The sequence below is a fragment of the Caulobacter sp. GW821-FHT10E02 genome (genome assembly GCF_059415225.1).
Map to the genome: position 1 here is coordinate 2,001,170 of NZ_JBWKMV010000001.1, position 57,671 is coordinate 2,058,840.

A 57,671-nucleotide genomic window follows, 5' to 3' on the forward strand; every position below is an offset into this window, starting at 1 on the left:
GCCGCGCCGATCGCGGCGTTGGAGGCCTTCAGCCGCCACTCGGCGACCGCCAGGTCAGGCCGGCGGCGGATCAGGTCGGCCGGACCGACGGCTTCGGTGATGGCCGGCGCCTGCGGCACCGGCGCGGCGGCGGCCAGCTGCGTGCGCGTGGCGCCGGGCTGGGCGCCCAGCAGCACGTCCAGCGCGTTCATCGCCGCCTCGAGCCCTTCCTCCAGCACCGGGACCTGGGCGCGGGTCTGGGCCAGCGCGCCCTCGGCCTGATGCAGTTGCAGTTCGGAGGCGACTTGGCGGCTCTGTTGCAGGCGCACCGTCTCGACAAGTTTCGATTGGGTCTCGACTTGGCCTCGGGCGACGGCCAGCCGCGCCTGCAGACCCCGGATGACTAGATAGGTGTCGGCCGTCTGGGCCGCGACCGACAGGCGGGCGGCGGCGACGCCGACCTTGGCGGCCTGATAGTCGGCCACGGCCGCCTCGCGATCGCGCCGCAGGCCGCCGAACACGTCGATCTCCCAGCCGGCGGTGACATCGGCCTCATAGAGCGAGCCGTCGCGGTCGAAGCCGGGCGCACCGGACGCCAGGCGGACCGTGGGCGTCTGGGTCGAGAGGTGGAATCGGGCCGCGCTGGCCTGGACACCGCCCGACGGCAGCAAGGCAGCGGTGGCCGCCGACAGCCCCGCCCGCGCCTGGGTCACCCGGGCGGTGGCCTGGGCCAGGTCGAGGTTCTGGGCCAGGGCGCGATCGACAAGGCCGTCGAGCACAGGGTCGTTGAAGCCCTTCCACCAGGCCGCCTGATCGACCGGCGCGGGCGGGGCCGCGCGCTGGGCCACGGCGTTCGCGCCGATGAACGTCCCGGACACCGCAGACGGCGGCGCGACATAGTTGGGGCCCACGGCGCAGGCGCCAAGGGTGACGCCGGCGAGGGCCAGCAGAGCCAAGCTCGAAACCGATCGCATCGCGACCTCCTCGTGAATTGTAGTGACCATATGCTAATACAGTCACTCGTTGTCAATCACGACCCTCGATGCTACCTATCTGGGCATGACCATCGACACCTCGACCCATGACGCCGCCGCGGGTCGCCGCGGGCCGGCCGACCACGCCATCCGCCAGCAGATCATCGACGCCGCCGACGCCCACTTCGCGCGCTTCGGCTACGGCAAGACCACGGTCGCGGACCTGGCCAAGGCCGTCGGCTTCTCGAAGGCCTACATCTACAAGTTCTTCGAGTCCAAGCAGGCGATCGGCGAGGCGATCTGCGCCCAGTGTCTGGACAAGATCATGTCGGCCGCCTTCGCCAGCGCCGCCGAGGCCCGCACGCCGACCGAGAAGTTTCGCAAACTTTTCAGCGTCATAACGGCGAAAAGCACCGAACTCCTGTTCCAGGAAAAGCTGCTCTACGATCTGGCCGCCAACTCCGCGACCGAGAATTGGCCCTCCGCGCTGGCCTATCTCCAGCGGGTCGAGGCGGCCCTGCGCGAGATCATCCTGCTGGGCCGCGAGGCGGGCGAGTTCGAGCGCAAGACGCCGATCGACGAGACGTGCTCGGCGATCATGCTGGCCATGCAGCCGTTCATGCATCCGCTGCTGCTGGAGTTCAATCTGGACGGCCTGCCGGAGACCCAGACCATGGTCATCAACATGATCCTGCGCAGCCTGGCTCCGTAGTCGTCTTCAAAAATCGATAGTGACCAATTGACAAATTGGTCACTGGGCACGAAATGAGGGTCACCGCTCAAGGCAGGACCCCTTTCGCCATGTCGCATCGCTTGCTCCTCGCCGCCGTCATCGGCGGCCTGACCGCCCCGCTCGCCGCCTGCGGCGGCCATGACGCCGCCGTCGATCCCCGCACTCAGCCGCCGGTCGTGCGGGTCGCCACCGCCCCCGCTGCGATCGACGGCGAGCGCCAGTTCACCGGCGTCGTCTCCGCCCGCATCGAGAGCCAGCTTGGCTTCCGCGTCCCGGGCAAGATCGTCGAGCGCCTGGTCGACACCGGCCAGACGGTGCACCGGGGCCAGCCCCTGATGCGCATCGACGCCGCCGACTACGCCTTGGCCCAAGCCGCCCAGGACCAGACCGTGGCCGCCGCCAAGGCCCGGGCCGTCCAGGCCGAGGCCGACGAGGCCCGCTATCGCGACCTGGTCGGCGCCGGCGCGGTGTCGGGCTCGACCTACGACCAGATCAAGGCCGCCGCCCTCGCCGCCCGCGCCCAGCTGCAGGCCGCCGAGGCCCAGGCCCGGGTGTCACGCAACGCCGCCGGCTACGCCGTGCTGGTCGCCGACGCCGACGGCGTGGTGGTCGAGACCCTGGGCGAACCTGGCCAGGTGGTCGCCGCTGGCCAGACCGTCGTGCGCCTGGCCCATGCCGGTCCGCGCGAAGCGACGATCGCCCTGCCCGAGACGCTGCGTCCCGCCGTCGGCTCGACCGCCACCGCCTCGGTGTTCGGCAACGACGCCGCCGCCCCTGCCCGCCTGCGCCAGATTTCCGACGCCGCCGATCCCCGCACCCGCACCTTCGAGGCGCGCTACGTCCTGGACGGCGCCCTGGCCTCGGCCCCGCTGGGCGCGACCGTGAGCATCGCCCTGCCCGGCGCTGGCAAGACCGGCGGCCGCGTCGTGCCGCTGGGCGCCCTCTATGACTCGGGCAAGGGCCCGGGCGTCTGGATCGTCGACGCCAAGACCTCGACGGTCAGCTGGCGCGCCGTGCAACTGGCCGCCATCGGTGAAGAGACCGCCACGGTCACGGCCGGTCTCGCCGCCGGCGAACGCTTCGTGGCCCTGGGCGCGCACATGCTGCACCAGGGCGAGCGCGTCAGCCTGCAAGCCGGAGCGGCGCAATGAGCTTCAACCTCTCCGCCCTGGCGGTGCGCGAGCGCGCCGTCACCCTGTTCCTGATCATCGCCGTCGTGCTGGCCGGGACCTTCGCCTTCTTCAAGCTGGGCCGGGCCGAGGACCCCAGCTTCACCATCAAGGTGATGACCGTGGTCACCGCCTGGCCGGGCGCGACCGCCCAGGAGATGCAGGACCAGGTGGCCGAGCCGCTGGAGAAGCGTCTGCAGGAACTGAAGTGGTACGACCGCGCCGAGACCTTCACCCGTCCGGGCCTGGCCTTCACCACCCTGACCCTGAAGGACCCGATCCCGCCCAAGGAGGTGCAGGAGCAGTTCTACCAGGCCCGCAAGAAGCTGGGCGACGAGGCCGCCAACCTGCCGCGCGGCGTGCTGGGTCCCTTCATCAATGACGAATATGGCGACGTGACCTTCGCGCTCTACGCGCTGAAGGCCAAGGGCGAGCCCCACCGCCAGCTGGTGCGCCAGGCCGAGACCCTGCGCCAGCGCCTGCTGCACGTGCCGGGCGTCAAGAAGGTCAACATCATCGGCGAGCGGCCTGAGCGCATCTTCGTCGAGTTCTCGCAGGATCGCCTGTCCAATCTGGGCGTCAGCCCGCGCGAGATCTTCGCCGCCCTGAACGAGCGCAACCTCGTCACGCCGGCCGGCTCGATCGAGACCAACGGCCCGCAGGTGCAGATGCGCCTGGACGGCGCTCTGGACGACCTCCAGACCATCAAGGACACGCCGATCGTGGTCGGCGGCAAGACCCTGAAGCTGTCCGACCTGGCCGAGGTCAAGCGCGGCTACGAGGACCCCGCCACCTTCTTCATCCGCAACGGCGGCGAGCCGGCCCTGGAGCTGGGGGTGGTGATGAAGGAGCGCTACAACGGCCTGCAACTGGGCAAGGACCTGGAGAAGGAAGCCAAGGCCATCGCCGGCGAACTGCCGCTGGGCCTGACCTTCGCCAAGGTCACCGACCAGGCGGTGAACATCACCGAGGCCTATGACGAGTTCATGCTGAAGTTCTTCGTGGCTTTGGCCGTGGTGATCGCCGTCAGCCTGCTGAGTCTCGGCTTCCGCGTCGGGGTCGTCGTGGCCCTGGCCGTGCCGCTGACCCTGGCGGCGGTGTTCGTGATCATGCTGGCCACCGGCCGCGACTTCGACCGCATCACCCTGGGCGCGCTGATCCTGTCGCTGGGCCTCTTGGTCGACGACGCCATCATCATCATCGAGACCATCGTGGTGAAGATGGAGGAAGGCCGCGACCGCATCGCCGCCTCGACCTACGCCTGGGGCCACACGGCCGCGCCGATGCTGGCCGGCACCCTGGTGACGATCATCGGCCTGATGCCGGTGGGCTTCGCCAAGTCCAGCGCCGGCGAATATGCCGGCAACATCTTCTGGGTCGTGGCCTTCGCCCTGATCACCTCGTGGTTCGTGGCGGTGATTTTCACCCCGTATCTGGGCGTGATGCTGCTGCCGAAGATCAAGCCCGTCGAGGGCGGCCACGCGGCCATCTACGACACCCCGCGCTATCGCCAGCTCCGGCGCCTGATCGGCTGGACCGTCGCCAACCGGCTGAAGGTGGTGCTGGGCGTCGTGGCGGCGCTGGTCGTGTCCTTCCTGATGATGGGCATGGTCAAGCAGCAGTTCTTCCCGATCTCCGACCGCCCCGAAGTGCTGATCGAGGTGCAGACGCCCGAAGGCTCCAGCATCGAGACCACCAGCCAGGCGACGGCCAAGGTCGAGGCGTGGCTGAGCAAGCAGCCGGAGGCCAAGATCGTCACCAGCTATATCGGCCAGGGCGCGCCGCGCTTCTTCCTGGCCATGTCGCCGGAGCTGCCCGATCCGTCCTTCGCCAAGATCGTGGTGCTGACCGGCAACGAGAAGGCGCGCGACGCCCTCAAGAGCCGGGTCCGCCAGTTCGCCCAGCAAGGCTCGGTCGCGGGCGCGCGCATCCGCGCCACCCAGATCGTCTTCGGCCCGCCCTCGCCCTGGCCCGTGGCCTTCCGCGTCATGGGGCCCGACCAGACCAAGGTGCGGGACATCGCCGAACAGGTCCGCGGCGTCATGCAGGCCAACACGTCCCTGCGCCAAGTCAATACCGACTGGGGCGAGCGCGTCCCGAGCATCCACTTCGTGCTCGACCAGGACCGCCTGCGCGCCATGGGCCTGTCCAGCCACGATGCGTCCGAGCAGCTGCAGTTCCTGCTGACCGGCGCGCCCGTGACCCAGGTCCGCGAGGACATCCGCACCGTCGAGGTGATCGCCCGCACCAGCGGCGCCGACCGCCTGGACCCGGCCAAGCTGGGCGCCTTCACCCTGCTGGGCTCGGAAGGCCAGCGCGTGCCGCTCGACCAGATCGGCAAGGCCGAGATCCGCATGGAGGACCCCATCCTGCGCCGTCGCGACCGCCTGCCCACCATCACCGTCCGCGCCGATGTCGGGGCCGAGTTCCAGCCGCCCGCCGCCTCCGCCGAGGTGATCAAGGCGCTGGCGCCGATCCAAGCCAAGCTGCCGGCCGGCTACCGGATCGAGGCCGGCGCCGACATCGAGGAAGCCGGCAAGGCCAATGCGGCCCTGGCGGCGGTCTTCCCGCTGATGTTCATCCTGATGATGATCGTGATCATCTTCCAGGTGCGGTCGCTGTCGGCGATGTGGATGGTGCTGCTGACCGCGCCCCTGGCCCTGGTCGGGGTGGTGCCGACGCTGCTGATCTTCCACCAGCCGTTCGGCTTCAACGCCATCCTCGGCCTGATCGGCCTGGCGGGGATCATCATGCGCAACGGTCTGATCCTGATCGGCCAGATCCACACCAACGAGAAGGACGGCCTGGACCCGTTCCACGCCGTGGTCGAGGCCACGGTCCAGCGGGCCCGGCCGGTGATCCTGACCGCCCTGGCGGCGGTGCTGGCCTTCGTGCCGCTGACCTTCTCGGTGTTCTGGTCGTCGCTGGCCTACACCCTGATCGGCGGTACGATCGGCGGCACCGTGCTGACCCTGGTGTTCCTGCCGGCGCTGTACGCCCTGTGGTTCCGCATCCGCGAGGGGTCGATGACCGACGCCTCCACGCCCCCGGCCCTGGACGCCGTTCCGGTCTAGGGCCCGTCGTCCCCGGCGCCGCCCTCCCGCGCCGGGGACGACCTCCATGCGAGGCGTGTCATGACCGACCAGAGCCGTTGCCTCTCGACCCGCGAGCGCCTGATCAGCGCGGCGACCACGCTGTTCCACCGCGCCGGTGTCCACGCCACGTCGGTGGACGAGATCGCGGCGACGGCCGGCGTCACCAAGCCCACGCTCTACCGCCACTTCCCCGGCAAGGAGGACGTGGTGGTCGCGTGTCTGGAAGCGGAAGGCCTAGCGCGACGCCACGAGGTGGCGTCGGCGGTCGAGTTGAGCAACGAGCCCGCCGCGCGCATCCGGGCCATCGGCCGCCACTTCGCCCGGGACCTCGGCGATGCGCCGGATCGCGGGCTGCTGTCCCTGAGCGTGTCCGTGGAATTCCCAGAGGCCGGCGGCCGGGTGCGGACGGCGATCCGGGCGCAGGCCCAGGCGCTGCAGGACCAGCTCGTGGCCCTGATCGCCCCGGGCCAGCCGCAGGCGGCCGGTCCGGTGGCTCAACAACTGATCCTGGCCATCTGCGGGGCCAGCGCCGGGGTCAGGGCGCTGGGTCCGACGGCCGCCGACAGCCTGGTGGGCTGCGTCGAGGCCATCATCGCCAGCGCCGATCTTTAGCGCCTAGGCCTGGGCCGAAGGCGCGGCCAGGAAGCTCTTGCGGCGTCCGTACAGCAGATAGACGACCAGCCCGATCAGGTTCCAGACCAGGAACCGGCCCAAGGTCGCGGGCGGCAGGCTGATCATGAAGTAGAGACAGCCGACCACGGCCAGCGGGCCCACGACCCACACCGCCGGGCAGCGGAACAGGCGCGGCAGGTCGGGCTTGGTCACCCGCAGCACCATCACGCAGACGGCCACGCAGATGAAGGCCAGCAGGGTGCCGGCGTTCGACAGCTCGGCGATCTCGTCCAGGCGGAAGAGACCCGCCACCACCGCCACGAAGGCGCCGACGATCAGGGTCAGCTTGACCGGCGTGCCGCTACGCTCATGTAGGCGGCTGAGGCCGTGCGGCAGCAGGCCGTCGCGCGACATCACGAAGAACACCCGCGTCTGGCCGAACATCATCACCAGGATGACGCTGGGCAGGGCGATGACCGCCGCCGCGGCGATGGCGACCGCCGCGAGCGGATGGTCCAGGCTGCGCAGGATGAAGGCCAGCGGCTCGCCGCTGCGGGCGAAGTCACCGAACGGCCAGGCGCCGACCGCGCAGGTGGCGACCAGCATGTAGATCAAGGTGCTGACGATCATCGAGCCGACGATGCCGATGGTCAGGTCGCGCTTGGGGTTCTTGACCTCTTCCGCCGAGGTCGAGACGGCGTCGAAGCCGAAGAAGGCGAAGAACACGATGGCGGCCGCCGCCATGACCCCGCGCGTGTGGCCGTTCACGGTCTCGGACGCGAAGCCGTAGGGCATGAAGGGCGTGAAGTTCTCGGGCTTCAGCGCGGTGATGGTCAGCAGCACGAACACCGCCAGGGCCAGGATCTTGATGGCCACCAGCACGATATTGACCACGGCGCTTTCCTTGGCGCCCCGGATCAGCAGGGCCGTGACGGCCACCACGATCAGCACGGCGGGCAGGTTGACGATGCCGCCGCTGTGCGGTCCGGCCAGCAAGGCCGCCGGCAGGCTTATCCCCGCGCTCTTGAGCAAGCCGACCATGTAGCCGGACCAGCCCACCGCCACGGCGCTGCAGGTCACGGAGTATTCGAGGACCAGGCTCCAGCCGACGATCCAGGCCAGCCCCTCGCCCAGCACGGCATAGGCATAGGTGTAGGCGCTGCCGGCCGCGGGGACCAAGGTGGCCATCTCGGCATAGGTCAGGGCGGCGAAGACGCAGAGGACGCCGCAGGCCCCGAAGGCCAGGATCACGGCGGGGCCGGCGCGCTCGGCGCCGATGCCCGTCAGGGTGTAGATACCGGTGCCGATGATCGCGCCGATGCCCAGGGCGATCAGGTGCGGCCAACTCAAGGTCGGCTTCAGGCGGCGGTTCTCCTCGACCCGGAGCACCGCATCCAGCGCCTTTCGGCGCGTCCAAAAGCTCATGATTACAGTCCCCTCTCGTTGTTATCCGCGACCCCGGCCCCCTCGCCGGTCCGCGTCTTAGGAAAACGGCCTGTCGATCGCGGCCGAAGGCGTGGTGAACCAGGCCGCGCCGCTCGGCGTGACATGGAAATGGTCTTCGAGCCGGACGCCGAACTGGTCGGGCAGCACGATCATCGGCTCGTTGGAGAAGCACATGCCGACCGCCAGCGGGGTCGTGTCGCCGCGCACCAGGTACGGGCCTTCGTGGATCGAGAGGCCGATGCCGTGGCCGGTGCGATGCGGCAGGCCCGGCAGGGCGTAGTCGGGTCCGAGGCCGTGGCGCTCCAGCACCTCGCGCGCGACCTGGTCGATGACCTCGCAGGGCACGCCGGGCTTGACCGCCGCGAAGGCGGCCGCCTGGGCCTCATGCTCGATCGCCCAGATGCGGCGATGCTCAGCGCTAGGCGTTCCAAAGACGTAGGTGCGGGTGATGTCGGAGTGGTAGCCGTCGATCTGGCAGCCGGTGTCGATCAGCACGAGGTCGCCCTCGGCCAGACTCTGCTCACCAGGCACGCCGTGCGGATAGGCGCTGGCGACGCCGAACTGGACGGCGCAGAAGGTCGAGCCGTTGTCGGCCCCGCAGGCGCGGTGGGCCTGATCGATGAAGCGCTTGACCTCGCCCGTGGTGATCCCCGGCCGCAGGATCGCGGCGGCCCGGCGGTGGACGTCCAGGGTCAGGCTCTTGGCGTATTGCAGCAGGGCCAGCTCGGCCGGCGACTTGACGCCCCGGCAGCCGTCGACGACCGGCGCGGCGTTGATGACGGTCAGGTTCGGCGCGGCCCGGCGGACGTCGTCGAAGGCCTGGAAGGACAGGGCCGGATCGAAGGCCAGGGCCGTGACGCCCAGCGTCTTCAGAGTCTCGGCGACCAGCGCCCCGGGCGGCTCATCCTCCTGCCAGAGGCGGATCTCGGCCTCGAGCCCGAGGCTGGCTTCCAGCGAACCCAGCTCGAAGGCCGGGCAGATCATGATCGGGTCGCCGTCGACGGGCAGCAGCATGGCGACCAGACGCTCGGTCGCGCCCCAGGCCACGCCGGTGAAGTAGCGCAGGCTGGCGCCGGCCCCGATCAGCAGCGCCTGCGCGCCCAGGCTCCGCGTCAGGTCGCGCGCCTTGGCCAGGCGCGCCCGGCGCTCGGCGACGTCGATCGGCGCGGGCCGGGCCGGCGGCGGCGCGAGGTCGGCGAGTTCTTGTTCCGCGGTCGAGCCGCCGATGCCGGTGGTCATGCGGCCATCTCCTTGCGGCGCGCGAAACGGTCGAGGTCGAAAGGCGTCAAGTCAACCGCCGGCTTGCCGCCGCCGGCCAGGGCGGTGACGATCTCGCCGGTCGTGGCCGCCAGGGTCAGGCCCAGATGCTGGTGCCCGAAGGCGTAGATCAGATTGCCCGCGCGGCGGCTGACACCGATCGCCGGCAGATAGTCGGGCAAGGTCGGCCGCGCGCCCATCCACTGGCTGCGCGGCTTGGCCATCGGCAGGCCCAGTTCGTCGACGTGGCGATGCAGGCGCGCCCACTTGCGTGGATCGGCCGGGGTCTCGCGGCGCGCGAACTCGACGAAGCTGGCGGCCCGCAGGCGGTCGCCAAACCGGGTGACGATCATCGAGCGATCCTCGAAGACCACCGGCGGCAGGTCGCCCCAGGCGCCGACATCGCCTTCGATGTGATAGCCGCGCTCGGCGACGATCGGCGCGACATGGCCCAGGTCTCGCATCAGCGCGCCGCTGCCGACACCGGCGGCCAGCACCACTTGGTCGGGCCGTAGCACCTCTCCGTTGTCGAGCGTCAGGACGGCGCGGCCGTTCTCGACGCCCAGGGCCTTGATCCTGGCCGACCGGGTTTCGCCGCCCTGGGCCTCGAAGGCCTCGCGCAGGGTCCGCAGGGCCAGGCCCGGATCGCTGATCTGGCCGCTGTTCTCGAAGCGCAGGCCGCCGGCCGGCGCAGCGTTCAGGCGCCTGGCGACGTCTATCAGTTCGGCGCCCTGCAGGTCGCGCGTGCGGGCTTGGCCGATGTCGGCGGCGCGCCAGGCGGCCCTGCCCTTCTCGGCGCTGGCTAGGCTTTCCCAGACGACGATGTGGCCGTCCAGGCGCAGCAAATCCGGTCGGCCAGCCGCTTCGACGAGGCGCCGCCAGGCTGGCGCTGCATCATTGAGCAGCGCGCCCAGCGCCACCCTGCCGTGTTCGAAGGCCTGCGGCGAACAGGCCTGGACATAGCGTCCCGCCCAGCCGCCCCATGTGAGGATGTCGCCGAATCTGAAGTCCAGGGCCCCGCCGCGCGGGAACCACCGCGCCGGCGCCGATTTCAGCGCCTTCATCGAGGCGATCGGCTCGACCTGTTCGATGGCGATATGGCCGGCATTGCCCCAGGACGCCGACGGCGCGGCGGCCCCTGTGGCTCCTTCATCGATGAGCAGAACGGATGCGCCCGCGCGTCGAAGATCCAGCGCGCAGGCAAGCCCCACAACGCCTCCGCCCACAACAACCAAACTCATTGGATAGCCACCAGGCCTTTACCTCCAAATCCAATATCGTATATGGTAGACGAACATCACAGAGGTGCAAGCGGTATGAATTCGATCTCCTGGTCCGGCGTCTATCCAGCGGCGACCACTCAGTTCAATGCGGACTCGTCCATCGATTTCGAGGCGACTCAGGGCGTCCTCGACGCGCTGATCAAGGATGGCGTCCACGGTCTCATCGTGCTCGGCACCTGCGGCGAAAACAACTCGCTTGAAGCCGATGAGAAGCGCGCGGTGCTGAAAGCCGCCGTCGAAGTGGTCGCCGGGCGCGTCCCCGTCGTCGTCGGTGTCTCGGAAATGACCACCGACCGCGCCGCCAAGTTCGCCAAGGACGCCGAGGCCATCGGCGCCGACGCCCTGATGGTGCTGCCGGCCATGGTCTATGTGCCGACCGAACTGGAGCTGGAGCACCACTTCCGCACGGTCGCGGCGGCGACGAACCTGCCGATCATGCTCTACAACAACCCGCCGGCCTATCGCGTCTCGATCACGACCAATGTGCTCAAGCGCCTGGCCGATGTGCCCAACATCGTGGCGGTCAAGGAAAGCGCGCCCGACACCCGCCGCTTCACCGATCTGAAGAACGCCTTCGGCGATCGCTACATCCTGATGGCCGGCCTGGACGACGTCGCCCTGGAAGGCCTGATCTTGGGCGCCCACGGCTGGGTCTCGGGCCTGACCAGCGCCTTCCCGCAGGAATCGGTGGCTCTGGTGGCCGCGTTCGACAAGGGCGACATGGCCGAGGCCCTGCGCATCTACCGCTGGTTCATGCCGCTGCTGCACCTCGACGCCGAACATGATCTCGTCCAGTCTATCAAGCTGGCCGAGCAGATCATGGGCCGGGGTTCGGAACGCGTCCGCGCGCCGCGCCTGCCGCTGGAAGGCGCTCGCCGCGCCGAGGTGACGGCCATGGTCGAGAAGGCCGCCGCGACCCGTCCCGTCGGCTAGCAGGACCCCCGATCAAGTAAGGACTGGCGATCAGCCATGCGTCACATCTTCTTCTGCATTGACGGCCACACCGCCGGCAATCCCGTACGGCTGATCGTCGGCGGCGCGCCCCTCTTGAAGGGTGCGTCGATGAGCGAGCGTCGCCAGGACTTCCTGGAGCGCTTCGACTGGATCCGCACCGGCCTCATGTTCGAGCCTCGCGGCCACGACATGATGTCGGGCGGCTTCCTCTACCCGCCCACCCGCGACGACACCGAGGCGGGTATCCTGTTCGTCGAGACCAGCGGCTGCCTGCCGATGTGCGGCCACGGCACCATCGGCATGGTCACCTTCGCGCTGGAGAACGGCCTGATCACGCCGCGCACGCCCGGTCGCCTGAAGCTGGAGGTGCCAGCCGGCGTCATCGACATCGAGTACCGGACCGAAGGCGACAAGGTCACGGCGGTGAAGATCGTCAACGTACCGGGCTATCTGGCCGTCACCGACATCGAGATCGACGTGCCGGGCCTGGGCCCGCTGAAGCTGGACGTCTCGTACGGCGGCAACTTCTACGCCATCGTCGAGCCGCAGGGCGCCTACAGGGGCCTGGAGTCGTTCAGCGCCCAGGACATCCTGCACTACAGCCCCATCGTCCGCGAACTGGTGCGCGAGAAGACCACGCCGATCCATCCGCTGGACCCGACCATCCGCGGCGTCAGCCACGTGTTGTGGGCCGACGGTCCCAGCACCGAGGGCGCCAACGGCCGCAACGCGGTGTTCTATGGCGACAAGGCCATCGACCGCAGCCCCTGCGGCACGGGCACCTCGGCCCGCCTGGCCCATCTCCACGCCAAGGAAAAGCTCAAGGTCGGCGAAACCTTCGTGCATGAGAGTTTCATTCGCAGCCGTTTCATCGGCAAGGTCGAAGCCGAAACCGCGATCGGCAGCCAACGGGCGATCATCCCGTCTGTCGAGGGCTCGGCGATCTCAACTGGCTTCAATACGATCTGGATTGATCAGGCCGACCAGTTCTGGCGAGGTTTTCAAGTCGTTTAGGGTGAAATCTACGATTTCTTATTTGCACTGGCCGGTTACAGGGACCTATGACCGTTAAAGGCGCGCTTCGCGTCGCCAAGCCTTTGCGCTTCTTGAGAGATACGCCCACCCGATGACCATCGTCGTCCGCACCCTCTCCGACCAGACCTACGAGCTGGTCCGCAAGCGCATCCTGCTGGGCCAGATGGCTCCAGGAACGCCGGTGCGACAGGACACGATCGCCGAGGAGCTGGGGGTCAGCAAGATCCCGCTGCGCGAGGCCCTGAGCCGGCTGGAGCAGGACGGCCTGCTGAGTTCGTACCCGAACCGTGGCTATGTCGTCCGCCCGCTGTCGGTCGATGAGGCCCACGAAGTGTTCGACCTTCGCCTGAAACTGGAGCCCGCCGCCACGGCCGCCGGCTCCAAGAAGGCCACGCCGGAGGATCAGCAGGCGGTCAAGGCCGCCCTGGCCGCGCTGGAGACCGCCCAGCAGAGCGGCGCGCCGGGCGACCACGTGTCGATGAACCGCGCCTTCCACATGGCGATGATCCGCCCGTCCGGCGGTCTGGTGACCTTCCAGCTGCTGGAGCGCCTCCAGGTCCTGGCCGAGCGCTATGTGCGCGTCCACCTGGAGCCGTACGGCCGCGAGGCCCGCGCCGCCGAGGAGCATCGCGAGCTGCTGGACGTCTGGCTGAAAGGCGACGCCGCCAAGGTCGAGTCCCTGACCGCCGCCCACATCCGCGGCACGATGAAGGACCTGCAGCAGCAGCTGTCGACCTAAGCGCCGCGCTTATTGCACGCAATCTGATACCGTATACAGTCCTGTGTTCTGGGAGCACGAGGGCGGACCATGGTGCGTGGATGGACGATCGGGCTGGCCGTCTGGCTGGCGGGGTTCTCGGCGCAGGCCGCGCCCAAGCCGCCTGAGCCCCTGCTGATCACCAACGTCACGGTGATCGACGGCACGGGCGCTGCGCCCCGACCCAGCGCCGCCGTCCGGATCGAGAACGGCCGCATCGTCTCGATCGGCGATGCACCCGCCAAGTCGCCGAAGAAGGTGCGGGTCATCGACGGCAAGGGCCGCTATCTGCTGCCCGGCTTCGTCGACAGCAACGCCCACGTCTCGGTCTACGGCACGCCGGCGCGGCGCGACACCTCGCTGAAATACGCCGATCGCGGCGAGGAGCTGGCGCTGGAGTTCGCCCAGCGGGCCCTCAAGTACGGCGTCACCACGGTGCGCGACAGCTATGGCGTCCTGCCGCCGACCCTGGCGGTGCGCGACCGGATCGATCGCGGCGAGGCGGTCGGGGCGCGGATCAAGGCGGCCGGCAACATCCTGGGCTGGAGCGGCCCGTTCTCGCTGTCGTTCTCGCTGACCAAGGACAGCGACCTGTCAGTGTTCCAGGAGCAGTGGAACGACCTGCTGGCCCAGGACATGGGCGAGGAGATCATGGACATGACCCCGGATGAGCTGCGGGTCGCCATGAACCGCTATCTCGACAAGGGCGTGGACTTCATCAAATACGGCGGCACCAGCCACTTCATCCGGCCGTCGCTGATCGGCTTCTCGCCCCGCCAGCAGGCGGTGATCGTCGCCGAGGCCCATAAGCGCGGCAAGCCGGTCGAGACCCATGCCACCAGCTCCGAGGGCCTGCGCCTGGCCGTCGAGGCCGGCATCGACCTGATCCAGCATCCCGAACTGATGAGCCGCGACCTGCCCGACGACCTGATCCAGCTGATCGTCGAAAAGAACGTCCTGTGCGGCATGCGCGCCAATATGATCACCGGCGCGGCCCGCCAGAAGCACCTGGCTCAACGCGCCGAGGCCCAGGCCAAGATCGACAAGCTGCCGGCCGCGACCACCAGCGCCGAGCGGTGGCGGCGGCTCGACCAGTTGGGCGACAACGAGGACGTCCAGCGCCGCAACGCCGAGCGGCTGGTCAAGGCCGGTTGCCGGGTGACGCCCGCCACCGACGCCTTCTTCGGCGACGCGCCGGAGTTTCGCCGCACGCCCAAGCCCGACGCGGCCGAGCCCGGCATCGGCACCCTGCGCGCCATCGAGGGCTTCGTGGAGCTGGGCCTGACGCCGATGCAGGCGATCGTGGCGGCGACCAAGAACGGCGCGGCGGCCGCGGCGATGTCCAACGACCTGGGCACGATCGCGCCCGGCAAGATCGCCGACATGGTGCTGCTGTCGGCCGATCCGCTGGCCGACATCCACAACATCGAGAAGATCGACAGCGTCGTCGCCCAGGGCCGCTGGGTCGATCCGGCCACCCTTCCCGAGCGGCCGGTCTTCTATGGCAAGGCTAGCGCCGCCGCGCCGTGATGATGGTGTCGATCTGGTCGACGCGCGGGTTGATGAACTCCAGCTGGACGCGGCCGTCGGCCATGGTCTTGACCGTCGCCGGGACCGAGCTGTTGGTCAGCACCCAGCCGGCGGGCAGCACCACGGTGTTCAGCGGCCTGCCAAACGAGCGCCGCCAGACCAGCTCGTCGCCGACTAGCTTGTAGCGCTCGGCGTCGGTATAGGTCTCGCTGAAGCGCAGACGGGCGCTCTGGCCGGGCTTCACCGGATCGAAGTGAAAGACGATGGCCTCTGTCTCCGGCTTCACGCCCTTCTCGTCGGGCGCGGCCTTCAGGATGGCATCCCCCTTCAGCATCTCCCACTTCAGGGCCGCGCCGGTGTCGAGGTTGCGCGCCGAGGGCTTGGACGCCGCGCTGCCGGCCCGCACGATGTTGACGTAGACGCCCACGCCCGGACGGGTCTCGGTGTAGTCGTGATAGAGATCGAAGCTGTGGGTTTCCGGCGGCTGCAGGAAGTACATGATCTCGCGGTTCTGGTAGGCGCGCTCGTCGAACTCCTTGGCCTGCGACGAGGCGCCGGCTTTCAGGTTCGGCGAGGGCTTGGCCTTGATGATCAGCGGCGCCTGGGCCGGGGTGTTGTTCCAGAAGGCGATCTTGATGCGGCCGTCTGCTTCTTGCAGCACCTGGGCCGGGTAGTTGCAGGACACCAGCTCGTAGCCCGCCGGCAGCACCACCGCGTTGCGCTTCACGCCCAGCGGCCGGTCGAAGACGATCATCTCGCCGTCCTGGTAGTAGCTCTTGGCGTCCTCGTAGGTCTTGTCGATCAGCACCCGGCCCTCGCCGCCGTCGGCCGGCACCGGATGAGCCAGTTCGACGCGGATGTAGCTGCCATCCGGGGTCGCGCCGCGCACGCCGCCGGCCTTGGCCACGTCGCCGGGCACGACGTCGAACTTCAACGGCTTGCCGGTGGCGCGGTCGTTGACGCTCTCGTCGGTGGCGACGCTGCCGGGCCGGATGGGGTTGTAGTAGGCGGTCGCGCCGGACGAGCTGGCGGTGATCTCGTAGACGATGCGGAACTTGTGGCTGCCCGGGCCAAGCAGCTCATAGCGGGTGTAGCCGTCGGACTCGGTCTGTTGCGGCGGCGTCGCCGCCGTCTGGGCGTGCAGCGGGCCCGCCAGCAGCAGCGTCAGAGCCGTCCCGGCCAGCGCCTTGCGAAATACCGACATCTTTCCCCTCCCCTTTGGCTTCACGATGAGCCCTGCCAACGTATACATAATACGATAACAGCGGTAGCGCTTTGGGGACTGTACATGCGGACTGGCGGATTGATCGTACTGGCGTTGGCCCTGACGGCAACGCCTGCTCTCGCCCAGGTGACGGCCGAGGACATGGCCCACTCGCTGCACCTGCGCGAGAAGCTGATGTACCTGACGCGCGACGTCGCCGATCCGGCCGCCTGGTCGGGCGATGACAAGCTCTTCTACCGCAAGACCGTCGAGGGCGGCTTCGCCTTCGTCACCTATGACGTCAAGAGCGGGGCCAAGACGGCGAGCTTCGACCAGGCCCGCATCGCCGCGGGCCTCGGCAAGGCGACGAACACCGCCTACGACCCGCTGCGGCTACCGTTCGAGAGCTTCACCTTCGCCGACAACGGCGCGGCGATCCGCTTCTCGTTCAACGAGGCGGGCTGGCGCTGCACGCTGACGGACTACACCTGCGCCGAGGCGCCCCGGCAGGGCCGCCCCAGCGGCTTCGGCGTCGTGCGCGACCTTTCCGTCCCCGCCGCCAATCCCCCGCGCCGCTCGCCCGACGGGAAGTGGGAGGCGCATGTCGAGAACTTCAACATCGCCGTGCGCCCGGTCGGCGGCGCCTGGAAGCGGATCAGCACCGACGGCTCGGACGCCAACTTCTACGATCCGGAATCGATCGTCTGGTCGCCGGACAGCGCCAAGCTGGCCGCCTACCGCGTGCGCCCCGGCTTCCGCCGCATCGTCACCCGCGTCGAGAGCAGCCCCGCCGACCAGGTGCAGCCCAAGCTCCAGACCCAGCTCTATCCCAAGCCCGGCGACGCGGTGGACATCGAGCAGCCGGTCGTCTTCCTGGCGGCCGAGGGCAAGCAGCTGGCCACGCCCGGCGACCTGTTCGCCAATCCCTACGACCTCTCCAAGCTGGAATGGCGCAAGGACAGCGCCACGGTGTCATTCATCTACGAGCAGCGCGGCCACCAGCTGGCCCGCGTGGTCGAGATCGACGCCAAGACTGGCGCGCCGCGCGCCGTGGTCACCGAGGCGGCCAAGACTTTCATCAACGAGGGCCGCCGCTTCCGACAGGACATCGACAACGGCCGCGAGGTCATCTGGATGTCCGAGCGCGACGGCTGGAACCACCTCTACCTGTTCGACGGCAAGACCGGCGCGGTGAAGACCCAGATCACCAAGGGCCCGTGGGTAGTGCGCCAGGTGCTGAAGGTCGACGAGGCCAAGCGGCAGATCTACTTCGCCGCCGGCGGCATGGTCGCGGGGCAAGACCCCTACTTCCAGCAGGTCTACCGCATTGGCTTCGACGGCAAGGGCCTGACCGCCCTGACCACCGCCGACGCCTATCACGACGTGGCGCTGTCGCCGGATGGGAGCCTCTATGTCGACACCTATTCGCGGGTCGACCTGCCGCCGGTCTCGGAGCTGCGCCGCACCAGCGACCAGAGCCTGGTCGCCACGCTGGAAAAGCCCGACATCAGCCAGCTGGTCGCCGCCGGCTTCAAGCCGCCCGAGCCCTTCGTCGCCAAGGGCCGCGACGGCAAGACCGACATCTACGGCCTGATCGTCCGCCCGACCAATTTCGATCCGGCCAAGCGCTATCCGGTGATCGAGAACATCTATGCCGGCCCCCATTCCAGCTTCGTGCCCAAGACCTGGTGGCCGTTCGGCTATCACGCGGGCGGCGACAAGGTGACGGGCATGCAATCGCTGGCGGACCTGGGTTTCATCGTCGTGCAGATCGACGGCATGGGCACGCTGAACCGCTCGAAGGCCTTCCACGACGTGGCCTGGAAGAACCTGGCCGACTCCGGGTTCCCCGACCGCATCCTCTGGCACAAGGCCGCCGCCGCGAAGTATCCCTGGTACGACGCCAGCCGCGTCGGCATCTATGGCGGCTCGGCCGGCGGCCAGTCGACGGCGCTGGCCCTGCTCTACCATCCGGAAATCTACAAGGTCGGGGTGGCCTTCGCCGGCTGCTACGACAACCGCATGGACAAGATCAGCTGGAACGAACAGTGGCTGGGCTGGCCGGTCGACCAGAGCTATTCGGCCGCCTCGGCCATCGACAACGCCTGGCGGCTGCAAGGCAAGCTGCTGATGATCGTCGGCGAGCAGGACAAGAACGTCGACCCGGCCTCGACGATGCAGGTGGTCGACGCCCTGATCAAGGCGGACAAGGAGTTCGACCTGCTGGTCATGCCGGGCGAAGGCCACTCGGTCGGCCGCTCGACGGGCCCGATCGACTACGGCCAGCGCAAGGAGTTCGAGTTCTTCCTGCGCCACTTGGCCGGCCAGGAGCCGCCGAACTGGAACGCCCGCTCGATGGTCACGCCGGTGGCGGCGCGCTGAACGAAAAGAGGCTCCCGATCGGCCTGATCGGGAGCCTCTTCAGCTAGCCTAGATGAAGCTTAGTTGGCCTGGGCGGCGCTGTCGTAGAACCCGTCCAGGTCCTTCTTGAACTGCGTCGTCACCGCCGGGTTGATGTAAACCATGTGCCCGGACTCGTAGTACTTGTAGCTCAGGTTCTTCTGCAGGGTCGGGTCGATCTGCATGTGCTTGAGATCGTACTCGGCGCCGAAGAACGGCGTGGCCATGTCGTAGTAGCCGTTCAGCGACAGCACCTTCAGCTTCGGGTTCTGGCGCATGGCCATCGACAGGTCGAGGGCCGTGTCGGCCAGGGCCATCTGGCCGCCGCCACCGCGACCGCCCGGGGCCTTGTGCTTCTGGTCCCACTTCCCGCCGCCGATCTGGGCGTAGTAGTTCGGGCGGTAGCTGAGCTTGGTCTTATAGCCCAGCGTGCCGAACAGGTACTTGTTCAGCGCGCCGATATAGGCCCCGCTGATCGAGGTGTCGGTGGCGTCGTATTCGGGGCCGTCGCCGCCGGCGTCGACGTCGATGCCCTTGAAGCGCGAGTCCAGGCGGCCGACCGTGCGGGCCTGGTCACGCAGCAGCTCCTTGCGGAACCGGCCAAGCTCGACGCGCAGGTCGACGCTGAGCAGGAACTTCTCCGACAGGCCCGTATAGGCGCTCATCTGCTTGGCGATGGCGGCGCGTTCGGCGTCGCTGAGGTCCGAGCCCTTGGCCATGGCCGTGGCGTAGGGACCGCGCGCCCACTCGCGCACCTCGGTCAGGAACGGTTCCAGCGCCGCCGGGCGGTTCTGCAGGCGGTTGTGGTACCAGGCCGTGGCCGCGTAGCTGGGCAGGTAGGTGACGAAGATCTGGTCGAAGCCCGGCTGACGGACGCCGTAGTTCAGGATCGACGACAGCAGCACCACGCCGTTCATCTGCACGCCACGCTCTTGAAGAGCGTGCACGAGGCCCGCCGAGCGCAGGGTGCCGTAGCTTTCGCCGAACAGGAACTTGGGGCTGTCCCAGCGGTCGTTGATCGTCAGGTAGCGCATGATGCCGCGCGCGAAGGCGTCGATGTCCTGGTCGACGCCGTAGAACTCCGGCCCCTTCGACTTGCCGATCGGGCGCGACAGGCCGGTGCCGATGGCGTCGATGAAGACGATGTCGGTCTTGTCCAGCATCGTCTCGTGGTTCTCGGTGATCCTGTACGGCGCCGGGGCGGCGACATCGACCAGCGGGGTCTCGACGTGGACGGGACCGATCGAGCCCATGTGCAGCCACATGCTCGAGGAGCCCGGGCCGCCGTTATAGGTGAAGGTGATCGGACGCGGCGCCGAACCCTTCGGACGGTCGGCGACATAGGCGACGTAGAACATCGAGGCGATGGCCTCGCCGTCGTCGTTGCGGATGACGACGGTGCCGGGGGTGACGGTGTAGCCGATGACCTTGCCGGCGACCGTGACCGAGCCGCGCTTGGGCTGGGCGTCTTCTTCGGCGGTGGCCTGGGCCAAGTCCGGGGCGTCGGCCTTGCCGGCCTTTTCGGGACCCTTGGCCGGGGCCTCGACGGCGGGAGGCTTCTCCTGGGCCAGGACGGGTTGCGCCGTCAGGGCGGCGAGGCCCAGGGCGGCTACGAGAGGATACGCACGCATCAAATTCTCCAGGTGGAATACGGTTTTCTGGACTGCGGGGAGGTCTTAGGACGCCGGCGTGGTCGGGCTCTGCCCGCCGTCGGCGATGTACTGGTCGAGGCGCGCTTCCAGCACCGGCAGCGGCACCGAGCCGAGCGCCAGGATGACGTCGTGGAACTTGCGCTGGTCGAACTTGGGACCCAGCTTGGCCTCGGCTTCCGCGCGCTTCTTGCGGATGCTCAGCTCGCCCAGCTTGTAGGCCAGGGCCTGGCCGGGCCAGCTGATGTAGCGGTCGACCTCGGTCTCGATGTCGTGCTGGGCCAGGGCGGTGTGGCTGGCCAGGTAGTCGATGGCCTGCTGGCGGGTCCAGCCGTCGTGATGGATGCCGGTGTCGATGACCAGGCGCGCGGCCCGCCACATCTCGAACGACAGGCGGCCGAAGTCCTCATAGGGCGTGCGGTAGATGCCCATCTTGGTGCCCAGCCACTCCATGTAGAGCGCCCAGCCCTCGCCGTAGCCCGAGAAGTAGGTCTGCTTGCGGAAGGCCGGCCGGCCGGTCTGCTCCAGGGCCACAGCGGCCTGGAAGCTGTGGCCCGGATTGCACTCGTGCAGGGTCAGGGCCGGGATCTGGTACAGCGGCCGCGACGGCAGGTCGTAGGTGTTCATCTGGCAGGACTCGAGCCCGCCACGACCGGACGTGTAGTACGGCGCGATCGCCGCCGGCACCGGCACGATCGTGAAGCGGTAGCGGGGCAGCAGGCCGATGGTGTTCTTCAGCTGGCCGTCCACGCGCTTGGTCACATAGGCCGACACGCCCAGCAGCTCGTCGGGGGTCTTGGCGTAGAACTGCGGGTCGGTGCGCAGGAACTTCAGGAAGGCGGGCATGTCGCCCTTGAAGCCGCTCTGCTCCTTGACCTTCTCCATCTCGGCCGAGATGCGGGCGACCTCCGACAGGCCGATCTGGTGGATCTGCTCGGCGGTCAGGTCGGTGGTCGTGAACTCCTTGATCTGCGCCTGGTAGTAGGCCTTGCCGTCCGGCAGGGCCTCGGCGGCGATCGTCTTGCGGGCCTTGGGCAGGTACTCGGTGCGGTAATAGGCCAGCAGCTTGGCGTAGGCCGGGGCCACCGACTGGGCGATCACCTGCTTGGCCTCGGCCCGCAGCTTCTCCTGCTCCTCGGCCGGGATCGACGCGGGCATGTTGGCGAAGGCCTCGTAGAAGCCGTTCTTGGCCGGATCGGTGTCGGTGAAGGCGGCGATGGTGGCGTCGCGACCGCTCAGGGCCTCGCGTGGCACGGTGTAGCCGCGGGCCACGCCGGCCTTCATGTTGGCGATCTGCTCGTCGAAATAGCGCGGCACGTCGCGCATGCGGCCGATGTAGCGGCGATAGCCTTCGGCGCTGGAATAGCTGCTGCGCGCGGCCAGGCCCGACCAGAACTGGCTGTCGGCGTTGAACGGCGCTTCCCAGGTCCGGTACTTGCCCTGGGCGACGAAGGCCTCGAGGCTGGTGCGGAAAACCGCCGCGTTGATCTTCTCCTCGGGCGACAACTGGTCGACGGGGATCTTGTTCAGCTCGGCCAGGGTCTTGGTCCAGTAGGCCAGGCGGGCCTCCTGGGTGGCCGCGTCGACATGCTGCAGCTGGCCCGCGCCGCCGCTGAACGGCGCGTCGCTGGCCAGGCGCCCGAACTCCTTCTGCCGCCAGGCCCACTCGGTGTCATAGAGCGCCTTCAGGCGGCTGTCGGCGTCGGTGGCCGTAGCCGCCGTCGGGGCGGCGGTCTGGGCCAGCGAAACGGCCGGAGCCCCGGCCATCAGGGCCAGGGCGGAAACGAGCATCAGGGACCGAACGAACAAGGGAAGTCTCCATCCAAAACTTGGAAAGGTGGGATCAGGATTTGGTCGGGTTGGGGTTCTTGCCGCCGCCGGCGATCCAGTCGTCGATGGCTTTCTCCAGGGTCGGCAGCGGCACCGAGCCCAGGCCCAGGATCGTGTCGTGGAACCAGCGCTGGTCGAAATTCGCGCCCAGCTTTGCTTCCGCCTCGGCGCGCTTGCGACGGATCAGCATCTCGCCCAGCTTGTAGGCCAGGGCCTGGCCCGGATCGTTGATGTAGCGATCGACCTCGATGGTGACCTCGTGGTCCGACAGCGCGGTGTGGCTGGAGAGGTAGTCCAGCGCCTGCTGACGCGACCAGCCCATGTGGTGCAGGCCGGTGTCGACGACGAGGCGGGCGGCGCGCCACATCTCGTAGGTCTCGCGGCCGAACTCGTCATAGGGCGTCTCGTAGACGCCCATCTTGGTCCCGAGCCACTCCATGTAGAGCGCCCAGCCCTCGCCATAGCCGGAGAAGTAGGTGCGCTTGCGGATCGCCGGGCGATTGGGCCCCTCCAGCGCCAGGGCCGCCTGGAAGCTGTGGCCCGGCACGCACTCGTGCAGGGTCAGCGGCGGGATGGTGTAGAGCGGCCGGGCCGGCAGGTTGTAGGTGTTCATCAGGCAGCTCTCGAGGCCGCCATTGCCACCCGTCCCGAACGGCGCGATCGCCGCTGGGGTCGGCACGATGGTGAAGCGGTAGCGGGGCAGCAAACCGATCGTGAACTTCAGCTGGCCATTGGCCTTGTTGGCCACATAAGCCGACTTGGCGATCAGCTCGTAGGGCGTCTTGGCGTAGAACTGCGGGTCGGTCTTCAGGTACTTCAGGAAGCCCTGGAAGTCTCCGGTCCAGCCAGCCTGCTTCATCGTCGCCTGCATGTCGGCGTCGATGCGCGCCACCTCCTTCAGGCCGATCTGGTGGATCTGGTCGGCGGTCAGGTCGGTGGTCGTGTATTCGCGGATCTTGGCCTGGTAGAAGGCCTTGCCGTCCGGCAGGCTCTCGGCGGCGGTGTTGGTCCGCGCGTGCGGGATGTAGTCGTCGCGCACATAGGCCAGCAGCTTGCCGAAGGCCGGCGCGGCGCTGCCGGTGACGGCCGCCCTGCCCTCCTCCATCAGCTTGTCGCGCTCGCCGGCCGGGATCGACGACGGCATGTTGGCGAACGGGCCGAAGAACGGATTGGCCGCCGGATCGCCGGCCGCCAGCGGCGCGATCGTGGTGTAGCGTCCCTCGATCGAGGCCCTGGCCTTGGTGAAGCCTCGCGCCTGCCCGGCCTTCATGTTGACGATCTGCTCGTCGACATAGCGCGGCATGTCGCGCAAGCGGCCGAGATAGGCGCGGTATTCGGCGACGGTCCCAAAGCCGGCGCGCGGGGCCATCCAGGTCCAGAAGCCGAACGGGTCCTCGTACTCCTTGAACTTGATCTGGCTGACGAAGGCCTCCAGCGCGGTGCGGAACACCGCGGCGTTGACCTTCTCCTCGGGCGACAGCTGGGCGACGGGGATCTTGTCGAGTTGGGCCAGCGCGTTGGTCCAGTAGGCCAGGCGGCGCTGCTGGCTGGCCGCGTCGACATGCGGCAGGCTATCGCCCAAGCCGCCGCCCTCGTCGTCGGCGTCGCGGCCGAACTCCTTGGCGCGCCAGTTCCACTCGGCGTCGTAGAGGGCCTTGAGGCGCGCGTCGGCGCTGGTGGCGGTAGCCGCCGGCTTCGCCGTCGACCTAGCCACTTGCGCGTGCGCCAGCATCGGCTGGCCCGCTAGCGCCAGCGAGATCACCACTCCGGAAACTCTTTTCATACGCCCCTCCTCCCCATGCCCTGGTCAGGTTGTTCTTGAAGACCCCGCCGGCGCATAGACCCGCACGCCGAAGACCGGACCACAGCGGGTCGTGTCGTCGGCGGGCTGGAAGCGCACGGTCACGCTTTCCTTGCCCCGGGTCAATTCTTGCGGGATCGGATAGTCGACATCGAAGAAATCGCCCGGATGCTGACCGGTCAGCGCCTGGGTCGCGATGCGGACGCCATCGATCAGGATGTCGAAGCGCTTGTTTCGCTCCTCACCCCAAAAAGTGGCTTGCAGGATCAGCGGTCCCGGCTTCACCGCGGCCTTGTATTCGAAGAAGCCGAAGGTGCGCGCGTCGCGCCCGTGGCGGCCGCGATAGGTGACCGCATAGCTGTTCTTGGCGGTCAGACCGTGGTCGCGCTCGGCCTGCATTTCGCCCAGGTGCATGACGTCCACCGACCGCCGCGCCAGGTCCTGCAATCGCGCCTGCTCGGCGGCGTAGGCGACCTGCTGCGCCTTCCAGCCGGCCTCGTCGAAGGTCGCGAAATAGACGGCCGTGCGACGGTCGCGCTGCTGGTAGAACGGTGCGAACGACAGGTCGGCGGGCTTGCCGATGCCCTTGGTCCGGTACTGGCCCAGCGCCGGCTCGACGGGAACGAAGCCCGTCAGCGGATCACGCGCGACCAGCGCCGGAGCCGGCCCGTCATAGGGCTGGCTGGATGGTCCCAGGTCGGCGGCCAGGACCACCGGCCCCTTCAACACGGCCAGCACCGAGGAGTCGTCGTTGGTCGGCTCGGTCCGCAGCTTCATGGGCAGGTCCAGCGCGATGCGGTCGCCCTTGCGCCAAGTGCGGCGCAGGACTGTGTAGTCGCCAGCCGGGCCGGCCGACATCGCCTCGCCGTTGACGCTGACCTTCGCGCCCTGGCACCAGCCGGGCATGCGCAGGGCGACGCCGAATTCCTTCGCGCCGTCCAGGTCGTCGACCACGATCTCGATCCGCTCGCCGAACGGATAGGCGGTCTCCATCCGGAGCCTCGCCCCCTGCTCGGCCCAGCGGGCGGTCGAGGGGATGTAGAGATTGACCAGCAGGGTGTCGCCGCTGCGCCACCAGATGGAGTCACCATGCTTGGCGTGGCTCTCCATGCCTGAGCCCACGCAGCACCAGAAGTCGTCGAACGGCCGCGAGAACTTGCGCGCCGAGCCCGACATCAGCGGGACCATGTAGGCGAACATGCCGGTCGCCGGGTCCTGGTGGGCCAGGATGTGGTTGAGGTGGGCGCGCTCGTAATAGTCGAACATCGCCGCACGCGGCTGCCAGCCATAGAGATGCCGGGTCAGCTTCAGCATGTTGTAGGTGTTGCAGCTCTCGCAGGTCTGCTCGGTGATGTGCCGCGAGATGGTGCGGGGCGCGGTGAAGTACTCGCGGTCGGCGTTGCCGCCGATCACGTAGCTGTAGTCGCGGGTCACCGTCTCCCAGAAGAAGTGCGCCGCCACCGCCTGGTCGGCCCTGCCGGTCAGCTCGTGCAGCCGCGCCAGGCCGATGATCTTGGGGATCTGGGTGTTGGCGTGGATCCACGGCAGAGAGTCGCGACGCTGGGCCAGCGGGTCCAGGACCTTGGCGTGATGCAGGCGCTCGGCCAGGTCCAGCCAGCGCGGGTCGCGGGTGCGGGCGTAGAGCTCGGCGAAGCTCTCGTTGATGCCACCGTGCTCGCAGTCCAGCACCGTCTGCACCTGGGCGTCGGTGAGCTTGGCGAAGACGCCGTCGATATAGCCGCCCAGGGCCACGGCGACCTTCAGGGCCTGCTGGTTGTCGCAATAGAGCTGGGCGTCGAACAGGCCGGCGAACAGCTTGTGCCAGTTGTAGAACGGCACCCAGCAGCCGTTCAGATCGAAGCCCATCGAGCGGATGTCGCCGGCGATCAGCTCGGGGAAGATCGCCTTGCCGTCCTCGACGATGTCGCCGCGCTTACGGGTGAAGCCGGCCACGTAGCCGTCGCCCTGCTTGGCCTGGACCACCGCCAGCTCGCCGACGATGTAGTCGACCCGCTGCTTGCACTCGGCGTCGCCGGTCTGGGCGTACATCAGCGACAGGGCCGTCAGATAGTGGCCCAGGGTGTGGCCGGCGATCGTGTCGCTCTCCCAGCCGCCATAGACCGCGCCCTTCGGCTCCAGCCCGGCGCTGGTGCGGAAGTTGTGCAGCAGCCGGTCGGGCTCCAAGGCGTGGAGATAGCGTTGGTTAGCCTCCACCGCCGTCAGCCACGGCGAGTCCAGCAGCCGCACGTCGGACAACGGCAGCGGGCTGGCCGGCCCCAGCGGGGCCAGCGGCGCGGCGCTCAGCAGCGACGGGGCCGAGGCGGCCGCACCGGCCAGCGCCAGCAACATGCGACGATCGATCAACTCCACGCGCCCCGCCCCTACTTGGTCTCAGGCAAGGCCGGGTTGAAGCCGGGCGGATTGACCCCGCCATCGGCGATGAACTGGTCGAGGCGCTCTTCCAGGGTCGACAGCGGCACGGACCCCAGCGCCAGGATGGCGTCGTGGAAGTCGCGCTGGTCGAACTTGGCGCCCAGCTTGGCCTCGGCCTCCGCGCGCTTCTTGCGGATCACCATCTCGCCCAGCTTGTAGGCCACGGCCTGGCCGGGCCAGGCGATGTAGCGGTCGATCTCGGTCTCGATCTCGTGCTCGGACAGCGCGGTATGGTCGCGCAGATATTGCTGGGCCTGCTCGCGGGTCCAGCCGTCGTGGTGGATGCCGGTGTCGATCACCAGGCGGCTGGCGCGCCAGATCTCGTAGGACAGCCGGCCGAAGTTCTCATAGGGCGTGTCGTAGACGCCCATCTTGGTGCCCAGCCACTCCATGTAGAGCGCCCAGCCCTCGCCATAGCCCGAGAACGAGGTCTGCCGGCGGAAGTCGGGGCGGCCCTTGGCCTCGGCCGCCACGGCGGCCTGGAAGGCGTGGCCCGGATTGCACTCGTGCAGGGTCAGGGCGGTCAAGGTGTACAGCGGCCGCGACGGCAGGTCGTAGGTGTTCATCAGGCAGCTGTCGAGGCCGCCGCGACCGCCGGTGTAGATCGGCGCCAGGGCCGGCGGCACGGGCAGGATCGCGAAGCGCCGGCGCGGCAGGAAGCCGATGGTGTCAGCCAGCTTGCCGTCCACGCGCTTGGCCACATAGGCCGAGAACGATAGCAGCTCCTTGGGCGTCTTCGGATAGAACTGCGGGTCGGTGCGCAGGAACTTCAGGAACTCCGGCATCGTGCCCTTGAAGCCGGTCTGGGCCTTGACCGCCTCCATCTCGGCGCTGATCCGGGCGACCTCCTCCAGGCCGATCTTGTGGATCTGCTCGGGCGTCAGCTTCAGGGTCGTGAAGCCCTCGATCTGCGACTGGTAGAAGGCCTTGCCGTCCGGCTCGGCCTCGGCCGCCAGGGTCGTGCGGGCCTGCTTCATGTACTCGTCGTGGATAAAGGCCAGTAGCTTCGTATAGGCCGGGATCACCGACTGGGTGAGCACCTGCTGCCCCTCGGCCTTGAGAGCGGCCTGCTCCTCGGCCGGGATCGAGGCCGGCATGGTCGCGAACGGGGCCAGGAACGGGTTGTCCGCCCCCGTCGAAAGGTTGGGCTCCATGGTCTTGTCACGGCCGGTGACCACCACGCGCGGCACGCTGTAGCCGCGCTTCAGGCCGGCCCGCATGTTGGCGGTCTGCTCGTCGAAATAGCGCGGGATGTCGCGCATCCGGGCGATGTAGTTGCGGTAGTCCTTGGCCGTCTTCAAAGCGCCACGCGGGGCCAGGCCCGACCAGAAGAAGGTGTCGGCGTTGAACGGGGCCTCATAGGTCTTGAAGCGGGCGTTGTCGGCCAGCGACTTCACCGAGGCGCGGAAGATCTCGCCGTTGATCTTCTCTTCCGGCGACAGCTGGGCGACCGGGATCTTGTCCAGCTCGGCCAGAACGGCGGTCCAGTAGGTCAGGCGCGCGGCCTGGCTCTTGGCGTCCACCTTGGGCAGATGGTCGGCGCCGTCGCCCCAGCGGCCGGTCTCGTCGCGGACCCGGCCCAGCTCATTCTGTCGCCAGGCCCATTCCCGCTCGTACAGCGCCTTCAGCTGCGTATCGGCGGCGGACACCTGGGCGGCGGCATGACCCGCCCCCGCCAGCACCGTCGCGGCCAGCAGCGCCGCGATCATCGAACCCTTGTTCATGCCCCTACTCCCACTTCACGCGAACCATGGAAAATCAGTGTGTCAGGTCGATTGCTTCGATCGGCATCGGACCGGCGGGCATCCCGCGCGCGGCCTTTTCCTTGAGAACCGACTGGCGGATCTCCTCGCGCAGCTTGCGGGCGTCGTAGAGGATGCCGTCCTTGATGGTCCAAGCCACGCCGCCGACGCGCTCGACCTTGCCAGTGTCGTCGTTGAGGTGCAGCGAGCCGGTGCCGAACAGGAGCTTCATGTTGGCCAGCGGATTGCCCTGGACCACCACGAGGTCGGCCTTGCGACCCACGCGGATGGTGCCGACCTGGTCTTCGTGGCCCAGCAGGCGCGCGCCTTCCTGGGTGGCCGAATGGATCACTTCCAGCGGCGAGAAGCCGGCCTCGCGCAGCAGCTCCATCTCCTGGATGTAGCCGAAGCCATAGAGGTTGTAGATGTAGCCGCTGTCGCTGCCGACCGTGACGCGCCCGCCGCGGTTCTTGTACTCGTTCACGAACTGCATCCAGAGGCGGTAGTTGTCCTTCCAGGCGACCTCGTCCTCGGTGGTCCAGTCGAACCAGTACGAGCCGTGATTGACGCGGCTGGGGCGGTAGTAGTCCCACAGCGCCGGCATGGTGTAGTCGTCGTGCCAGGTGGCGCGGCTCATCCGCATCAGGTCGCGGCTGGCCAGATAGGCGGTGAAGGTCGGGTCTAGCGTGAACTTGCGGTCCAGCAGGGTCTGCATGACCTCTTCCCACTTGGCCGAGCCCGGCGCGGCGGTCTGAGCCCACAGGCGGCCGGACTCGCCGAAGCGGTCCTGCTCGTCGTTGTTGACGAAGTCGTTGGGCCAGCGCTGCAGGCGCTTGTCGGTGAACATCGCCTCGGGCAGGCCGTACCAGTGCTCCATCGACTCCAGCCCGTGGGCCGAGGTGGTCAGCACGTTGGCGTAGGCCACGCTGGGCTGGGCGTGGTGCATGGTGGTGTGGAGCCCCAGCTTGTGGGCTTCCTCGATGGCGGCGAACAGCACGTCCTCGGAGCCGCCGATGAACTTGATGCCGTCGGCGCCGCGCGCCTTGGCTTCCTGCACGGCGAGGCGCGCCTGGACGGGATCGTTGACTGGCGTGTTCCGGATCTTGTGGAAGAACGGATAGATGTCGATGCGCGGCGCGACGATCTCGTTGCGGGCGCTGCGGGCCTTGATGTCGGCCAGCCACTCGATCGGCCGGCTGGAGCCCACCTCGCGCACCGAGGTGACGCCGTTGGCGATCCAGAGCTTGAGGATGTAGTCCGACGGTACGTGCTGGGCGTCGTTCAGGCTGTGCAGGTGGACGTGGGCGTCCACGAAGCCCGGCATCACGTAGTAGCCGGTCAGGTCCAGCTCGTAGTCGCCCTTGGCCGCGCGGGCCGAAGGATCGATGGCCTTGGGCGCGCCGATGCTGCGGATCTCGGCGATGCGGTCGTTGACCAGGACGATGTCGACCGGCCCCTGGGCCGGGGCGCCGGTGCCGTCGATCATGGTGACGTTGCGCAGCACGACGCGGTTGAACGGACCGATGCCTTCCGTCCGCTTCGGGATCGGGTCGGCGACCTTGCCCGCCGCCACGGACGGCGCGTCGTCCAAAGGCGCCGCGATCGTCGCGGTCGCCATCATCACGGCCGCCACCGAGGTCAGCAGCGTCAGGGCCAGTCTCTTCATCGTTTCCCCCTCCCAAGGTCTAAAGGCCGCGAGCGCGTCGCCCGCGGCCCTCCGAGTATTCATCTAGAAGCGCAGCCGCGCCCCCATGAAGTAGCGTCGGCCCAGCGTGTCGAAGAGCGACACGTCGGTGTTGGCGTCGCCGACCAGGGTGGTGCCCAGGATCGGCGGCTGCTTGTCGAAAAGGTTGTTGACCCCGCCGAACAGGTTCACCGACTTGGTCACGTTCCACGAGAACGAGCTGTCGACGTACCAGGTGGGATCGACCGACTTCACGACGTTGGTCGCGGTCGGATAGAGCTCCAGCTTGCCGATCATCCGCGCGCCGAGGCGCAAGGTGACGTCGCCACTGGTGTAGGTGCCCGACAGGTTCAGCTTGAAGTCCGGGGTGATGAAGCCGCCGGTGCCGCTGGAGCAGCCCGCGCCGTAGTAGCCGGCGCAGTCCTGCGCCTTCTGGCTGACCAGCACCTGGGTCGAGCGCTCCATCAGCCAGCTGGCCACGGCGGTCAGCGACAGGTTGGCCGGCCCGCCCAGTTCCAGCACTTCCGGCAGCGGCAGCTTGTAGTCGACCTGGGCGTCGATGCCGCGCACCTTCAACAGGCCGATATTGCTGTTGCTGGTGCGGACGAAGTCGATCTGGCCGCTGGAGAGGCGCTTGACCGCCTGGCAGGTGACGCTGCTGGCGTTGAGGTTGGTGAAGCAGTCGTTCAGCGTCTGCTGGGCGTTGATCGTGGTGATGGCGTTCTTCACCTCGACGCTGAAGTAGTCGACCGTGACGTTCAGGCGCGGGATGATCGGCGGCGAGATCACGGCCCCGATCGTGAAGGTGCTGGACTTCTCTTCCGTCAGGTTCGGGTTGCCGCCGCTCTCCACCGTCAGGCCCAGCGTGGCCTGGGTGAAGGTCTCGATGTCGGCGGCGGGCACGCCCTGGGCGATGCAGAGCTGCTTCTGGGCGGCCGTCGGCTTCTGCGCGGTGGCGCATGGGTCGGTGCCGCCGGTGAAGCCCTGGGCCCGGGCCGAATAGAGCTCGGCGATGTTCGGGGCGCGGATGGCGCGGTTGTAGGCGCCGCGGAACCGGAACCAGTCCAGCGGGGCGTATTCGCCGCCGGCCTTCCAGGCGAATACGCCGCCGATCGACGAATAGTCCGAGTAGCGGGCCGCGCCCTCGACTGACAGCGACTTGATGAACGGCAGGTCGGCCAGGATCGGCACGCGCAGCTCGCCGAACACTTCCTTGACGTCGAACGAGCCCTTCAGGGCGTTCGAGGACGCCGCCCCGTATTCGCCGTTCAGGTCGAAGGCGCTGGGGGTCGAGGTGTACTGGTCCTTGCGGTACTCGGCGCCGGCCGCCATGGCGACCGGACCGGCCGGCAGGGTGAACAGCGTGCCGCTGAGCGAACCGCCGGCCACCTGGCGCTCGAAGATGTCGTGAGCGTCGCGGTCGGGGGTCAGGAACTTGCCGGCCGCCGGGCTGATCGAGGCCAGGCCGAAGATCGACACCGGCACGCAGCCTTGGGCGCCGCTGCGGCAGACCACCTGGCCGGCCCCGTTGACGATGGCGTCCAGACCCTGACTCAGGCGCGTCTGGTTGATCGTGCCTTCGTTGTGGGTGTCGGTGCGGTTGCGCATGTACTGGTAGAAACCGTCCCACCGCCACGTATGCCCGGCGATGTCGAAGTCGCCGCGCAAGCCCGTGGTGATCTCGTAGGACTGGCGCTCATAGAACGAGTTGCGGGTGCCCAGCTCATCGGCGCGCCGTCCGCCCCCGACCACCGAGGCCGTGCCGGTGCGAGCCGGATCGAAGATCGCGGCGTTGTCGGCGAAGAACTTCCGCAAGGCTGGCGTCAGCGCCGCGTTGGTGGCGTAGTTGGGCACCAGCAGGGTCGACGAGGCCGCGCCCGGCGTCACCGGCGTGAACGAGTCCGGGGCCAGGATCGAGTTGTTGCGCGAATTGACGAAGAACGCCTCGGCATAGGCCGTGACGTGGTCCGTCAGGTTGTAGTGGCCGATGGTCGAGAGGTTGTAGCGCTCCAGCGGACGCTGCAGCAGATTGAAGGGCGCGTAGTTGTAGGTGTCCTCCGGCTGGCAATAGGGCAGCACCACGCCGCCGGCGCCGAAGCGGATGCCGGTGACCGAGGTGCAGGTCCCGCCGGGGGTCAGGTTAACGCCGACCAGCGCCGCGCGCTGGCTGGCGCTGAGCGGCACGCGGGTGCCGGGGATGCTGCCCGAGCCCGAATAGACCAGAGCGCCGTTCACCTCGCCCAGCGGGACCTTGGCGAAGTCGCGGTCGTTCTGGGTGATCGGGTCCTGCTTGGTGTAGGACAGCGACATGGCGACATTGCCGCGCCCGCCGTCCAGGTTGGCGCCCATGGTCAGGTCCAGCTTCTGGGACTTGGCGTCGCCGCGGTCGGTGATCCCGTACTGGCCCGCGGCCTCGAAGCCCTCGAAATTGTCCTTGAGGATGAAATTGACCGCGCCGGCGATGGCGTCCGAGCCATACACGGCCGAGGCGCCGCCGGTAATGATCTCCGTGCGCGCGATCAGCGTGTCCGGGATGCTGGCCAGGTCGACGTCGGCCGCCGAGTTGGCCGGGATGAAGCGCCGGCCATTGACCAGCACCAGGGTCCGAGTCGAGCCCAGGCCGCGCAGGTTGGCGGTCAGGACGCCCGAGCCGCCGCCATTGTTGACAGTGGAGGTGTTGCCCGAAGCCAGCTGCGGGAACTGGTTGAGGGTCTTCTCAAGCGTGACGTTGCCGGACTGCTTGATCTCCATGTCGCCGACCACCGTGGTCGGGCTGGGCGCGGTCAGGTCGGTGCGCGGCAGGCGCGACCCGGTGACGATGATCTCCTCGACCGTCGCGGGCGCGTCGCCGGACTGGGTCTGGGCCAGCGCTGGCGCGCCGAGCGCCAGGAAGCCGCCGATCATGCTGGAACAAAGAACGATGGAGCGGAGATTCTTCCGAACCACGCTCGTGCCTTGATCATTAGTTCTCATGCTCAATCCCCCAATCCTGGTCGAGTGTTTAGGTATTTATCGGACCGTTAGTTCTCACCACTGTTTGCGAATACGGCCGTGCGCCACGCCTTTGGCGCACGAGGAAGCGCTCGATACCCGCCACTTGACCGGCCGGCATCGTTGAAGACAGATTTCAAGACCGAGGATGACCGCGATCAGCAACCGTATACAGAATACGGTATATAGGATCGGAAAATGGTCAACCCCCGTGTTTCCAATTTGTGAAGGCCTGTGGATCACCCCTCAGGCCTGCCTTTCGAATAGTCAGATGGCGCTCGCGATCGAGCCTTCCGGCGCCCTCTCCTCTGGCTGATCGGTCACGGAAAGACGGCGCGCGAGGGCGCCCTTGAAGGCCAGGCACGCCGCCACGCCGAGCGCGCCGATCGCGGCGTGGCCCAGCCAGAAGGCGGTGTGCGACGTGGTCTCGTAGAACCGTCCCAGCCAGCCGACGGTCAGGTTGGCGGAGAACAGGCTGAGGAACGCCACACCCATCAGGGTGGCCTTCAGCGACGGCGGCGCGCTCTGCGCGACCAAAGCGAGGACGATCGGCCAGGTGAACAGGTAGCCCCAGTCGCAGATGGCGAAATAGACGAAGCCCCACAGCACGTGCAGCGTCCCCGGCCCGGCCGAGGTCGCCTGCAGCAGGGCCAGCAGGACGTCGGCCACAGCCACGCAGCCGCACCCCAGGGCGATGCTGCCGATGGCGCTCAACGGACGCCCTTGCGCGGCCAGTCTTCCGGTGAAGGCCAGGGCCAGCGGCGTGAAGGCCACGGTGAACAGGCCGTCGGCGGCCAGGTACCAGCTGACCGGGACCTGGAAACCGAACACCTGGCGGTCGGTCATCTCGCGCAGCCACAAGGGCAGGACATTGGCGCTCTGACCGAACGGGATGTTGTACAGCGTCGCCAGGACAAAGACACCGATCAGGGCCAGGACGGTCACGCGCTGATTGCGGGTCAGTGGCGCGGCGGCCCCCGCTTTCTGGATAGGCGGATCGACCGGCAGGTGCTTGGCGCCAGCCAGATAAACGATCATGCCGACGAGCATGCCGATCCCGGCCGCGCCGAAGCCCCAGTGCCAGCCCAGGGTCTCGCCCAGCGCGCCGCAGATCAGCGGCCCGGCCATGGCCCCGGTGTTGATGCCGACATTGAACAGCAGATAGCCGCGCCGCCGGCCCTCAGCGTCCTCGGGCGGATAGAGCAGGCCGACCTGGGTGGAGATATTGCCCTTCAGGCAGCCGCAGCCGACGATCAGCAAGGCCAGCGCGATCAGGAACCCGGCGTTGGTGGCCAGCAGCAGATGCCCGGCCGCCATCAGCACCGCGCCCAGCACCACCGTGCGCCGCCGTCCCAGGATCCGGTCGCCGATGATCCCGCCGAACACCGGGGTCAGGTAGACGAGACCCGCATAGAGCCCGAAGATCTGCGAGGCCAGGGCCTGGGTCGACAGCGGCCCGGTCACCGACTCCAGCGCGTGGCGGAACGGACCGAAGCCGACGACCTTCCGCTCGACGTCGCCGCGCAGCAGGCTGTCGACCATGTACAGCACCAGCAGCGCCTGCATGCCGTAGAAGGAAAAGCGCTCCCAGACCTCGGTAAACGCGAGATAGAACAGGCCGCGCTTCGAGGCGGGCCGGACAGTCGGCATTCTCACGCCTCCCCAGACGTGGTTATTTATAATACCGTATACTGTATCTATAGCGACGCAAAGCAGGGAGTCATTACAAATGGCCGGATCGATCGAAGGCGCCAGCCGGCGCGGCCTGGCGGCTCTGGCCCTGGCGATGACGGCGGCTCCGGCCCTGGCCGCGCCCAAGGCGTGCGCGAACGTCGATGCGGCGGTCGAGACCAGCGCCATCCTCAAGGTCATCGCCGACATGCAGGCGGCGTGGAACCGCGGCGACTTCCACGGCTACATGGCCGGGTTCCTGAACCCCGGCGTGGTGTTCGTGTCGAAGGGCCGCTTCCAGAGCGGCTGGCAGGGCACGCTGGACCACTACATCCGCGACTACGGCGCCTCGGTCGAGACGCGCGGCGAGGTGCGGTTCTACGACATCAAGGTCGAGATGCTGGGCCCGGACGCCGCCCAGCTGATCAGCCGCTATGAGCTGAACCGCCCCAAGGCGGCCCAGCGCGGGATCAACACCCGGCTGATGCGCAAGGTAGACGGGCGATGGGTCATCGCCCTGAACCACGTCTCGGCCGAGGAAGCCCCCTCGCCTGCCTAGGGTTTGGCGCCTAGCGCTTCTCGGACTTGGCCAGCAGCTCGACCAGGTCCTTCTTCCAGAACTTGGCCCAGGTGTGGGTGCCGTGGCCCCGCGTGTCGGGCGTGGCCTGGATCAGGATGAACTTGCCGTTCTTCAGCCGCTTGGCCGCCGGCTCGGCGATGCCCAGGCTGGGCGGGTTGATGAAGTCATCGCTGGAGTTCACCCAGGTCATGGGCGCGGTGATCTTCTCCAGGTCCTTCGAGGGGTCATAGTCGCTGGACGCGGCGATCTGATAGAGCATGTCGTTGGCGTCGCGCGTCGGCAGGTCCTTGGCGAACCGCTCCTCGAAGAAGGCGTCGGCGGCGTCGCGGGTCGGCGCTGCCGCCTGCCAGTTCGGCGGGGCCGAGCCGGCGACGAGCAGCAGGCTGACCGCCCCGCGCAGGCCCAGCACCGGCTGCTGCTGGTAGTCGCCGCCCATCCAGGCCGGATCGGCCTTGATCGACTCCATGGCCGCCTTGCGCCAGACGCGGTTCAGGCCGGCGATCTGCACCGGCAGGCAGGCCATCGGCATGATCGCCTGGGCGAAGTCGGGATGCAGCTCGCCCCACATGAAGCCGTGCATGCAGCCCATCGAGGTGCCCATCAGCAGACGCAGATGGTCGATCTTCAGGCCGTCGACCAGCAGCAGGCGCTGGGCCTCGACCATGTCGGCATAGCCGTAGTGCGGGAACTTGGCGCGCAGGCCGTTGCTGGGCTTGGACGAGGCGCCGTGGCCGATGCCGTCGGGCAAGATGATGTAGTAGCGGGTGATGTCGAGCGGCTGGCCAGGACCGTACAGCTCGTCGGCGAACTGCGGCGACAGGAACTGCGCGCCCGAACCGCCGGTGCCGTGCAGCACCATCACCGCGTTGGTCACGTGGCCTTGCGCGTCGCGCTTGGGCTGGCCCAGCGTGCGGTAGTGCAGCTTCAGGTTCGGCAGGCTCTCGCCCGACTTGAAGGTGAAGTTCGGGACGACATAGTCGCCTTGCGTCACCTGCTCCGCGTACGGCGTCGCCGCCATGGCCGAGCCGGCCATCGCCCCAACCGTAGCCAAGGCCAGCGCACTGAAGGCCGCTGCCAGGATCCTCATGCGCTTCTCCCCTTACGCCGCTTGTGTTTCGAACAATCGTATACGTTATGGAATTCGGCAAGGTCCATAGCCAAGCGAGGCGCGCATGAACATCTGGCTGATCGGCTGCGGCAATATGGGCGGCGCATTGCTGCGCGGCTGGCTGGCCCAGGGTCTGCGCGGCGTGACGGTGGTCGATCCCAAGCGGCCGGAGGGCGACGTCTCTTACTTCCCGCAGGTTCCTACCGACGCTTCCCCGGCCGCCGTCGTGGTCCTGGCCGTCAAGCCGCAGAAGCTGGCGGAGGTCATCGCGCCCCTGCAGCCACTGATCGGACCCGAGACCGTGATCCTGTCGGTGCTGGCCGCGCCGGGGATCGCCGCGCTCAAGGTCGCCTTCCCTCGCGCGGCGGCGATCATCCGCACCGTGCCCAATCTGCCCGCCTCCATCGGCAAGGGGATCACGTCGGTGTTCGCCGAGCCCGCCTCGCCCGAGATCACCGACCTGGCCGAACGGCTGCTGGCCCCGCTGGGCCAGGTGCTCTGGCTGGACAACGAGGCCCAGTGCGACGCCGTCACCGCCGTGGCCGGCTGCGGGCCCGCGTTCCTGTTCCGCTTCACCGACGCGATGATCAAGGCGGGCCAGGACCTCGGCCTGCCCGCCGCCATGACCACCAAGCTGGTCGAGGCCACCCTGTCGGGCTCCGTTGAACTGATGCTGCGCTCGGACGAACCGCCCAGCCAACTGGCCGCCCGCGTGGCCAGTCCGGGCGGCGTCACCCAGGAGGGCTTGAAGGTGCTGGATCACGACTCGGCGCTCGAGATCCTGATGCGACGCACCCTGACAGCGGCCCGCGATCGCAGCATCGCGATGCGTGAAGACCTCAACTAAACAGCGATCGGATGGAACCTTCACCGTTGTGCGCCGTTAGAGGCTCGCTTTGGGGCGTGCGGTTCGGGGATATCCAGTGGTTTTCAAGCGTATGAGCGAGCTATGCGTCGGCAGGCCGACCGTCCGCGTGCGCGAACCTCATTATCCCGCGCCGCGCTCACGCTGACCTCCGCTAGATCGCCTCACCGAACAATCCCGACGTCGAGAATCCCATGGCTTTGATCGAACCGCGCAACGCGTCCATGACCCGCACCCGAGCGGAGCTGTGGTCGGCGCTCGGCATGGCGCTGACCCTGGCCTTCTTCCTGATCAGCGGCACGATCGCCTACCGCAACATCGAGACCCTGCGCACCAGCAGCCAGCAAATCTGGCACACCCACGAAGTGCTGATGGCGCTGGACGACCTGCTGTCCACGACACAGGACGCCGAGACGGGCCAGCGAGGCTACCTTCTGACGGGCAACGACCGCTACCTCGAGCCCTACCAGCAGGCGGTGACGAACGTCGGCTCGCGCAGCGAAGCCCTCGTGGCGCTGACCAAGGACAACCCCATCCAGCAGGCCAACCACGTCCAGCTCAAGCGCCACCTCGACGCCAAGCTGGCCGAGTTGGCGGAAACCGTCGAACTGCGTCGCACCACGAGCGCCGCGGCCGCGTTGGCCGTCGTCACCACCGACCGCGGCAAGGCCGAGATGGACGCCATCCGCCAGCAGATCGGCGTCATGCGCACCGAAGAGAACCGCCTGCGCGACATCCGCTTGGCCGAGATGGACGTGGCCCACCGCACCGCCACGGTCAGCAGCGTGCTGTCGGCCGTGCTGGGCGGCGTGCTGACCCTGGCCATCTTCGCCCTGATCCGCCGCAGCAGCCAAGCCCGCGCCCGCCAGCAGTGGCTGCAGGCCGGCCAGGTCGGCCTGTCGGAAGCGATGATGGGCGACAAGACCGTCGAGGAGCTGAGCGACAGCATCCTGCGCTTCCTGTCCCAGTACGTCGGCTTCCAGGCCGGCGCGCTGTTCAAGGGCGAGAACGGCCACTTCTATCGCGCCGCCGCCTTGGGGATTCCGGCCGACGCCGACACCCCGCTGCGCTTCGACATCAAGGAAGGCCTGCTGGGCAAGGTCGCCGCCGAGGGCTATGCGACCATCGTCCGCGACGTGCCTGACGGCTACCTGACCATCGGCTCGGCCCTGGGCCACGACAAGCCCAAGCACCTCGTCCTGGTCCCGACCCACGCCGACGAAATCGTCAACGCCGTCATCGAATTGGGCTTCCTGCACGCGGTCGATGACCAGGTGCTGGAGCTGCTGAGCCAGGCCTCGACCTCGATCGGCGTCTCGTTGCGCTCGGCCCGCTACCGCACGCAGCTGCAAAACGCCCTGGAAGAAACCCAGCGCCAGTCCGAGGAGCTGCAGGTCCAGAGCGAGGAACTGCGCGTCTCCAACGAGGAGCTGGAGGAACAGGGCCGCGCCCTGAAGGAATCCCAGACCCGCCTGGAGCAGCAGCAGGTCGAGCTGGAGCAGACCAACAGCCAGCTGGAGGAACAGGCCCAGACCCTGGAGACCCAGCGCGACGAGCTGGAGCGCACCGGCGCGGCCGTGCAGCTGAAGGCCCGCGAATTGGCCCAGGCCAGCCAGTACAAGTCCGACTTCCTGGCCAATATGAGCCACGAGCTGCGCACGCCGCTCAACTCGCTGCTGATCCTGTCGAAGCTGCTCAGCGACAACACCGCCGGCAACCTGTCGAGCGAGCAGGTCAAGTTCGCCCAGACCATCGAGTCCTCGGGCAACGACCTGCTGACGCTGATCAACGACATCCTCGACCTGTCGAAGATCGAGGCCGGCCATATCGAGGTGCGGCCCGAAAGCCTGCCGCTGCAACGCCTGACCGGCGACCTGCGCGCGCTGTTCCAGCCCGTGGCCGACGAGCGCAAGCTGGACTTCAAGATCGAGCTGGCCAACGACGTCCCCACTCTGCTGGAGACCGATCGCCAGCGGCTGGAGCAGATCCTCAAGAACCTGCTGTCGAATGCCTTCAAGTTCACGCAAGGCGGCGTCGTCACCCTGGCCATCGCCCCGGCCGGCGGCGACGAGATCGCCTTCGCGGTGACCGACACCGGCATCGGCATCAAGCCCGAGCAGCAGGAAAGCATCTTCGAAGCCTTCCGCCAGGCCGACGGCACCATCAGTCGCAAGTACGGCGGCACCGGCCTGGGCCTCTCGATCAGCCGCGAGCTGTCGCGCCTGCTGGGCGGCAGGATCGCCCTGGCCAGCACGCCGGGCGAAGGCAGCACCTTCACCGTCACCATCCCGCGCTCGTACGATCCGGCCCGCGTCGCGCCGCGCCCCGAGCCGTCCTCGTCTCCCGCTCCCGCGCCGAGCGCGCCGGTCCGGGCCAAGGCCGCCAAGCCGCTGGCCATGACGGTCGACGACGACCGCCACGACCTGACCACCGGCCGCCGCGTGCTGCTGGTCATCGAGGACGACGACAAGTTCGCCGGCATCGTCCGCGACCTGTCGCGCGAACTGGGCTTCCAGTGCCTGGTCGCCGGCACCGCCGAGGACGCCCTGAAGCTGGCCCGCCAGTTCAAGCCCAGCGCCGTGGTGCTGGACGTCGGCCTGCCGGACGAGTCCGGCCTGATGGTGCTGGACCGCCTGAAGCGCGACGACGCCACCCGCCACATCCCGATCCACGTCATCTCGGGCTCGGACCACAGCCAGACCGCCCTGTCGCTGGGCGCGATCGGCTACCTGGTGAAGCCGGTCAAGCGCGAGGCCCTGGCCGAGGTGCTGACGAACCTTCAGTCCAAATTGGCGAGCACGGTGCGCCGCGTCCTGATCGTCGAGGACGACGATGTGCAGCGCGACGCGGTCGGCAAGCTGCTGTCCTCGGGCGATGTCGAGACAGTCGGCGTCGGCACCGCGGCCGAGTGCCTGGAGCTGCTGAAGACAGAGACCTTCGACTGCATGGTGCTGGACCTGTCGCTGCCGGACGCCTCGGGCTTCAGCCTGCTGGAGACGCTGAGCCAGGACGGCGAGCACGCCTTCCCGCCGGTCATCGTCTATACCGGCCATGACCTGTCGGTCGACGACGAGCAGCGCCTGCGCCGCTATTCCAACTCGATCATCATCAAGGGCGCCAAGTCGCCCGAGCGCCTGCTGGACGAGGTGTCGCTGTTCCTGCACCAGGTGGTGTCGGAGCTGCCGCCCGAGCAGCAGAAGATGATCAAGAAGGCCCGCAACCGCGACGCCGTGCTGGAAGGCCGCCGGGTGCTGATCGTCGAGGACGACATCCGCAACGTCTACTCGCTGACCAACGTGCTGGAGCCGCGCGGCGCTATCATCGAGATCGCCCGCAACGGTCAGGAGGCCATCGAGGCCCTGGCCCGCTCGGCCGAGGGCGACCCAGCCAACGCCGTCGATCTGGTCCTGATGGACGTGATGATGCCGGTGAAGGACGGCCTGACCGCGACCCGCGAAATCCGCGACGACCCGCGCTGGGCCAAGCTGCCAATCCTGATGCTGACCGCCAAGGCCATGCCCGACGACCAGGAGCGCTGCATCGCCGCCGGCGCCAGCGACTACATGGCCAAGCCCATCGACGTGGACAAGCTGCTGTCGCTGGTCCGGGTCTGGATGCCGAGGTAGGGCGTGTCAGACCAAGTCGAAGACCTCGAGATCCAGCTGCTGCTGGAGGCGCTTTTCCAGCGCTACCACTACGACTTCCGCCACTATGCGCGGGCGTCGATCAAGCGCCGCCTGATCCAGGCGCGCCTGCAGCTGGGCTATCCGACCATCTCGGCCATGCAGGACCGTGTGCTGCATGACGCCTCCATGCTGCCGCGCCTGCTGGACTTCCTGACCGTGCAGGTCAGCGAGATGTTCCGCGACCCGACCTACTTCAAGGCCCTGCGCGAGAAGGTGCTGCCGCACCTGCGGACCTATCCGTCGCTGAAGGTCTGGATCGCCGGCTCCAGCACCGGCGAGGAGGTCTATTCGATGGCCATCCTGTTCAAGGAGGAAGGCCTCTACGACCGGACCATCTTCTACGCGACCGACATCAACCCCGAGGCGCTCGCCGCCGCCGAGGCCGGCGTCTACGCGATCGACCGCATCCGCAAGTTCACCGAGAACCACCAGAAATCCGGCGGCAAGTCCTCGCTCTCGGACTACTACACCGCCGCCTATGGCCGGGCCGCGTTCGACAAGAGCCTGCGCGAGCACGTCGTGTTCTCCGACCACAGCCTGGTCACCGACGCGGTGTTCGCCGAGATGCATCTGATCTCGTGCCGCAACGTGATGATCTATTTCGATCGCCCGCTGCAGGACCGCGCCATCGGCCTGTTCCACGAGTCCCTGGCCCGCAAGGGCTTCCTGGGGCTGGGCTCGAAGGAGAGCCTGCGCTTCTCCAGCCATGTCGGCGGCTTCAACGACTTCGTGCCCGGCGAGAAGATCTACCAGAGGCGCGAGCCATGACCGCGACGCCGATGAAGGCCGTGGCGATCGGAGCCTCGGCGGGCGCGGTGCAGGCCCTGCTGACCATCCTGCCCGCCCTGCCCGCCAGCTTCCCTCTGCCGGTGCTGGTGGTCGTGCACGTGCCGGCCGACCGCTCGAACGTCCTGGTGCCGCTGTTCCAATCCAAGTGCCGGGTCACCGTCAAGGAGGCCGAGGACAAGGAGCCGATCGAGAGCGGGATCATCTATTTCGCGCCGTCGGACTACCACATGCTGGTCGAGACCGACGGCTGCCTGGCCTTGTCGACCGACGAGCCGGTGAACTATTCCCGCCCCTCGATCGACGTGCTGTTCGAGAGCGCGGCGGACTATTATGGCGACGGCCTGGCCGGAGTGATCCTGACCGGCGCCAATCACGACGGCGCCGCCGGCCTCAAGGCCGTGATGGATATCGGCGGCATCGCGATCGTCGAGAACCCGGACGGGGCCTACGCCTCGGCCATGCCCAACGCGGCGCTGGAGGCCACGCCCTCGGCGACGATCATGAACCACGCGCAAATCGTAACCTACCTGTCGAGTCTGGGGACCGCACGATGACGGCGGACAAACCAATCAACTTCCTGCTGGTCGACGACCTGGAGGAGAACCTGCTGGCGCTGGAGGCCCTGCTGCAGCGCGAGGGCCTGACGTGCCTGAAGGCGCGCTCCGGCGAGCAGGCGCTGGAGCTGCTGCTGGTCCACGACGTGGCCCTGGCCCTGCTGGACGTGCAGATGCCGGACATGAACGGCTTCGAGCTGGCCGAATTCATGCGCGGCAACACCCGCACCAGCCACGTGCCGATCATCTTCGTCACCGCCGGCGTCGCCGACGCCACGCGCCGCTTCCGGGGCTACGAGGCCGGCGCCGTCGACTTCATCCAGAAGCCGGTCGAGGCCGACGTGCTGCGCAGCAAGGCGGCCGTGTTCTTCGACCTCTATCGCCAGCGCCAGCAGATCGAGGCCCAGCGCGACGAACTGGAACTGGCCGCCCAGGCCCTGCGCCGCGCCGATCGCCACAAGGACAGTTTCCTGGCCGTCCTGGCCCACGAGCTGCGCAACCCGGTCGCGGCCCTGAGCGGCGGCCTGCATCTGCTGGGCAAGGACCTGGCCCCAGAACGCGCCACCGACATCCGCACCCGCATGGACCGGATGCTGACCCACCTGTCGCACCTCGTCGACGACCTGCTGGACGTCTCGCGTGTCAGCCAGGGCAAGATCTCGCTGCGCAAGGCGCGGATCGAGCTGACCGAGGTCCTGAACTCGGCGATCGAGGCCAGCCAGCACAACCTCGACGCCGGCAAGCACCAGTTCATCGTCGAGATGCCGGCCGAGCCGGTCTGGCTGGACGCCGACCACACGCGTCTGGCCCAGGTGGTGTCCAACCTGCTGAACAACGCCGCCAAATATACACCCGAGGGCGGGACCGTGACCCTGACGGCGGTCGCCGACGGGGCCATGGCCGAGATCCGCGTGTCCGACACCGGGGTCGGCATCCCGCCTGAGATGCAGTCGCGGATCTTCGAGATCTTCGCCCAGGTCGAGGACCACCTGACCAAGGCCCAGGGCGGCCTCGGCATCGGCCTGGCGCTCGCCAAGCAGCTGGTGTCGCTGCACGGCGGCACGCTGGGCGTGGCCAGCGCCGGTCAGGACCAGGGCAGCGTGTTCACCGTCCGGGTCCCGATCGCGGTGGACGAAGCCTAGGCGGCGAACACCTTCCGCCCCTTCTCCACCGACATCCGGTGCGTCCCGGCGATCTCCAAGCTGCGCGCCTTGATCGTCTGCATGAACAGCCACTCGCCGGTCACGCGCTGGGGCGTGATCTGCAGCATCATGTAGCCGCGCTGGCTGGTGTCGGCCCACTTCATCTCGGGATTGGCGGCCATGAAGCCCGCCGCCACCACCTTGGGATCGGCGCCCATGTCGCCTTCCAAGCCGTTGGAGGTCACGCCCTGGCCGGCGAACTCGACACCGGCGGGCTTGCCGCCCTCCATCAGACCGTAGGCCCAGGCGTTGTGGCTGTCGCCCGACAGCATGACCAGATCGGCGTCGGCGGCCTGGGCGGACTTCAAGAGACGCGAGCGCGCGGCGGGATAGCCATCCCAACGGTCCATCCACATCGGCAGGCCTTGGGCCGCGGCGCGGATGTTGTTCTGGTAGCTGGCGACCTTGCGGGCGTTGGTCTCGGGCCTTAGCCAGTCGACCGCGCCCTTGGGCATGACGGTGCGGCCCAGGATGGTGCCCATGCCGATCATCTGCCAGCCGCCGGCCTTGGCGTTGGCCTTCATGCTGTGGGCCAGCCAGCTTTCCTGGGTCGAGCCCATCATAGTCGCCGACGGGTCCTGCCACGGGCCGTCGCGGAACGCTTTCAGGGCGGCGTCGGGGTCCTGCGCCTTGAAGGTCGCGCCGATGTCGGCCTGCTGGGTGCGGGCCAGCAGCCGCGATTCCGTGCGGTACAACGTGGCCAGGGTCCCGATCGGATAGGCCTTCCACGGCTCGTCCGAGACCGGCATCCACTCGCGATAGACCTGCATGGCGGCGGCGCGGCGGACGTTCCAGTCGCCCTCCTTGGCCGGCTGGTGGTTGGCGGCGCCGCCCTCCCAGCTGTCATTGGCCGACTCGTGATCGTCCCACAGCGCCACCATCGGCGCGACCTGGTGCAGGCGCTGCAGGTCCGGGTCCGCGCGGTAGAGGGCGTATCGCATGCGGTAGTCGGCGATGGTCAGGATTTCGGTCGCCGGCAGCAGGGTGCGGCCCGGGCCCCACTCGCCGTCCTTCAGCGAGGCGACGCCGTTCTCATAGAGGTAGTCGCCGGTGTGCAGCCACAGGTCCAGATCCTTGCGGTCGGCGGCGTGGCCATAGGCGTTGAACAGGCCGTACGGCAGGTTCGAGCATGAGAACACCGCCAGGCCAAAGCGCGCCGTCGGGCCGACCGGCAGGGTCTTGGTGCGGCCGACCGGCGACTTGCCGCCATCCGGCGCGACGAAGCGGAACCAGTAGATGGTCGCGGGCCTCAGCCCATCCACCGTGACCTTGGCGGTCCAGTCGCGATAGGCGCCCGTACGGACGCTGCCGCCGGCCACCACCTTGCCGAAGTCCGGGTCCAGCGAGAGCTCGACGTCGAGGCGCACGGTCCCCTCGCCCGCCGCCGGGACATAGCGCGTCCACAGCAGCATGGCGTCGGACGCGGGCTCGCCGCTGGCCACGCTGTGGGTGAAGCCGGTGGCGGTCAGCAGCTGGCGCGCCAGGGCCGCGCCGGCGGGCAGAGCCAGGGCGGCAAGGCCCAGGCCCCCGCCCAGCACGAGGTTGCGACGATCGATCTTCAGAACCATGACGCGGCCCTCAGGCTTTGAATTGGAAAGAGAAATGGCCGCGCCGAAGGGGAAGACGGCGCGGCCATGGACGGGACCTGAGCGACCTAGAAGGTGCCCTTGATCCCGACGTTCCACATCGAGCCGTAGATGCTGTACTGCTGCACCCGGCTGCGATCGTTCGAGTAGATGATGTCCGGCGCGTTGAAGATGTTGCGGCCGGCCAGCATGACCTCGAACTGACGGTTGATCTTGTAGCTGGCGCTGACGTTCCAGAGCTCGCGCGGGGCGTGATACAGGATGCCGTTGTTGGCGGTCGTCGGCGTGTTGCTGAGCGCGCTGGTGCGGTACTTGCCCTGGGCGTTGCCGGTCAGCTGGAAGTCGAACTTGCCGTAGCTGTAGCGCAGGCCCCAGTTGGCCGCCGTCTTCGGCGTGTTCACGCGCTCGCCGTCCGGATCCAGCTTGGTGATCGAGCCGCGCAGGCCAAGGCCCCGCAGCATGCCCGGCAGGAAGGTCAGCTGCTGGTCGTATTCCAGCACAATGCCCTTGTTGGTGCTGGTGCCCGGCAGGTTCTGGGCGCTGCGGAAGGTATAGCCGGCGTAGTCGGCGGGATTGTAGCCGACGTCTTCCGGGTTCACCGTGATGCCGGTGACCTGCATGTCCTTCACGTCCAGCTGATAGGCCGAGATGCCGATCACGCCCGACGGCTCCAGATAGTACTGCAGGCTGGCGAAGTACTTGGTCGAGTGCTCGGGCTTCAGCAGCGGGTTGGGCACGGTGACGAACAGGTTGGTGTCGTCCACTGCTACGACGCCGCCCAGGTTGCCGTAGTCCGGGCGCAGGATCGACTGGCTGAAGGCCAGCTGACCGACCAGCTTCTTGGTGAAGTCGTACTTGGCGCCGCCGCTCAGGAACCAGTCGTCGTACTCGCCGTGGCGGGTCGTGTAGGTGCCGTTGCGATACTGATAGAGCAGGCCCGGCACCGTGCTGACCGACAGGCCGGCGGCGGTGACTTCCTTGGCCGAGCGGATGTCGGCGACGCGGGCGTCGGTCTGGGTCTTCTCGTAGCGCAGGCCAAGGTCGAACTGGGCCTTGCCGACGCGCGGCTGCACTTCGAAATAGGCCGCCTGGACCGTCTCGCCGACCTTCTTGTTGTTGTCCAGCTGGCGCTTCAGATTGCCCACGGTGTCGGGCACGAAGTACTCGGGGTGCTGAGCGTAGATGTCGTACGTGCCATAGTTGCTGTCGGCGCGCCAGTGCTGGTCGTTCAGGTTGCCGGCGTCGAAGCCGTGGATCAGGAACTGGTAGCCCTTGGTCCACGGGATGACAGCTTCCGGGGCCTTCTGGGTCAGGTCGCCCGTCGGGCCGACATACTGGAACTGCTGGAACGAGCCCTCGTTGGTCTTCCAGACGTTGGTCCGGTAGGTGCCGCCGGCCAGGATCTTCAGCTGCACGTCGCCGAGGGTCAGCTTCTTCTTCAGGTCCAGATTGGCGCCGTACATGCGGTTGCCGGCGTCGGATTCCGACGTGCGGATGTTGTTGCCGATGTCGTCGTCACGATTGAAGCTGGTCGGGTCGCCCCAGGGACGGCCGGCGGTCTGCTTCAGGGTCCATTCGTTGGACTCCGTCGACGCGCGGTCCAGCGTGAAGCCGATACGGGTCAGGTAATCGTCCGTACGCTGAAAGAAGCCCTTCGAATTGTCCCGGAAGTTGAACTCCGAGCTGGAATAGCTGCCGCGCAGCAGGGCCTCGAAGGTGTCGCCGCGATATTCCAGCTTCGGCGAGAACACCCACGAGGGCGTGCCGGCGTAGCGGTGCGAATACTGCGTGTGCAGGCGGGTGTTGGTGCCGTTCGGATTGACCACGATGTGGGTCGGGGTCGAGTCCGCCGTGGTCTGCGAGGCCGTCGTCGTGCCGAAGATCAGGTAGGTGTACTGGTTGAAGTACTCGACGTCGTAGAACGAGTAGCTCGAACGCAGCGACGCGGCCCACTGGTCGTTGATCTTGTAGTCGACGCTGAGGTTGGCGGCCTTGCGGTGGGTCAGCTTCGGACCCGGACGCCACATCACCTGATAGGGCATCACCCGACCGTTGGTCAGGTACGACCAGTCGGTCTGGATGCGGTCCTGCTGGACGAAGTTGGCGTTGTAGCTGGCGTTGAAAGCGATCCCCAGACGGCCGTTCAGGAACACGTCCGCGTAGCCCACCTGGGCCGACGGGAAGATCGTCGAGTGCTTCTTGTCGTCCGGCAGGTACTGGCGCGACAGGGTGGAGTCGGAGGTGGCGACGCCGCCCAGCTGGAAGCGCAGCAGACGGCTGTTGCGCTGGAACGCGTACTTGCTGCGCAGGTTGATGGCGCCGCCGGGGCTGTCGGCGTCCATGTTGGCCTGCAGGGTGTTGTTCAGCTCGATGGAGTCGATGCCGGTGATCGACATTTGCTCGAACGAGTTCTGGCGGCCGTTGTTGTTGTTCGAGGTGGCGGTCGCCATGCGGGCGCCGTCGGTGGTGAAGGTCGAGTACTTGGGGTCCAGGCCGCCGATTCGGACGGCCGTGGCGTCGACCTCGGTATAGTCGATCGACAGACCCGGCATGTTCTTCATGAACTCGCCGACGTCGCCCATGGTCAGGGCGCCGAAGTTGTCGGCGGCCACCACGGTCTTGGCGTTGGTCGAGGCGCGGCGCTCCATGATGGCGGCGGCCTGGCCTTCGCGCTTGGCGGTGATGGTCACCGCCTCAACGCCTTCGGTGGCCGCGGCCAGCGGCTGCAGCGAGAATTCGACGGTCGCCATCTGGTCCGAGGTGACCGTGACGACCTGCTTGGACTCCTGGAGGCCCGCGTACTTGACCACCACGGTCACATCGCCGGCCGGGACGCCGGTCAGTCGAAAATCGCCGCCGTTCTCGGACAGGGCGACGATCGGCGTGCCCTCAACCCGGACCTCGGCGTTGCGGACGTACTCATTGGTCGCGGTGTTGAAGACCCGGCCGCGAACCATGCCCGAGCCCACGCCGGCCTGGGGGCGCGAGGCGCCCGCGGCGGACGCGGCCTTCAAGGTGATGATCTGGCCGTCGTCGCTGTCGATCCGCAGGGCGGTGTTGGCGATCAGGCGACGCAGCGCCGTGCGCACGTCCATCGTGCCCTTCACGGCCGGGGTCTGGACGCCGTTCAGGTCACGGGCCGGAGCCACGATCTGCACTTGGCCCTGGCGAGCCAGTTCGGGAATGGCGCGGACGGCCGCCTGGGCCGGGATGTCGAAGACGCGTTCCTGCGCGAAAACGGGCGCGGCGATCGCGAGCGCGACAACCGACGTCCCGCAGGCGAGGACGGAGTAACGGGAAATCATAGGCTAGGCCCCCAAAGTCATCGCGTTGGTCGCGACCTTCGCGATTGAGAGGAACCGCCCGAGGCCTTCCGCTAACGGTAACAAAAACTTCTTATTCGGCGACCGATCGACGGCTCAGCACCACGGTGTCGCCAGACTGATCCAGCTTGGCGTCGAACACGCGCGCGATGGCCCGGCTGAAACCTACTGGGTCATTGGCCGCGAACAGTCCCGTAACCGGCTCGCGGGCCAGGACGGGGTCATCGACCTGGATGCGGGTGCCGCTGTAACGGGCGAACACCGCCGCCGCCTGGCTGAGGGTCTCGCCCTCGAAGGCCAGCTTGCCCTCGCGCCAGGCCAGCTCGCGCGTGACGGTCTCGGGCGCGATGGCCTGCGGGCGTTCGGCGGCGGGATGGTCTGACAGCACCAGCCGTGTGTTGCTGGCCAGCCGGAGCGCGTGGGCCGAGACCAGAGACGGCCCGACCTCGACCAGACCCTGATTGACCAGCACGTCGACGGGCGTCTGTTCCAGCTTGCGGACGCGGAAATTGGCCTGGGCCGTGCTCAGTTGCCGCCCGTCGACCTCGACGATGAACGGCCGCTGATCGTCACGCGCCACCGAGAAATAGGCCTCGCCCTTGAGCAGGGTGACGACGCGCCTCCCCTTCTCGTAGCGGATGCGGATCTTGGTCTCGGTGTTCAGCAGGACGGTGGAGCCGTCCTTAAGCGGGGCCAGGCGGATTTCGCCGCGCTCGGTGCTGATCACCGTGCCGGCGGCGGCAGGCAAGCCCACGGCCAGGGCCGCCAGGGATGCTGCAACGGCCGCGCCGCCGCCCCAGGTCAGGGCCTGCCGACGCGAGAACCGCGCGACCTTCGGCGCGGCGAAGTCGGCAGGATCGAAGTCGTCGCCCAGCGCCTGGGCGGACTCGCTCATCATCGACAGCGCCTGGGCGCGCAACATCGCGCCCTTGCGGCGCGGATCACCCTTCAGCCAGACTTGGAAAGCGTCTTCTTCCCCCGCGGACAACGGTCCACGATCCAGCCGCGCCGTCCAGTCGGACGCCGCCTGATCAATGTCTCGACTGGATTCGCGCTGTGCCATCTACCGGGGGGATCTCCGCATTCAAGGTCTTAGAGGTTTGGGGCCGCCTGTTTCCGCTACGACCAAACCAATCAATCAAGAATAGGACGCCCCGGGATATGTGAGTCTCGACCGTATTCTCTGTAATCCGCATCTGCGCGGCGATCTCGCGCTGAGGCAAGCCTTTGACCCGCCTGAGCACGAAAGCCTCTCGGGTCTTGGCCGGCATCGCCGCGATCGCCTGGGCTAGTTGCCGAAGTTCGTCGCGATCGATGGCCAGCCGCTCGGGCGTGGCGGCCTCGTCGGCATGCTCCAGGCGCTCCAGGTCCTCGACCGTCTGGATCGAGACGATGCGCGCCCGGCGCACGTGGCGGACCACGATCGAGCGGGCCACTTGGAACAGATATGCGCGCGGATGGCGAATGCCCTCGACGCTCTCCAGCTCGGCCAGGATGGCGTAGGACTCCTGGATGACGTCGTCGGGATCGACCCCGACCGGCGCGATCCGCGTCAGCCAGCCCCGCAGCGCGGATTCGTGCGGAAGGATGTTCCGCAGGAACCACCGCGTTCTTTCCCTGTCGGCGCTGCTCATCGTCCACCCGCTGACTGGATTCGTCTCACCGAGAGGCTCCGCCTAGAGAGCATTTGTGACAGCCAGACCTCAGCGCGCGGCCAGGTTGTCCGCGAGCTTGCGAAGCTCGTCAGCCGTGACTGGGACGAAAGGCTTGGCGGCGTCGCCGGTCCAGCGATTGAGCGTCAGGTCGGCGGTCTGGCCGTCCGGGGTCTTGGCGTTGACGGCCAGGTAGAACCGCCCCTGCCCCACCGGCTGGAAGCCCACATCGGCCTTCTGGTACCAGCCGCGCACGCCGGTGGCGGGGTCCTTCAGGCCGTCTTCGGCCAGGGGGATCAAGGCGCCCTGCTCGCCCACGCCGATCAGCTCGCCGGTCTTCGGCTTGGCGTAGGCGTCGAAGGCGTAGAGGCCGTAGTTCGGCCAGTTGGGCTTCTGGCCAAGATAGACGCCCATGAACCAGCGCTTGGACGCATCGTCATAGGCTAGGTTCTGGACGCCGTAGCGGGTGTTGCCGGTGCGGACGAAGACCTTGGCGTTCACGGCCGCCGGGCCGTTGTGATGCGGCGCGGCCTCGGTCAGCGGGCTGGCGTAGCGGCCCCAGTCGGCGATGTCGTACTGCAGCAGCACCTGCTGGTCGTTGTCGGTCCGCGTGGTGTTGCCATAGATCCCGTAGGCGACGGTCAGGTAGCGCTTGCCGTCCGTGTGGCCGAACGCCGGGCCGAACGAGACACCGTCGATGCCCGAGGCGTCGTAGCGGTGATCGGGCGAGGCCACGACATCGCCCTTGAACTTGCCGTCGTCGCCCTCGAACACACCGTCGCCGTTCAGGTCGGCGCTGTAGTCCTTGACCACTTCGGGCAGATAGACGGTGCGGAAGAGCTCGCTCTTGGACGCCTCGACGCCGACGCGGTCCAGCCGCGAGACGTCGATCACGGCAATGTAGAAGGCCTTGTCTTCCTTGTACTCCAGCGAGCCGTAGACCTTGCCGTCGGCGGCGTTGAAGTCGAGGTCGCCGAGATGCCCCGTCCAGCCGACCAGAGAGCCGATCAGCTTGCCGCTGAAGTCGTATTTCGCCAGCAGGGTCGTGAACGAGTAGTAGATGAAGCCGCCCTTCACATCGACGGCGACGCCCTGCACGTGGCCGGCCTTCCAAGTCCCGCCGTTTTGGGTCAGCGGCAGCTTGGCGAGGCCGCCCTCCGCGAGGGCCGGACCACCGACGCACAGCGCCAGCATCGAGGCGGCCAGGGCCAGGCGATGACGAACGGACATGGCAATGACCCCGACCTCAGTGTTGGCGGGCGGACCTAGGGCGTCTTGGCGACAGCTTGATGACGGTCAGACGGCTTCGCGGATGGAGAAGCTCTGCTCGATCAGGGTCGCCCGGCCGAAGATGGTCATGAAGGCGATGTCGGCCGCGTCGCGCCCTGTCGCCACCCGCACCAGACCGTCGATCGGCGCCCGGCCAGTGGCGTCGACCAGCCGCCAGCGGCCGCCCAGATAGACCTCGGCGATGGCGTGCAGGTCCGGCGGCTCCAGCTTCCAGGCATAGGCGCTGACCGCCCGCGCCGGAATATCGGCGGCGCGGCACATGCCGATGATCAGGTGGGTGAAGTCGCGGCAGACGCCGGCCCGGTCGACCAGGGTGTCGATCGCCGTGGTACCCGAATTGCTGACCCCGCCGAGATAGTCGATGTGTTCGCCGATCCAGTCCAGCATCGCCTGGACCTTGGCCCCGCCCTTGAGTTCGCCGAACTCGCGCTCGACGAACGGCTCCAGGCGGTCGGACGGGCTGTAGCGGCTGGCGCGCAGGAACGGCAGCACCTCGCTGGGCAGGTCGCGGATGGCCATGGCCGGCGCGTCGGTCAGGTCGTGGTCGCGTCGCATGATCTCGACCTGGGCGCGGTAGAGGGCGTTGACCGTTCCCGAGGCGGTGAACACCGTGCGTCGCTCGAAGGTCACCGGATCGTCGACCCGTACGGCGTCGACATTGGGCCAGAAGGTCAGGGCCTCAAGCCCCACCACCTGGTCGGGCCCATGGGCGGCCTCGACCAGCAGCAGCACCTCGCACGGGGTCGCGAAGTCGTAGGTCAGCGAGGCTTCGACGTCGAAACGCATGGGAATCCTGAGGATGGGCGCGGGCGGGCGCCGCCTATCAATCCGCAGGACGGCTTTGGGTTTCAGGTCTAGCGGGCAAACGGGAAAGGCGACAGCGACTTGCTGGTTTCCTCGACCAGCAAGGTGCGGTTGATCGGCGCCGCCGCGCGTTGCGGACAGGCCGGACGCTCGCAGATTCGGCACGATGGACCGATCTCCGTGGTGATCGGCGCGGCCATGTCCAGGCCTCGGGCATGGACCAGCTTGGACGCGTATTTCAGTTCGCAGCCCAGGCCGACGACCAGCTCGTCCTCAAGGCCGGCTTGCAAACCAGACGTCCGCCGCACCGTCCGCGACAGGGTGAAATAGCGCTCGCTGTCGGGCGTCTCGATCACCTGGGTGACGATGCGACCCGGGGTCTTGAAGCTGTCGTGGACGTTCCAGCGCGGACAGGCCCCGCCGAAGCGCGAGAACGGGAACGGCCCGGCCGCGAAGCGCTTGGAGATGTTCCCCGCCGCGTCCAGCCGCATCATGAAGAACGGCACGCCACGCGAGCCCTGGCGGCCCAGGGTGGTCAGGCGCTGGGCGGCCTGTTCATAGCTGATGCCGAAGCGAGGGCGCACCCGCTCGATGTCGTAGCCGCTGGCCTCCATGGCCGCCAGGAACGGCTCGTAGGGCATCATGATCGCGGCGGCCAGATAGCTGTCGAGGAACACCTTCAGCAGTTGGCGCGTGGCGCGGTCGGGGGCCTTGAAGCGGTCGGTCAGGTCCGACAGCACCTCCCCGCCCTCCATCAGCCCCAGTTGGTAGCACATGCCGAACGTGCGACTGGCGTGGGCCAGGGTCTCCGACAGCATCAGGCGCTTGCGGTGATGATCGTAGCGGCGCAGCGAGCCGGTCATCACCTCGACGGGCATGATCCGGGTCTGGATGCCGAACTTGCTCTGCAGGCGCTCGCGGACGGCCGGGGCCAGGTCCTGCGGATCGGCCTTCAGCTGGGCGACGATCTTCTCGGCCAGGGTCTCCAGCTCGGCGAAGTGGTTGCGCTGGGCGCCGACCAGGTCGCGGACCCAGTCGGTGGGCGAGGACTGCTCCGAAGCCGGCCCCGTCCCGTCCGGCCGCTCGAAGGCGCCCAGGTCGATCATCCGTCCGCGATCCAAATAGGCGCGATAGAGCCGCGCCATGGCCTCGGCCAGGCCCGGCGACAGCTCGGCGACCTCGGCCGCCTCGTGGCGCGAGACGCCCAGGTCGGCGAACATCTTGTCGGCCAGCACCTCCTCCAGCCCTGCTCCACCGCCGGGATCGTCGGCCGACAGGCTGCGTAGGTCCAGGTCATAGGCGTCGGCCAGCCGCAGCAGAATCTGCGCGGTCACCGGCCGCTGGTTGCGTTCCAAGAGATTCAGGTAGCTGGCCGAGACACCCAACTCCTCGGCCATCCGCGCCTGGGTTACGCCCAGGTCGCGCCGCAGCCGCTTCAGCCGCCCTCCGAGGAACAGCTTCTTGTCATTCTGCTTCTTGTCGAGCGTCGCCATTTGGTCAACTTGTCATGACTTTACAGAAATTACAAAGTCGATCTTTGACAAATTGCCTTCAATAGGTTCGACCCATCCCGCAGCGCAGCGTTAGCTCACCAGGACGAGTTTTCCTTGGCCCGCAAGGCTTCACCGCCGGGGCCCCGTACTGGGATCGAACGACCATGACGCAGCGCAAGACCTATGCCGACCACCGCGACGCCCTGCTGGCGCGCTATCCCGACGGCGTCGCACCGGGCGGGGTCGACATCGACGACATCATCCAGCTGAAGCTGCAGAACACCTTCCCGACCCACCTGGATATCGCCCGCGCCATGGCCCCGGTCATGCGCGCCGACATGGCCGCTTACGACGCCGACAGCTCCAAGTTCACCCAGTCGCTGGGCTGCTGGTCTGGCTTCCACGCCCAGCAGATGATCAAGTCGGTCAAGCGCCTGCGCGGCACGACCAAGGGCGCCTATGTCTACCTGTCGGGCTGGATGGTCGCCGGTCTTCGCAACCGCTTCGGCCACCTGCCGGACCAGTCGATGCACGAGAAGACCTCGGTCGTCGACCTGATCCAGGAGATCTACGTCTCGCTGCGCCAGGCCGATGAAGTCGGCATCAACGACCTGTTCAAGACCCTGAGCGCCGCCCGCAAGGCCGGCGACCAGGTCGCCGAACAGGCCGCGATCAAGGCGATCGACAACTTCGAGACCCACGTCGTGCCGATCATCGCCGACATCGATGCGGGCTTCGGCAACGAGCACGCGACCTATCTGCTGGCCAAGGAGATGATCAAGGCCGGCGCCTGCTGCCTGCAGATCGAGAACCAGGTTTCGGACGCCAAGCAGTGCGGCCACCAGGACGGCAAGGTCACCGTGCCGCGCGAGGACTTCATCGAGAAGCTGCGCGCCTGCCGCCTGGCCTTCGAGGAACTGGGCGTCGACGAGGGCGTCATCGTCGCCCGCACCGACAGCCTGGGCGCGGGCCTTACCCAGAAGATCCCGGTCAGCACCGGCGAAGGCGACCTGGCCGCCGACTACATCAAGTGGCTGAAGACCGAGGCCATCACGCCGGAAAACCCGCTGAAGGACGGCGAGCTGGCGATCATGAAGGACGGCGCCTTCCACAAGCCCGTGCGCATGCCCAACGGCCTGTTCGCCTTCCAGGACGGCACCGGCCGCCAGCGCGTCATCGAGGACTGCATCGCCAACCTGACGCAAGGCGGCGCCGACCTCCTCTGGATCGAGACCGACACCCCGAACGTCGACGAGATCGCCTCGATGGTGGCCGAGGTCCGCAAGGTCGTGCCGAACGCCAAGCTGACCTACAACAACTCGCCGTCGTTCAACTGGACGCTCAATCTGCGCAAGCAGGTCCGCGACCAGTGGATCGCCGAGGGCAAGATCCACAAGGACAGCTATCCGGAAGGCAACGTCCTGATGTCGGCCGAGTACGACAACAGCGACCTGGGCCGCGAGGCCGACGAGCGCCTGGCCCGCTTCCAGGTCGACATCGCCGCCCGCGCCGGGGTGTTCCACAACCTGATCACCCTGCCGACCTTCCACCTCACCGCCAAGAGCGTCGACGAGCTGTCGCGCGGCTACTTCGGCGAGGAGCGGATGCAGGCCTACGTCAACACGGTGCAGCGGGAGGAGATCCGCCGCGGCGTCTCGGCCGTGAAGCACCAGCATGAGGTCGGCTCGGACCTGGGCGACACCTTCAAGGAGATGGTCGCCGGCGAGCGCGCCCTGAAGGCCGGCGGTCACGCCAACACCATGAACCAATTCGCGGCCGAATAGAGGAGAGACCAGCCATGAATGCCTTCGCTCCCGCCACCATGCCGGACACCAACGCCGAACAGCGCGCCATCGATCGCGTCGCCGAGGCCTCCCACCGCCTGAACGAGGCCGTGCGCCGCGCCATCGAGGCCGGCTACTCGGTCGAACTGGTGCGCGCCTCGCGTCACCATGACGGAACGGGTAACTGGGGCGACCAGATCGTCCCCACCGTCCGTCCCAACGGCGCCGAAAAGAGCGCTTAGACTAACAATAACCGACCAGAGTCCTGAAGACGGCTCCCCGGGTTTCCCGGGGAGCCGATCCCACCACACCGGAAAGCTTCCCATGCCGCTCGACATCGCCGCCAACATCCAGGTCACCGGTCCGGTCGAAGGCCGCGCGGCTGAAGTACTCACCCCGGAAGCGCTGAACTTCGTCGCCGACCTGCACCGCCGCTTCGACGCTCGCCGTCGCGAACTGCTGGCCGCCCGCGACGCGCGGCAGGCCAGGTTCAACGCCGGCGAATTGCCCGACTTTCTGGCCGAGACCTCGCACGTCCGCGCCGCCGACTGGAGCGTCGCCCCCGTCCCCGCCGACCTGCTGGACCGCCGCGTCGAGATCACCGGCCCCGTCGACCGCAAGATGATCATCAACGCCCTCAACTGCGGGGCCAAGGTGTTCATGGCCGACTTCGAGGACGCCACCGCCCCGACCTGGGCCAATGTCGTCGAGGGCCAGGTCAATCTGAAGGACCGCTGGTCCGGCCAGTTGACCCACGTCGACGCCAAGTCCGGCAAGGCCTACGCCATGGGCCCGACCCCGGCGGTGCTGAAGATCCGCCCGCGCGGCTGGCACTTGATGGAGCGCCATCTGGAGGTCGACGGCCAGGCCGTGGCCGGGGCGCTGTTCGACTTCGGCCTCTACGCCTTCCACAACGCCAAGGCGACGCTGGAGCAAGGCTCGGGCCCCTACTTCTACCTGCCCAAGTTGGAGAGCCACCTCGAGGCCCGCCTCTGGAACGACGTCTTCGTCCGCGTCCAGGAGGCCCTCGGCCTGCCCGTCGGCACGATCAAGGCCACGGTGCTGATCGAGACCATCCCGGCCGCCTTCGAGATGGACGAGATCCTGTTCGAGCTGAAGGACCACATCGTCGGCCTCAACTGCGGTCGCTGGGACTACATCTTCTCGTTCATCAAGCGCCTGGGCCGCACGCCCGCCTTCCTGACCCCGGACCGCTCGGCCATGGTCATGGGCAAGGCGTTCCTGGGCGCCTATTCGCTGAAGCTGATCCAGACCTGCCACCGTCGCGGCGCCTTCGCCATGGGCGGCATGGCGGCCCAGATCCCGGTGAAGGGCGACGATGCCGCCAACCAGGCCGCCTTCGCCAAGGTCAAGGCCGACAAGGAGCGCGAGGCCGGGGCCGGCCACGACGGCACCTGGGTCGCCCACCCCGACTTGGTCCCGGTGGCCATGGAGGTCTTCGACCGCCTGATGCCGGCCGCCAACCAGCGCGACAAGTTGCTGACCGACCTCGACATCACCGCCGCCCAGATGCTGGAGCTGCATGAGGGCGTGCGCACCGAGGCCGGGGTTCGCGAGAACATCCGCGTCGGCGTCCGCTACACCCAGGCCTGGCTGGAAGGCCGGGGCGCCGTGCCGCTCTACAACCTGATGGAGGACGCGGCGACCGCCGAGATCTGCCGCACGCAGCTGTGGCAGTGGATCCGCCTCTCCGCCGCGCTCGACGACGGCCGCGAGCTGACCTCGGAGCTGTTCGTCAGCCTGTTCACCCAGGAGATGGCCGACCTGCGCCGCGACTTCGGCTCGCCCCGCCTGGAAGCCGCCGCCGAACTCTTCACCCGCATGGTGCTCTCCGACAGCCTGGAAGAGTTCCTGACCCTGCCGGCCTACGAACTGATCTAGTTCGCAGCGGGCTTGGCCAGCTTGCCGCTGACGATCTTCTGGAAGGTCGTCAGCGGGCACAGGCTCGCGCAGCCCGGGATCGGGAAGTAGCTGTAGGCCGGCGGATTGGCGGCCGTCAGCGGTTGCAGCTCGCGCAGCTGGTCCATGGTCTGGGCCGTATAGAAGGCGCGCACGAAGGCCTCGCCCTTGGCGTTGCGGACCAGCTCGAAGCCCATGGCCCCGCCGGGCGGCGGATCGTCCTGCGGATAGTCGGCGGCCGTGAAGTGAGCGTCCAGGAAGCCGCGCAGGGCGGCGATGTTGGTGTCGTGGCCGACCAGCAGGGTCAGCTTGCCCGTCCCCGCCTCGCCGTTCAGCGCCTTGAGGATTTCGGCGGCCACCGGCGCGGCGTAGCGCTGGGCGACATAGGGGTTGCCGACCTCGTAGCGGAACTTGACGGTGTGGAAGCGCAGCAGCGCCTGGATGTCGGCCTTGGAGGCGCGGCCCCAACCGACCTGATCCATCGGCTTACCTTCGACATACTCAAGCAGGACCGTCTGACCGGCCGTCGAGGCCACGCCCAGCGCGCCCTCCAGCGAGGCGTTGTCGTCCTTTGCCGCTTCCAGGTGCGAGGCCCGATCCAGGCGGCGGCCCAGCACACGGTCCAGGATCGCGAACTCCTTGGCCATCGCCTTGGTCTCGGCGGCGATGCCCGGCTTCTGGCGTTGCGAGGCCTTCAGGGCGAGGTCGCCGTTGATGATCGAGGCCGGGTGGAAGACGACGTCGGTCTCCTCGCTGTCCGGACGGGCGACCTTCAGGCCGCACCCGGGCTGCAGGCCTTCGACGAA

Annotated in this window: 40 protein-coding genes (2 of these 40 running past the window's edge); 18 read left to right on the forward strand and 22 right to left on the reverse strand. The window is 67.9% G+C overall.

The genetic code is table 11. The features are described from left to right. Nucleotides 1–953, reverse strand: partial view of an efflux transporter outer membrane subunit gene (locus AC07NI_RS08820; RefSeq protein WP_494617831.1) — the 5' portion only. It extends 487 nt beyond the left edge of the window; only the first 953 of its 1,440 coding nucleotides appear in the window; the start codon lies at nt 951–953; its stop codon lies off the left edge, out of view. A gap of 85 nt (nt 954–1,038) precedes the next feature. Between AC07NI_RS08820 and AC07NI_RS08825 the strand changes: the two genes are divergently transcribed. The 4 genes from AC07NI_RS08825 (at nt 1,039) to AC07NI_RS08840 (ending at nt 6,562) form a co-directional block, all read left to right on the forward strand. Next, nucleotides 1,039–1,665 (forward strand): TetR/AcrR family transcriptional regulator, encoded by a 627-nt coding sequence (locus AC07NI_RS08825; protein ID WP_494617832.1) that lies wholly within the window; start codon nt 1,039–1,041, stop codon nt 1,663–1,665. Nucleotides 1,666–1,754: 89 nt separating this feature from the next. Then, nucleotides 1,755–2,837: an efflux RND transporter periplasmic adaptor subunit gene (locus tag AC07NI_RS08830; protein WP_494617833.1), complete on the forward strand. Its 1,083-nt coding sequence runs from the start codon at nt 1,755–1,757 to the stop codon at nt 2,835–2,837. Further along, nucleotides 2,834–5,929, forward strand: a complete 3,096-nt coding sequence (locus AC07NI_RS08835) for an efflux RND transporter permease subunit (protein WP_494617835.1) — start codon at nt 2,834–2,836, stop codon at nt 5,927–5,929. Before AC07NI_RS08830 ends, AC07NI_RS08835 begins: the two co-directional genes overlap by 4 nt. Before the next feature lie 60 nt (nt 5,930–5,989). Beyond that, nucleotides 5,990–6,562 carry a TetR/AcrR family transcriptional regulator gene (locus tag AC07NI_RS08840; protein WP_494617837.1) on the forward strand — a complete coding sequence of 191 codons (573 nt, stop codon included), beginning with the start codon at nt 5,990–5,992 and terminating at the stop codon, nt 6,560–6,562. A 3-nt stretch (nt 6,563–6,565) separates the two neighbouring features. Here AC07NI_RS08840 and AC07NI_RS08845 read toward each other — a convergent pair whose 3' ends face one another. The 3 genes from AC07NI_RS08845 to AC07NI_RS08855 are packed head-to-tail and all read right to left on the reverse strand — an operon-like array spanning nt 6,566 to nt 10,506. Beyond that, entirely contained in the window at nt 6,566–7,987 is a 1,422-nt protein-coding gene (locus AC07NI_RS08845) for an amino acid permease (RefSeq protein WP_494617840.1), read from the reverse strand. Nucleotides 7,988–8,044: 57 nt separating this feature from the next. Next, nucleotides 8,045–9,247, reverse strand: a complete 1,203-nt coding sequence (locus AC07NI_RS08850; RefSeq protein WP_494617841.1) for a M24 family metallopeptidase — start codon at nt 9,245–9,247, stop codon at nt 8,045–8,047. Further along, nucleotides 9,244–10,506, reverse strand: coding sequence for an NAD(P)/FAD-dependent oxidoreductase (locus AC07NI_RS08855; protein WP_494617844.1), 1,263 nt, complete (start codon nt 10,504–10,506; stop codon nt 9,244–9,246). The genes AC07NI_RS08850 and AC07NI_RS08855 overlap by 4 nt, the downstream gene beginning before the upstream one ends. A 75-nt stretch (nt 10,507–10,581) precedes the next feature. Between AC07NI_RS08855 and AC07NI_RS08860 the strand changes: the two genes are divergently transcribed. The 4 genes from AC07NI_RS08860 to AC07NI_RS08875 all read left to right on the forward strand — a co-directional run bounded on the left by AC07NI_RS08860 (nt 10,582) and on the right by AC07NI_RS08875 (nt 14,824). Then, the gene (locus AC07NI_RS08860) at nt 10,582–11,481 is read left to right on the forward strand and encodes a dihydrodipicolinate synthase family protein (RefSeq protein WP_494617846.1); all 900 of its coding nucleotides are present in this window, start codon (nt 10,582–10,584) and stop codon (nt 11,479–11,481) included. Nucleotides 11,482–11,517: 36 nt separating this feature from the next. Continuing rightward, nucleotides 11,518–12,516 (forward strand): 4-hydroxyproline epimerase, encoded by a 999-nt coding sequence (locus AC07NI_RS08865; RefSeq protein ID WP_494617849.1) that lies wholly within the window; start codon nt 11,518–11,520, stop codon nt 12,514–12,516. Between the two features lie 112 nt (nt 12,517–12,628). Beyond that, nucleotides 12,629–13,276: a GntR family transcriptional regulator gene (locus tag AC07NI_RS08870; protein ID WP_494617851.1), complete on the forward strand. Its 648-nt coding sequence runs from the start codon at nt 12,629–12,631 to the stop codon at nt 13,274–13,276. Nucleotides 13,277–13,345: 69 nt separating this feature from the next. Further along, nucleotides 13,346–14,824: an amidohydrolase family protein gene (locus AC07NI_RS08875; protein WP_494617853.1), complete on the forward strand. Its 1,479-nt coding sequence runs from the start codon at nt 13,346–13,348 to the stop codon at nt 14,822–14,824. Here AC07NI_RS08875 and AC07NI_RS08880 read toward each other — a convergent pair. Further along, on the reverse strand, nt 14,805–16,028 hold the full coding sequence (locus AC07NI_RS08880; protein WP_494617855.1) for a hypothetical protein: 1,224 nt from the start codon (nt 16,026–16,028) through the stop codon (nt 14,805–14,807). The two genes, AC07NI_RS08875 and AC07NI_RS08880, sit on opposite strands and share 20 nt — an antisense overlap. An 84-nt stretch (nt 16,029–16,112) precedes the next feature. Here AC07NI_RS08880 and AC07NI_RS08885 point away from each other — a divergent pair, with 84 nt between their 5' ends. Next, nucleotides 16,113–18,410, forward strand: coding sequence for a S9 family peptidase (locus AC07NI_RS08885; protein WP_494617857.1), 2,298 nt, complete (start codon nt 16,113–16,115; stop codon nt 18,408–18,410). 59 nt (nt 18,411–18,469) lie between these two features. Here AC07NI_RS08885 and AC07NI_RS08890 read toward each other — a convergent pair whose 3' ends face one another. The 8 genes from AC07NI_RS08890 to AC07NI_RS08925 form a co-directional block, all read right to left on the reverse strand. Then, on the reverse strand, nt 18,470–20,059 hold the full coding sequence (locus AC07NI_RS08890) for a S10 family peptidase (RefSeq protein ID WP_494617860.1): 1,590 nt from the start codon (nt 20,057–20,059) through the stop codon (nt 18,470–18,472). 45 nt (nt 20,060–20,104) lie between these two features. Next, nucleotides 20,105–21,886 (reverse strand): DUF885 domain-containing protein, encoded by a 1,782-nt coding sequence (locus tag AC07NI_RS08895; protein WP_494617862.1) that lies wholly within the window; start codon nt 21,884–21,886, stop codon nt 20,105–20,107. 34 nt (nt 21,887–21,920) lie between these two features. After that, nucleotides 21,921–23,690 carry a DUF885 domain-containing protein gene (locus tag AC07NI_RS08900; protein ID WP_494617864.1) on the reverse strand — a complete coding sequence of 590 codons (1,770 nt, stop codon included), beginning with the start codon at nt 23,688–23,690 and terminating at the stop codon, nt 21,921–21,923. Nucleotides 23,691–23,714: 24 nt separating this feature from the next. Continuing rightward, nucleotides 23,715–26,078, reverse strand: coding sequence for a beta-L-arabinofuranosidase domain-containing protein (locus AC07NI_RS08905; RefSeq protein ID WP_494617866.1), 2,364 nt, complete (start codon nt 26,076–26,078; stop codon nt 23,715–23,717). A gap of 11 nt (nt 26,079–26,089) precedes the next feature. Beyond that, nucleotides 26,090–27,865, reverse strand: a complete 1,776-nt coding sequence (locus AC07NI_RS08910; RefSeq protein WP_494617868.1) for a DUF885 domain-containing protein — start codon at nt 27,863–27,865, stop codon at nt 26,090–26,092. Nucleotides 27,866–27,899: 34 nt separating this feature from the next. Beyond that, nucleotides 27,900–29,549 (reverse strand): amidohydrolase family protein, encoded by a 1,650-nt coding sequence (locus AC07NI_RS08915; RefSeq protein WP_494617870.1) that lies wholly within the window; start codon nt 29,547–29,549, stop codon nt 27,900–27,902. A gap of 63 nt (nt 29,550–29,612) precedes the next feature. After that, entirely contained in the window at nt 29,613–32,471 is a 2,859-nt protein-coding gene (locus tag AC07NI_RS08920) for a TonB-dependent receptor domain-containing protein (protein ID WP_494617872.1), read from the reverse strand. A 354-nt stretch (nt 32,472–32,825) separates the two neighbouring features. Beyond that, nucleotides 32,826–34,208: a peptide MFS transporter gene (locus AC07NI_RS08925; protein ID WP_494617878.1), complete on the reverse strand. Its 1,383-nt coding sequence runs from the start codon at nt 34,206–34,208 to the stop codon at nt 32,826–32,828. Nucleotides 34,209–34,287: 79 nt separating this feature from the next. On the opposite strand from AC07NI_RS08925, the gene AC07NI_RS08930 reads away from it, so the two are divergent. After that, nucleotides 34,288–34,788: a nuclear transport factor 2 family protein gene (locus AC07NI_RS08930; RefSeq protein ID WP_494617882.1), complete on the forward strand. Its 501-nt coding sequence runs from the start codon at nt 34,288–34,290 to the stop codon at nt 34,786–34,788. A 10-nt stretch (nt 34,789–34,798) separates the two neighbouring features. On the opposite strand, the gene AC07NI_RS08935 is transcribed toward AC07NI_RS08930, so the two are convergent. Beyond that, the gene (locus AC07NI_RS08935) at nt 34,799–35,896 is read right to left on the reverse strand and encodes an alpha/beta fold hydrolase (RefSeq protein ID WP_494617887.1); all 1,098 of its coding nucleotides are present in this window, start codon (nt 35,894–35,896) and stop codon (nt 34,799–34,801) included. Nucleotides 35,897–35,981: 85 nt separating this feature from the next. Between AC07NI_RS08935 and proC the strand changes: the two genes are divergently transcribed. From proC to AC07NI_RS08960, 5 genes are all read left to right on the forward strand, one after another. Beyond that, nucleotides 35,982–36,764: a pyrroline-5-carboxylate reductase gene (proC, locus tag AC07NI_RS08940; RefSeq protein WP_494617889.1), complete on the forward strand. Its 783-nt coding sequence runs from the start codon at nt 35,982–35,984 to the stop codon at nt 36,762–36,764. 212 nt (nt 36,765–36,976) lie between these two features. Further along, entirely contained in the window at nt 36,977–40,408 is a 3,432-nt protein-coding gene (locus AC07NI_RS08945; protein WP_494617892.1) for a response regulator, read from the forward strand. A 3-nt stretch (nt 40,409–40,411) separates the two neighbouring features. Further along, the gene (locus AC07NI_RS08950; protein WP_494617895.1) at nt 40,412–41,236 is read left to right on the forward strand and encodes a CheR family methyltransferase; all 825 of its coding nucleotides are present in this window, start codon (nt 40,412–40,414) and stop codon (nt 41,234–41,236) included. After that, complete coding sequence (locus AC07NI_RS08955) at nt 41,233–41,811, forward strand: chemotaxis protein CheB (RefSeq protein ID WP_494617897.1); 579 nt, start codon at nt 41,233–41,235, stop codon at nt 41,809–41,811. The genes AC07NI_RS08950 and AC07NI_RS08955 overlap by 4 nt, the downstream gene beginning before the upstream one ends. Continuing rightward, a complete protein-coding gene (locus tag AC07NI_RS08960; protein WP_494617899.1) occupies nt 41,808–42,953 on the forward strand; it encodes a hybrid sensor histidine kinase/response regulator in 1,146 nt (381 codons plus the stop codon). The genes AC07NI_RS08955 and AC07NI_RS08960 overlap by 4 nt, the downstream gene beginning before the upstream one ends. On the opposite strand, the gene AC07NI_RS08965 is transcribed toward AC07NI_RS08960, so the two are convergent. From AC07NI_RS08965 to AC07NI_RS08995, 7 genes are all read right to left on the reverse strand, one after another. Further along, nucleotides 42,950–44,581 carry an alkaline phosphatase D family protein gene (locus tag AC07NI_RS08965; protein WP_494617902.1) on the reverse strand — a complete coding sequence of 544 codons (1,632 nt, stop codon included), beginning with the start codon at nt 44,579–44,581 and terminating at the stop codon, nt 42,950–42,952. The genes AC07NI_RS08960 and AC07NI_RS08965 overlap by 4 nt on opposite strands. 86 nt (nt 44,582–44,667) lie before the next feature. Then, on the reverse strand, nt 44,668–47,904 hold the full coding sequence (locus tag AC07NI_RS08970; RefSeq protein WP_494617903.1) for an outer membrane beta-barrel protein: 3,237 nt from the start codon (nt 47,902–47,904) through the stop codon (nt 44,668–44,670). Nucleotides 47,905–47,995: 91 nt separating this feature from the next. Next, nucleotides 47,996–48,985 (reverse strand): FecR family protein, encoded by a 990-nt coding sequence (locus AC07NI_RS08975; RefSeq protein WP_494617905.1) that lies wholly within the window; start codon nt 48,983–48,985, stop codon nt 47,996–47,998. Beyond that, a complete protein-coding gene (locus tag AC07NI_RS08980) occupies nt 48,954–49,556 on the reverse strand; it encodes an RNA polymerase sigma factor (RefSeq protein WP_494617906.1) in 603 nt (200 codons plus the stop codon). The genes AC07NI_RS08975 and AC07NI_RS08980 overlap by 32 nt, the downstream gene beginning before the upstream one ends. 69 nt (nt 49,557–49,625) lie before the next feature. Beyond that, nucleotides 49,626–50,804 carry a hypothetical protein gene (locus tag AC07NI_RS08985; RefSeq protein WP_494617908.1) on the reverse strand — a complete coding sequence of 393 codons (1,179 nt, stop codon included), beginning with the start codon at nt 50,802–50,804 and terminating at the stop codon, nt 49,626–49,628. Nucleotides 50,805–50,870: 66 nt separating this feature from the next. After that, nucleotides 50,871–51,650 carry a transglutaminase-like domain-containing protein gene (locus AC07NI_RS08990; protein ID WP_494617911.1) on the reverse strand — a complete coding sequence of 260 codons (780 nt, stop codon included), beginning with the start codon at nt 51,648–51,650 and terminating at the stop codon, nt 50,871–50,873. A gap of 68 nt (nt 51,651–51,718) precedes the next feature. Then, nucleotides 51,719–53,161, reverse strand: a complete 1,443-nt coding sequence (locus AC07NI_RS08995; RefSeq protein WP_494617916.1) for a helix-turn-helix domain-containing protein — start codon at nt 53,159–53,161, stop codon at nt 51,719–51,721. A gap of 164 nt (nt 53,162–53,325) precedes the next feature. Between AC07NI_RS08995 and AC07NI_RS09000 the strand changes: the two genes are divergently transcribed. The 3 genes from AC07NI_RS09000 (at nt 53,326) to aceB (ending at nt 56,847) form a co-directional block, all read left to right on the forward strand. Beyond that, nucleotides 53,326–54,945, forward strand: coding sequence for an isocitrate lyase (locus AC07NI_RS09000; protein ID WP_494617919.1), 1,620 nt, complete (start codon nt 53,326–53,328; stop codon nt 54,943–54,945). A 14-nt stretch (nt 54,946–54,959) separates the two neighbouring features. Continuing rightward, on the forward strand, nt 54,960–55,187 hold the full coding sequence (locus AC07NI_RS09005) for a hypothetical protein (RefSeq protein ID WP_494617921.1): 228 nt from the start codon (nt 54,960–54,962) through the stop codon (nt 55,185–55,187). 82 nt (nt 55,188–55,269) lie between these two features. After that, a complete protein-coding gene (gene aceB, locus AC07NI_RS09010; RefSeq protein ID WP_494617923.1) occupies nt 55,270–56,847 on the forward strand; it encodes a malate synthase A in 1,578 nt (525 codons plus the stop codon). Here aceB and AC07NI_RS09015 read toward each other — a convergent pair. After that, a protein-coding gene (locus AC07NI_RS09015) for a histidine-type phosphatase (RefSeq protein WP_494617925.1) crosses the window boundary here: on the reverse strand, nt 56,844–57,671 show its 3' portion. 363 nt of this gene lie beyond the right edge of the window; 828 of the gene's 1,191 nt are visible here — the last part of the coding sequence; its start codon lies beyond the right edge, outside the window — the gene reads right to left on this strand; it ends in the stop codon at nt 56,844–56,846. The two genes, aceB and AC07NI_RS09015, sit on opposite strands and share 4 nt — an antisense overlap.

Bases quoted from the DNA above. Each gene is read 5' to 3' on its own strand.
- AC07NI_RS08825 (WP_494617832.1), top strand. From the start codon at position 1,039: ATGACCATCGACACCTCGACCCATGACGCCGCCGCGGGTCGCCGCGGG.
- AC07NI_RS08830 (WP_494617833.1), top strand. From the start codon at position 1,755: ATGTCGCATCGCTTGCTCCTCGCCGCCGTCATCGGCGGCCTGACCGCC.
- AC07NI_RS08835 (WP_494617835.1), top strand. From the start codon at position 2,834: ATGAGCTTCAACCTCTCCGCCCTGGCGGTGCGCGAGCGCGCCGTCACC.
- AC07NI_RS08840 (WP_494617837.1), top strand. From the start codon at position 5,990: ATGACCGACCAGAGCCGTTGCCTCTCGACCCGCGAGCGCCTGATCAGC.
- AC07NI_RS08845 (WP_494617840.1), bottom strand. From the start codon at position 7,987: ATGAGCTTTTGGACGCGCCGAAAGGCGCTGGATGCGGTGCTCCGGGTC.
- AC07NI_RS08850 (WP_494617841.1), bottom strand. From the start codon at position 9,247: ATGACCACCGGCATCGGCGGCTCGACCGCGGAACAAGAACTCGCCGAC.
- AC07NI_RS08855 (WP_494617844.1), bottom strand. From the start codon at position 10,506: ATGAGTTTGGTTGTTGTGGGCGGAGGCGTTGTGGGGCTTGCCTGCGCG.
- AC07NI_RS08860 (WP_494617846.1), top strand. From the start codon at position 10,582: ATGAATTCGATCTCCTGGTCCGGCGTCTATCCAGCGGCGACCACTCAG.
- AC07NI_RS08865 (WP_494617849.1), top strand. From the start codon at position 11,518: ATGCGTCACATCTTCTTCTGCATTGACGGCCACACCGCCGGCAATCCC.
- AC07NI_RS08870 (WP_494617851.1), top strand. From the start codon at position 12,629: ATGACCATCGTCGTCCGCACCCTCTCCGACCAGACCTACGAGCTGGTC.
- AC07NI_RS08875 (WP_494617853.1), top strand. From the start codon at position 13,346: ATGGTGCGTGGATGGACGATCGGGCTGGCCGTCTGGCTGGCGGGGTTC.
- AC07NI_RS08880 (WP_494617855.1), bottom strand. From the start codon at position 16,028: ATGTCGGTATTTCGCAAGGCGCTGGCCGGGACGGCTCTGACGCTGCTG.
- AC07NI_RS08885 (WP_494617857.1), top strand. From the start codon at position 16,113: ATGCGGACTGGCGGATTGATCGTACTGGCGTTGGCCCTGACGGCAACG.
- AC07NI_RS08890 (WP_494617860.1), bottom strand. From the start codon at position 20,059: ATGCGTGCGTATCCTCTCGTAGCCGCCCTGGGCCTCGCCGCCCTGACG.
- AC07NI_RS08900 (WP_494617864.1), bottom strand. From the start codon at position 23,690: ATGAAAAGAGTTTCCGGAGTGGTGATCTCGCTGGCGCTAGCGGGCCAG.
- AC07NI_RS08910 (WP_494617868.1), bottom strand. From the start codon at position 27,865: ATGAACAAGGGTTCGATGATCGCGGCGCTGCTGGCCGCGACGGTGCTG.
- AC07NI_RS08915 (WP_494617870.1), bottom strand. From the start codon at position 29,549: ATGAAGAGACTGGCCCTGACGCTGCTGACCTCGGTGGCGGCCGTGATG.
- AC07NI_RS08920 (WP_494617872.1), bottom strand. From the start codon at position 32,471: ATGATCGGCGGCTTCCTGGCGCTCGGCGCGCCAGCGCTGGCCCAGACC.
- AC07NI_RS08925 (WP_494617878.1), bottom strand. From the start codon at position 34,208: ATGCCGACTGTCCGGCCCGCCTCGAAGCGCGGCCTGTTCTATCTCGCG.
- AC07NI_RS08930 (WP_494617882.1), top strand. From the start codon at position 34,288: ATGGCCGGATCGATCGAAGGCGCCAGCCGGCGCGGCCTGGCGGCTCTG.
- AC07NI_RS08935 (WP_494617887.1), bottom strand. From the start codon at position 35,896: ATGAGGATCCTGGCAGCGGCCTTCAGTGCGCTGGCCTTGGCTACGGTT.
- proC (WP_494617889.1), top strand. From the start codon at position 35,982: ATGAACATCTGGCTGATCGGCTGCGGCAATATGGGCGGCGCATTGCTG.
- AC07NI_RS08945 (WP_494617892.1), top strand. From the start codon at position 36,977: ATGGCTTTGATCGAACCGCGCAACGCGTCCATGACCCGCACCCGAGCG.
- AC07NI_RS08955 (WP_494617897.1), top strand. From the start codon at position 41,233: ATGACCGCGACGCCGATGAAGGCCGTGGCGATCGGAGCCTCGGCGGGC.
- AC07NI_RS08960 (WP_494617899.1), top strand. From the start codon at position 41,808: ATGACGGCGGACAAACCAATCAACTTCCTGCTGGTCGACGACCTGGAG.
- AC07NI_RS08965 (WP_494617902.1), bottom strand. From the start codon at position 44,581: ATGGTTCTGAAGATCGATCGTCGCAACCTCGTGCTGGGCGGGGGCCTG.
- AC07NI_RS08970 (WP_494617903.1), bottom strand. From the start codon at position 47,904: ATGATTTCCCGTTACTCCGTCCTCGCCTGCGGGACGTCGGTTGTCGCG.
- AC07NI_RS08975 (WP_494617905.1), bottom strand. From the start codon at position 48,985: ATGGCACAGCGCGAATCCAGTCGAGACATTGATCAGGCGGCGTCCGAC.
- AC07NI_RS08980 (WP_494617906.1), bottom strand. From the start codon at position 49,556: ATGAGCAGCGCCGACAGGGAAAGAACGCGGTGGTTCCTGCGGAACATC.
- AC07NI_RS08985 (WP_494617908.1), bottom strand. From the start codon at position 50,804: ATGTCCGTTCGTCATCGCCTGGCCCTGGCCGCCTCGATGCTGGCGCTG.
- AC07NI_RS08990 (WP_494617911.1), bottom strand. From the start codon at position 51,650: ATGCGTTTCGACGTCGAAGCCTCGCTGACCTACGACTTCGCGACCCCG.
- AC07NI_RS08995 (WP_494617916.1), bottom strand. From the start codon at position 53,161: ATGGCGACGCTCGACAAGAAGCAGAATGACAAGAAGCTGTTCCTCGGA.
- AC07NI_RS09000 (WP_494617919.1), top strand. From the start codon at position 53,326: ATGACGCAGCGCAAGACCTATGCCGACCACCGCGACGCCCTGCTGGCG.
- AC07NI_RS09005 (WP_494617921.1), top strand. From the start codon at position 54,960: ATGAATGCCTTCGCTCCCGCCACCATGCCGGACACCAACGCCGAACAG.
- aceB (WP_494617923.1), top strand. From the start codon at position 55,270: ATGCCGCTCGACATCGCCGCCAACATCCAGGTCACCGGTCCGGTCGAA.